The organism is Pseudomonas sp. 22072 (genome assembly GCF_052046095.1).
Lineage (GTDB): Bacteria > Pseudomonadota > Gammaproteobacteria > Pseudomonadales > Pseudomonadaceae > Aquipseudomonas > Aquipseudomonas paracarnis.
In genome coordinates, this window is the sequence record NZ_JBQEQE010000005.1 from 104,866 (window position 1) to 162,536 (window position 57,671).

Consider the following 57,671-nt stretch of genomic DNA (forward strand, 5'->3'; position numbering starts at 1 on the left):
GGCGAATACCGAACGCATTACCCTGGTCCGTGAAGACTGGACCGCCCCTGCCAGCCTGCCGTTTGGCGAGCTGACCGTTATCCCGCTGCGCGCCGGTGAAACACTGCGCTGGCGCCTGCTGGAGGAAAGCAAGTGAGTGAAGACCATTACGACGACGAACAAGAGCACGGCGGTGGCGGCTCGCGCCATCCGATGGCCGAGCGTTTTCGCGGTTATCTTCCGGTTGTCATCGACGTAGAAACCGGTGGTTTCAACTGCGCCACCGACGCCTTGCTGGAAATCGCCGCAACCACCATCGGCATGGACGAACAGGGCTTTGTGTACCCGGAACACACCCATTTCTTCCGCGTCGAGCCGTTTGAAGGCGCCAATATCGAAGCCGCTGCCCTGGAATTCACCGGGATCAAGCTCGACCACCCACTGCGTATGGCGGTAAGTGAAGAAGCGGCGCTGACCGATATCTTCCGTGGCGTGCGCAAGGCGTTGAAGGCCAATGGCTGCAAACGTGCGATCCTGGTCGGCCACAACAGCAGTTTCGACCTGGGCTTCCTGAACGCCGCCGTGGCGCGGCTGGACATGAAGCGCAACCCTTTTCATCCGTTCTCCAGTTTCGACACCGCAACGCTTGCCGGCCTGGCCTACGGTCAGACCGTTCTGGCCAAAGCCTGCCAGGCGGCCGGTATCGACTTTGACGGGCGTGAAGCCCACTCGGCCCGCTACGACACCGAGAAGACCGCCGAGCTGTTCTGCGGCATCGTCAATCGGTGGAAACAGATGGGCGGCTGGGAAGACTTCAACGACTGAAGGCAAATCCCGCGCATAAAAAAACCGGCCTTTTCAGGCCGGTTTTTTTTGTACCGTGACGTTGGCTTACAGCTTGCCAGCGTTCTCGGTCAGGTAAGCCGCTACGCCTTCAGGCGAAGCGTTCATGCCTTTGTCGCCTTTTTTCCAGTTGGCAGGGCAGACTTCGCCGTGCTCTTCGTGGAATTGCAGCGCGTCGACCAGGCGGATCAGCTCTTCCATGTTACGGCCCAGCGGCAGGTCGTTGATGATCTGCGAGCGCACAACGCCCTTGTCGTCGATCAGGAACGCGCCACGGAACGCCACGCCGCCTTCGGACTCAACGTCGTAGGCCTTGGCGATGTCGTGCTTCATGTCGGCAGCCATGGTGTATTTGACTTTGCCGATGCCGCCGTCGTTGATGGCGGTGTTGCGCCAGGCGTTGTGGGTGAAATGGGAGTCGATGGAAACCGCGACCACTTCAACATTGCGCGCTTTGAAATCGTCCATGCGGTGGTCCAGGGCGATCAGCTCTGAAGGGCAGACGAAGGTGAAGTCCAGCGGGTAGAAGAACACCAGGCCGTATTTGCCTTTGATGGCTTCAGACAGCTTGAAGCTGTCTACGATTTCGCCATTGCCGAGGACGGCTGGTACGTCGAAATCCGGGGCTTGTTTACCGACGAGTACGCTCATTGGATATCTCCTGATATAGGGGTGACGATTGAAGTAAAAGGACCGGTCGAGTCTGCCTGTGGAAACAGACAGAAATATGACGCAATCACGCTTCGTGAAGACCGACCATCATACACCGAAAAAACCGTTCGTCAGCGCACGGGCAATTCCCCCCGGATTGCTGCTGAAACTATTTTGACAATCATTCTCGTTAACATTAAGATCCATCGCACTTAAGCCATAAACCCGCGACGGTTCTCACTTATGTATGTCTGCCTCTGCACTGGCGTCACCGACGGACAAATCCGCGAAGCAATCTATGAAGGTTGCTGCAGCTACAAAGAAGTGCGTGAAACCACCGGCGTTGCCAGCCAGTGCGGCAAATGTGCTTGCCTGGCCAAGCAAGTGGTACGGGAAACCCTGACGCAGCTGCAAACAGCCCAGGCCGCACTCCCCTACTCGACAGAATTTACACACGCCTGATAGGCATGTTTTAAAGAGCCGGACCTTGTGTCCGGTTTTTTTATGCCTGTAATTCAATTAGTTAGCGCCAAGACGCGGAACACAAACATTCTTATTCCGATTAATTTTCATTTATTATTCAATAACTTAGGTTTGACACTAGGATTTTCACCGCTCAGACTCCGCCCTATACACAGCTATTACAGGGCAGGACCCCAGTCATGAAAGGCGACATCTCAGTCATCCAGCAACTCAACAAAATCCTTGCCAATGAACTGGTCGCGATCAATCAGTACTTCCTGCATGCGCGCATGTACGATGACTGGGGCCTGGAAAAGCTCGGCAAGCGTGAATACAAAGAATCGATCAAGGCCATGAAGGACGCCGACGCGCTGATCAAGCGCATCCTGTTCCTGGAAGGCCTGCCGAACGTGCAGGACCTGGGCAAGCTGAACATCGGCGAGCACACCCAGGAAATGATCAGCAGCGACCTGGGCTTTGAGCGCAAGAGCCACAGCGACCTGAAGGCTGGTATCGCTCACTGCGAAACCAAGGGCGATTTCGGCAGCCGTGAACTGTTGGAAGATATCCTGGAAGATCAGGAAGAGCATATCGACTGGCTTGAAACCCAGTTGGGCCTGATCGACAAGGTCAGCCTGGAGAATTACCTGCAATCGCAGATGGGTGAATAACCCGTAGCGTTCAGGCACAAAAAAGCCCCGCTCTCACCAGAGAAGCGGGGCTTTTTATTGCTCGCCAATTAGGCGTCAGTCTTGACTGCTGCTTTTTGCGCTGCGTCTTTGATCAGCGCTTGCAGCGAGCCATCAGCTGCCATTTCAGTGATGATGTCGCTACCGCCAACCAGCTCACCGGCTACCCACAACTGCGGGAAAGTCGGCCAGTTGGCGTACTTTGGCAGGTTGGCGCGGATTTCAGGGTTTTGCAGGATATCCACGTAAGCGAACTTCTCGCCACATGCCATCACAGCCTGGGACGCTTTTGCGGAGAAACCGCACTGAGGCGCGTTAGGTGCGCCCTTCATGTAAAGCAGAATGGTGTTGTTGGCAATCTGCTCTTTGATCGTTTCGATGATATCCATGGAACACCTCTGCAGGAACTTTGCGACTCACGGGTCGGCACGGTGGCGCATTGTAACGCAAAAATCCAGCAGGATGCTCAGGCCGCCGCCACCTTCACCGGTACGCCGTTGAGCGCCGCATTACCCGACAACTCGTCCAATTGCCGCTCGTCGGTCAAGTCATTGGCACTCGCCCCCGGCTGGCTGCTCGCGATGCTCATCTGCACGCCCGGACGACCGTGGCCCCAGCCGTGAGGCAGGCTGACCACACCCGGCATCATGTCCGTGCTGGCCGCTACTTCCACCTCGACCATACCGATACGCGAACTCACCCGCACCCGCTGGCCATCGCTCAACTGACGGCTAGCCAGATCATCGGGGTGCATCAGTAGTTGATGGCGTGGCTTACCCTTCACCAGTCGGTGATAGTTATGCATCCAGGAATTATTGCTGCGCACATGCCGCCTGCCAATCAATAGCAGTTCGTCGGCCACCGGCACCGGCTGCGCGGCGAAACGCGCCAGGTCTGCCAGGATCACGGCCGGTGCCGCTTGCACCTTGCCATCCGCGGTTTTCAAACGTGCCACGAGGTTGGGCTTGAGCGGCCCCAGGTCGACGCCATGGGGATGATCCGCCAGCATGGCCACCGACAGTTTATGACTGGATGCGTCACCATAGGCACCCGCACGCAGGCCAAAGTCGATCATCTGTGCCGGTGGCAGGGTGGGCTTGAGCACCGCGCCAGTGTGCGCCGCAAACGCCTTGGCCAGGCCGACAAAGATCTCCCAGTCATGCAACGCACCCTCAGGCTTGGGCAGGATGGCGCGATTGAAGCGTGTGACATTGCGTACCGCGAACAGATTGAAGGTGGTGTCGTAGTGATCGTTTTCCAGCGCCGAGGTGGACGGCAGGATCAGGTCGGCATAACGCGTGGTCTCGTTGATATACAGGTCGATGCTGACCATGAACTCCAACCCGTCCAGGGCTTGTTCCAATTGGCGGCCGTTAGGCGTGGACAGTACCGGGTTGCCGGCCACCGTCACCAGGGCGCGGATCTGCCCTTCACCCTCGGTCAGCATTTCTTCGGCCAGGGCTGACACCGGCAGTTCTCCGCCGTACTCCGGCCGCCCGGACACGCGGCTCTGCCAGCGGTTGAAATGGCCGCCGCTGGTGGAGGCCACCAGGTCCACCGCAGGGCTGGTGCAGAGCGCGCCGCCGACACGGTCCAGGTTGCCGGTCACCAGGTTGATCAGTTGCACCAGCCAATGGCACAGCGTGCCAAACGCTTGGGTCGAGACCCCCATGCGGCCATAACAAACGGCCTTGTCAGCGCCGGCGAAGTCCCTGGCCAACTGGCGAATCTGCTCGGCAGGCACCGCACACTGGCGGCTCATAGCCTCGGCATCGAAGCTGGCAATCGCCTTGCGTACATCATCCAGGCCTTGCACCGGCAAATGGCTGTCGCGTGTCAGCCCTTCGGAGAACAAAGTGTTGAGCACCCCAAACAACAATGCCGCATCGCCGCCGGGGCGTACGAACACGTGCTGGTCCGCGATGGCTGCCGTCTCGCTGCGCCGAGGGTCGACCACCACCACTTTTCCGCCCCGCGCCTGGATGGCCTTGAGGCGTTTCTCCACATCGGGCACGGTCATGATGCTGCCATTGGAAGCCAGCGGGTTGCCGCCGAGGATCAACATGAAGTCGGTCTGGTCGATATCGGGTATGGGCAACAACAGGCCGTGGCCGTACATCAGGTGACTGGTGAGGTGATGAGGCAGTTGGTCTACCGAGGTCGCGGAAAAACGATTGCGCGTCTTCAACAGCCCTAGAAAGTAGTTGCTGTGGGTCATCAACCCATAGTTATGCACGCTTGGGTTGCCCTGATACACCGCCACCGCGTTCTGCCCATGCCGCGCCTGGATACCCGCAAGCCGCTCGGCCACCAGGGCAAAGGCTTCATCCCAGGCAATCGGCTGCCATTCGCTGCCCACCCGCCGCATGGGTTGGTGCAGGCGGTCTGGGTCATTCTGGATGTCCTGCAGGGCCACGGCCTTGGGGCAGATGTGGCCGCGACTGAAACTGTCCAGAGGGTCGCCCTTGATCGAGGTGATCGTCAGGCTACCGTCTTCGGCTTGGGTGGTTTCCAGGGTGAGGCCGCAGATGGCTTCGCACAGGTGGCAGGCACGGTGGTGGAGAGTCTTGGTCATGGCCAGTCTCTTTTATAGGGGCTTTGACTCAACTATGGGCCGCGACCACTTGGCGCGCCAGCAACCTTCGCGTTGTGAATCGACGGGCATAGGCCAGGGCATGGCTAAACATGAGCAAATGTTTCAGAAACCTTGTCAGCAGGCGCTGAAACCGACGCGACCTGGCCCAAGCCGCCCCCGCGCATTGCAAAAGGCCTGGACGCCAGTGTACAAATGGCTCGCTGCTGTCAGGAAATCGTCTTCAAACGCGCGCCAGCGCCCTGCTTGAACACCCCTAAAGCCGTAGCCCTATTGGTAAAACGCGACATTTAATGTCAATATCGCGTCTTCCCCTATTTCGTCGCCCCGTGCGGCTTTCGCCGCAGGTCTCGCCCGTTGTCGCAATAAACAAGGCTTTGAGTATCTGCGGTCTGTTGCAAAAGGTAGTTAATGATGAGCGCAAGGCACTTTCTCTCCCTGATGGATTGCACGCCCGAAGAGCTGGTCAGCGTGATCCGTCGAGGCATTGAGCTTAAAGACCTGCGTAACCGCGGTGTACTGTTTGAGCCGTTGAAAAACCGGGTACTCGGGATGATTTTCGAAAAGTCCTCGACCCGCACACGCCTGTCGTTCGAAGCCGGCATGATCCAGCTGGGTGGCCAGGCCATCTTCCTGTCACCGCGCGACACCCAACTGGGCCGTGGTGAGCCGATCAGCGATTGCGCCATCGTGATGTCGCGCATGCTCGATGCCGTGATGATCCGTACCTTCGCCCACAGCACCTTGACCGAATTTGCCGCCAACTCCCGTGTGCCCGTGATCAACGGCCTGTCCGATGACCTGCACCCCTGCCAGTTGCTGGCCGACATGCAAACCTTCCTCGAGCACCGTGGCTCGATCCAAGGCAAGACCGTGGCCTGGATCGGCGATGGCAACAACATGTGCAACAGCTATATAGAAGCGGCGATCCAGTTCGACTTCCACCTGCGCATCGCCTGCCCTGAAGGCTACGAGCCCAGCGCCGAGTTCATGGCCAAGGCCGATGGCCGTGTGCAACTGCTGCGCGATCCGAAAGACGCAGTGGTCGGCGCGCACCTGGTCAGCACCGACGTCTGGACCTCCATGGGCCAGGAAGACGAAACCGCCAAGCGCCTGGCCCAGTTCGCGCCGTTCCAGGTGACCCGTGCGTTGCTCGACCTGGCCGCGCCAGACGTGCTGTTCATGCACTGCCTGCCCGCCCACCGGGGCGAAGAAATCAGCCAGGACCTGCTCGACGATTCGCGCTCAGTCGCGTGGGATCAGGCCGAGAACCGCCTGCATGCGCAAAAAGCCTTGCTCGAATTCCTCGTACCACCGTCGTACCACCACGCATGAGCCAGTCATTACTGCTGAACCTGCGCAATCTGGCATGCGGCTATCAAGACCAGCGCGTCGTGCAGAACCTCAACCTGCACCTCAACGCCGGCGATATCGGTTGCCTGCTCGGCTCTTCAGGGTGTGGCAAGACCACTACCCTGCGCGCGATTGCTGGCTTTGAGCCGGTGCATGAAGGCGAAATCAGCCTGGCGGGCGAAGTCATCTCCCGTGCCGGTTTCACCCTCGCCCCGGAAAAACGTCGTATCGGCATGGTGTTCCAGGACTACGCGTTGTTCCCGCACCTGAGCGTGGCTGACAACATCGCCTTTGGCATTCGCAAGCACCCGCAAAAAGAGCGCGTAGTTGCCGAGTTGCTGGAACTGGTCAACTTGAAGAACCTGGGCAAGCGCTTCCCCCATGAGCTTTCCGGTGGTCAGCAACAACGCGTCGCTCTCGCCCGGGCCCTGGCGCCGGAGCCGCAACTGCTGTTGCTGGATGAACCCTTTTCCAACCTCGATGGCGAACTGCGCCGCAAGCTCAGCCATGAAGTGCGCGACATCCTCAAGGCTCGCGGCACCAGCGCGATCCTGGTAACCCATGATCAGGAAGAGGCCTTCGCCGTCAGCGATCACGTCGGGGTCTTCAAGGAAGGCCGCCTTGAGCAGTGGGACACGCCCTACAACCTCTATCACGAACCGCAGACGCCTTACGTCGCCAGTTTCATCGGCCAAGGGTATTTCATCCGTGGTCGGCTGAACTCGCCCGAATCGGTCAGCACTGAACTGGGCGACCTGCGCGGCAACCGTGCCTACACCTTGCCGACCGGCGCTGCGGTGGACGTGCTGCTGCGCCCGGACGATATCGTGTATGCGCCGGACAGCGCGTTGAAAGCCCGGATCGTCGGCAAGACCTTCCTCGGCGCCTCAACGCTGTACCGGTTACAGCTGCCGACCGGCGCTCAGCTGGAGTCGATTTTCCCCAGCCATGCCGATCACCAAGTGGGCGCAGAGGTGGGGATTCGTGTGGCGGCTGAGCATTTGGTGGTGTTCCAGGCATCCGGCAGCACAGCGGCGCAAATTCCTGCTGTTGAGTCAGGCGTGCGCCGCCACAGCGTCGCTCACTGATAAAACCGGGTCGGAAGGTAGGAGCTGGCTTGCCTGCGATGCAGACAACTCGGGTTATCTGTTNCGTTGATGCTATCGCAGGCAAGCCAGCTCCCACATTTGATCCTCATAGACTTCAAAGAATGAATATCAGGCCCGCCCGATCGGTGCGAATTTGGCCTGGGTGTGTTCAGCCAACACCGCCGCTGGCAATTCAACTTCCAATCCTCTTCTGCCCGCGCTGACAAAAATCGTTGCAAAGGGTTGCGCCGTTTCATCGATAAACGTGCGCAGCCGCTTCTTCTGACCCAGCGGGCTGATGCCGCCCAACAGATAACCCGTGGAACGCTGCGCCGCTGCCGGGTCAGCCATTTCGACTTTCTTCACACCCGCAGCATGAGCCAGGGCTTTCAAGTCCAGACTTCCGACGACCGGCACAACCGCCACCAACAATTCACCCTTCTCACTGCTCGCCAGCAGCGTCTTGAACACCTGGGCCGGGTCCAGGCTCAATTTTTCCGCGGCCTCCAGCCCATACGAGGCTGCCTTGGGATCATGTTCATAACTATGCACACGATGTTCGGCGCGAACTTTTTTCAACAGGTCCAATGCAGGGGTCATAGCGGCTCCGGGCGGGCAAACTGATGGCCAATTCTAGGCCAAGCCTACCTAAAACGCTCTAGCACAGACCTATCACCGCAAAAGCAACGTGCCTTGGCCATGATCATTCACCACACCAATAGTTCGGAAATGACCAATGGTTCACTTTCGACCTTTGACAGCGGTCATTCTTGTCTATATTTTTTCGTTTCCGAATACCGTAGGAATAATCCTCTGGTACTCCGCAGTAAGCCGCGATCCAGGATGGGGATCCTTCTCGTGGTGAATATCGTGCAACTGCCCGTTGAGGCCGTGCGCAAGACAAGAACAACAATTGAGGTTTTCCATGACAACTGCTCTTCAACAGCCTTCACTTTCGAGCCAATGCATGGCCGAATTCCTGGGCACCGCGCTGCTGATCTTCTTCGGTACAGGATGCGTCGCCGCGCTCAAGGTCGCGGGTGCGAGCTTTGGCTTGTGGGAAATCAGTATCATCTGGGGGGTCGGCGTGAGCATGGCGATCTACCTGAGTGCCGGTATTTCCGGGGCTCACCTCAACCCGGCGGTCAGTATCGCCCTGTGCATCTTTGCCGATTTTGAAAAGCGCAAACTGCCCTTCTATATTCTTGCCCAGGTCGCCGGCGCCTTTTGCTCCGCCGCCCTGGTGTACACGCTCTACAGCAATCTGTTTTTCGATTACGAACAAACTCACCACATGGTCCGCGGCTCCCAAGCCAGCCTGGAATTGGCGTCGGTGTTCTCCACCTATCCCCATGCGCTGCTGAGCACGGCCCAGGCATTCCTGGTGGAGATGGTCATCACCGCCATCCTGATGGGCGTGATCATGGCTCTGACCGATGATAACAACGGCCTGCCACGCGGCCCCCTGGCCCCCCTGCTGATCGGTTTGCTGATCGCCGTAATCGGCAGCGCCATGGGTCCGTTGACTGGCTTTGCGATGAACCCGGCACGGGATTTCGGTCCCAAGCTGATGACCTTTTTCGCCGGTTGGGGTGAAATGGCCTTTACTGGCGGTCGCGATATTCCTTATTTCCTGGTGCCGATTTTCGCTCCGATTGTCGGCGCATGCCTGGGCGCTGCGGCCTATCGCGGGCTGATTGCTCGCCACCTGCCGAGCGCCGCACCGGCTATCGCTGAAGAAACACCTGACACGGCTGTCAACGGCAAGACTCGTATTTCCTGAAAGCGCCAGCCTGGTCCCCTGCCCTTCGCGGCCCAGGCTGATTTCTGACTTCCTTATTTCGTCCAAGGCAATTGACATGACCGACCTTCAGAATAAGAACTACATCATTGCCCTTGATCAGGGCACCACCAGTTCCCGGGCGATCATCTTCGATCGTGACGCCAACGTGGTGTGTACCGCCCAGCGTGAATTCGTCCAGCATTACCCGCAGGCTGGCTGGGTTGAACATGACCCGATGGAAATCTTCGCCACCCAGAGCGCGGTGATGGTCGAAGCGCTGGCGCAGGCCGGCCTGCACCATGACCAGGTGGCCGCCATCGGTATCACCAACCAGCGTGAAACCACGGTGGTCTGGGACAAGATCACCGGCCGCCCGATCTATAACGCTATTGTCTGGCAGTGCCGCCGCAGTACCGAGATCTGCCAGCAGCTCAAGCGCGACGGCCATGAGCAATACATCAGCGACACCACGGGCCTTGTGACCGACCCATACTTCTCCGGCACCAAGCTCAAGTGGATCCTCGACAACGTCGAAGGCAGTCGCGAACGTGCGCGCAATGGCGAACTGCTGTTCGGCACCGTCGACAGCTGGCTGATCTGGAAATTTACCGGCGGCAAGACCCACGTCACCGACTACACCAACGCGTCGCGCACCATGCTCTTCAACATCCACACCCTGGAGTGGGATGCGAAGATGCTGGAGATTCTCGACATCCCACGGGAAATGCTCCCTGAAGTGAAGTCGTCGTCGGAAATCTATGGCCGTACCAAGAGCGGCATCGCTATCGGTGGCATTGCCGGCGACCAGCAAGCGGCCCTGTTTGGCCAGATGTGCGTGGAAGCGGGCCAGGCCAAGAACACCTACGGCACCGGCTGCTTCCTGCTGATGAACACCGGCGACAAGGCGGTGAAATCCAAGCACGGCATGCTCACCACCATTGCCTGCGGCCCGCGCGGTGAGGTGGCCTATGCCCTGGAAGGCGCGGTCTTCAACGGTGGCTCCACCGTGCAATGGCTACGTGACGAGCTGAAGATCATCAACGATGCCCACGACACCGAATACTTTGCCGGCAAGGTCAAGGACAGCAACGGCGTGTACCTGGTACCCGCTTTCACCGGTCTCGGCGCGCCCTACTGGGACCCGTATGCCCGTGGCGCACTGTTCGGCCTGACCCGTGGCGTACGCGTAGACCACATTATTCGCGCAGCCCTGGAGTCGATTGCCTACCAGACCCGCGACGTCCTCGACGCCATGCAACAGGACTCGGGCGAACGCCTCAAGGCCCTGCGCGTGGACGGCGGCGCGGTTGCCAACAACTTCCTGATGCAATTCCAGGCCGACATCCTCGGCACCCAGGTAGAACGCCCGCAAATGCGCGAGACCACCGCCCTCGGCGCAGCCTACCTGGCGGGCCTGGCGTGTGGCTTCTGGGGCAGCCTGGACGAGTTGCGCGGCAAGGCGGTAATCGAGCGCGAGTTCGAGCCACAGCTGGACGAGGCGGCCAAAGAGAAACTCTACGCCGGCTGGCAAAAAGCTGTGAGCCGCACCCGTGACTGGGAGCCGCACGAAGGCGCCGAATAAGCCAAGCGCTGGCTTACGGCAGGTTGTAACTGGCAGGGAGCGGATTCCTGCGTCATCATGGGCCACTTTTGTATGGCAGCCCAAAGGACGCCCCATGAATCTGCCTCCCCGCCAACAACAAATCCTCGAACTGGTCCGCGAACGCGGGTACGTCAGTATCGAGGAAATGGCGCAGCTATTCGTTGTCACCCCGCAAACCATCCGCCGCGATATCAACCAGCTGGCGGACGCCAACCTGTTGCGCCGCTACCACGGCGGCGCAGCCTATGACTCCAGTGTCGAGAACACCGCGTACGCCATGCGTGCCGACCAGATGCGCGACGAGAAGCAACGCATCGGTGAAGCCATCGCCGCGCAGATTCCCGATCATGCCTCGCTGTTCATCAACATCGGCACCACCACCGAATCCATCGCCCGTGCGCTGCTCAATCACAGCCACCTGAAAATCATCACCAACAACCTCAACGTCGCCACCATGCTCAGCGCCAAGGACGACTTCGATGTGTTGCTCACCGGCGGCAATGTACGCCGTGACGGTGGCGTGGTGGGCCAGGCCAGTGTCGACTTCATCAACCAGTTCAAGGTCGACTTTGCCCTGGTGGGCATCAGCGGGATCGACGAGGACGGCAGCCTGCTGGACTTCGATTACCAAGAGGTGCGGGTTTCCCAGGCAATCATCGCCAATGCGCGGCAGGTGATCCTGGCGGCGGACTCCAGCAAATTCGGGCGCAATGCCATGATTCGGCTGGGGCCGATCAGCCTGGTGGACTGCCTGGTGACTGACCAGCAGCCGGTGCCGGCCTTGGTGCAAGTGCTGAATGAGCACAAGGTGCGGCTGGAAGTCGTTTAACGCCGGTTCAGGCGTCATCGCGTGCAAGCCCGACTCCCACAGTTTGAAATGCGATCAAATGTGGGAGCCGGGCTTGCCCGCGATGACGGCCTCACTCACACCCATACATTCACCTTTGTTCATAATTCTTCCTTTCCCCACCCTTCGATGAGTTTTTTCAATCGAAGTCGGGTGGCTGTGCCCGCAATTATCAGCTACCATTTTCGCAAATGAACATTAATGTTCGAATTCCAAGACGAAAAGATCGCGAGGCCAGCCGATGAACCCTTCCACCTTGCCTGCTCCACCGCTTGCCGAAGTCTATGACGTTGCCGTAATTGGTGGCGGGATCAATGGCGTCGGGATTGCAGCAGACGCAGCCGGTCGCGGTTTGTCGGTATTCCTTTGCGAAAAGGATGACTTGGCCAGCCACACCTCATCGGCCAGCAGCAAGCTGATCCACGGTGGACTGCGTTACCTGGAGCATTACGAATTCCGTCTGGTGCGTGAAGCATTGGCCGAACGCGAAGTACTGCTGGCCAAGGCACCGCACATCGTCAAGCAAATGCGCTTCGTACTGCCGCACCGCCCGCACCTGCGCCCGGCCTGGATGATTCGTGCTGGTCTGTTCCTTTATGACCACTTGGGCAAGCGCGAAAAGCTCGCGGGTTCCAAAAGCCTCAAGTTCGGTGCCGACAGCCCGCTGAAAAGCGAAATCACCAAAGGCTTTGAATACTCCGACTGCTGGGTCGACGACGCCCGCCTGGTGGTACTCAACGCCATGGCTGCCCGCGAGAAAGGCGCGCACATCCACACCCAGACCCGTTGCGTCAGCGCCAAGCGCAGCAACGGCATGTGGGAAATGAACATGGAACGTGCCGACGGCAGCCTGTTCTCGATCCGCGCCCGCGCCCTGGTGAATGCCGCCGGCCCATGGGTGGCCAAATTCATCCGGGACGACCTGAAGCTGGATTCACCGTACGGCATTCGTCTGATCCAGGGCAGCCACCTGATCGTGCCGAGACTGTACGAGGGTGCTCACGCGCATATTCTGCAAAACGAAGACCAACGCATCGTCTTCACCATTCCGTACCTGAACCACCTGACCATTATCGGCACCACCGACCGCGAATACACCGGCGACCCGGCTGCAGTGGCGATCACCGAAGGTGAAACCGACTACATGCTTAAAGTGGTCAACGCGCACTTCAAGAAACAGCTGAGCCGCGACGATATCGTCCACACCTACTCCGGCGTGCGCCCACTGTGCAATGACGAGTCGGACAACCCGTCGGCTATTACGCGTGACTACACCCTGTCGCTGTCCGGCGGCACCGGCGAAGCGCCGATCCTGTCGGTGTTCGGTGGCAAGCTGACCACCTATCGCAAACTGGCTGAGTCGGCCATGGCCCAACTGGCGCCGTACTTCACCCAGATGCGCCCAAGCTGGACTGCCACAGCCAGCCTGCCCGGTGGCGAACACATGACTACCCCAGAAGCCCTGGCCGATGCCATCCGCGCCAAGTTCGACTGGGTACCGAGCGAGATCGCCCGTCGCTGGTCCACCACCTACGGCAGCCGCACTTGGCGCTTGCTGGAAGGCGTGCAATCGCTCGCCGATCTGGGTGACCACTTGGGTGGCGGCCTCTATACCCGCGAAGTCGACTACCTGTGCGCCGAAGAGTGGGTAACACAACCGCAGGACGTGCTGTGGCGCCGTACCAAGCTTGGCCTGTTCACCACGCCGCAAGAGCAGGAAAACCTGCAGCGCTACTTGTCCAAGGTCGAGCAGAACCGCAGCAAGATCGAAGCCGCCTGACCGCCCCAGTGTAGGAGCGAGCGTGCTCGCGANATAAACGCGGCGTTTTTGCGTTTTTCGCGAGCACGCTCGCTCCTACGGACTATTCGGTTTTCCGAACGCGCACCTCTGCCCTATTCGGTTTGCCGGACTACCAACCGAAAATACTGCCGAAACAAAAAGTTAATTTCCATATAAATCATGAAGTTATCCTTTTGTTTTCGGTATGGCACGACTCATGCTCTACACTCTTCAACGATTGCCTGAGGCGCCTTAGGAGCCGTCACGGGCAGTCGCTTTACAAGAGAGCCGTTCAGCTGGCTTCATAAAAAAAACAAATGTCGAGGAAGTATTGATGCGCATCGTTCCCCATATCCTGGGCGCAGCTATCGCTGCTGCTCTGATCAGCACTCCAGTTTTTGCCGCCGAACTCACCGGCACACTGAAGAAAATCAACGACTCCGGCACCATCACTCTTGCTCACCGCGACAGCTCCATTCCGTTTTCCTACATCGCGGATGGCTCGGGCAAACCCGTGGGCTACTCCCACGACATCCAGTTGGCCGTTGTCGAGCAACTGAAAAAAGACCTGAACAAACCCGACCTCAAAGCCAAGTACAACCTGGTGACCTCGCAAACCCGTATCCCGTTGATCCAGAACGGCACCGCGGATCTGGAGTGCGGCTCCACCACCAACAACACCGAACGCGCCCAGCAAGTTGATTTCACCGTCAACATCTTCGAAATCGGCACCCGCCTGCTGGTCAAGAAAGACAAGGAAGGCAAGCCGTCCTACGCTGACTTTGCCGACCTGAAAGGCAAAAACGTCGTGACCACCGCCGGCACCACGTCCGAGCGCATCATCAAGGCGATGAACGCCGACAAGCAGATGGGCATGAACGTTATCTCCGCCAAAGACCACGGCGAATCCTTCCAGATGCTCGAAAGCGGCCGCGCCGTTGCATTCATGATGGACGACGCCCTGCTGGCCGGTGAAGAAGCCAAGGCCAAGAAGCCGGACGACTGGGTCATTACCGGTACTCCGCAGTCCTTCGAAGCCTACGCTTGCATGGTTCGCAAAGGCGACCCGGACTTCAAGAAAGCCGTGGATGACGCCATTGTCGCCCTGTACAAGTCCGGCGAGATCAACAAGATCTACGCCAAATGGTTCGAAAGCCCGATCCCACCGAAAGGCCTGAACCTGAACTTCCCGATGAGCGACAAGGTCAAGGAGCTGATCGCTAACCCTAGCGACAAACCAGCGCCAGAAGTAAAAATCTGATACCTGACTAAGCTTATGTCCTGAGGGAGCCAACCCTCCCTCAGGCGTCTGTAATTACCTGCTGGTTTTAACTTGGAACACTCGACCTGGCGGTTTTCGAGCCGATCGTGTGTGCCTGGCGTTCAACGTCAGGCGGGAACGGATCTTCCCCAAGCGGGTGCTTGTACATCGATCGATCTCGAGGGGAGACCCTAATGAATTACAACTGGGACTGGGGCGTGTTCTTCAAGTCCACCGGCGTGGGCAGCGAGACTTATCTCGACTGGTACCTCTCCGGGCTGGGCTGGACCATCGCCATCGCTGTCGTGGCATGGATTATCGCCTTGCTGCTGGGCTCCATTCTGGGGGTCATGCGCACTGTGCCAAACCGCCTCGTATCGGGCATCGCGACCTGCTACGTGGAACTGTTTCGTAACGTGCCGCTGCTGGTTCAGCTGTTCATCTGGTACTTCCTGGTACCGGACATGCTGCCGCAGAACCTGCAGGACTGGTACAAACAAGACCTGAACCCGACCACCTCGGCCTACCTGAGCGTCGTGGTGTGCCTGGGCCTGTTCACCGCCGCCCGTGTGTGCGAGCAAGTGCGTACCGGTATCCAGGCGCTGCCACGCGGCCAGGAATCCGCGGCGCGCGCCATGGGCTTCAAGCTGCCGCAGATCTACTGGAACGTGCTGCTGCCCCAGGCTTACCGCATCATCATTCCGCCGCTTACCTCGGAATTCCTCAACGTGTTCAAGAACTCCTCCGTGGCGTCCTTGATCGGCTTGATGGAACTGCTGGCGCAAACCAAACAGACCGCCGAGTTCTCGGCCAACCTGTTTGAAGCCTTCACCCTGGCCACGCTGATCTACTTCACCTTGAACATGAGCCTGATGCTGCTGATGCGCGTGGTCGAGAAGAAAGTCGCAGTGCCCGGCCTGATCTCCGTGGGGGGCAAATAATGGACTTCGATTTCAGCGGCATCATCCCCGCCATTCCAGGCCTGTGGAACGGCATGGTCATGACCTTGAAGCTGATGGTCATGGGCGTGGTCGGCGGCATCATCATCGGGACCATCCTGGCCCTGATGCGCTTGTCGTCCAACAAACTGCTGTCCCGCGTGGCCGGCGCCTACGTGAACTACTTCCGCTCGATCCCCTTGCTGCTGGTGATCACCTGGTTCTACCTGGCTGTGCCGTTCGTACTGCGCTGGATCACCGGCGAAGACACGCCGATCGGTGCGTTCACCTCCTGCGTCGTGGCGTTCATGATGTTCGAGGCCGCGTACTTCTGCGAAATCGTACGAGCCGGTGTGCAGTCGATTCCCAAGGGCCAGATGGCGGCGGCACAAGCCATGGGCATGACCTACGGCCAGACCATGCGCCTGATCATCCTGCCCCAGGCGTTCCGCAAGATGACGCCGTTGCTGCTGCAACAGTCGATCATCCTGTTCCAGGACACCTCCCTGGTCTACACCGTGGGCCTGGTGGACTTCCTCAACTCCGCCCGCTCCAACGGCGACATCATCGGCCGCTCCAATGAGTTCCTGATCTTCGCCGGTGTCGTCTACTTCATCATCAGCTTTTCCGCCTCGCTGCTGGTCAAGCGTCTGCAAAAAAGGTTTGCCGTATGATCTCTATCAAGAACATCAACAAGTGGTATGGCGACTTCCAGGTGCTGACCGATTGCAGCACCGAGGTTAAAAAAGGCGAAGTGATCGTGGTGTGCGGGCCATCCGGCTCGGGCAAATCCACCCTGATCAAGTGCGTCAACGCACTGGAACCGTTCCAGAAGGGCGACATCGTGGTCGACGGCACCTCCATCGCCGACCCGAAGACCAACCTGCCAAAACTGCGTTCGCGCGTAGGCATGGTGTTCCAGCACTTCGAGCTGTTTCCGCACCTGACCATCACCGAAAACCTGACCATCGCGCAGATCAAGGTATTGGGCCGCAGCAAGGAAGAAGCCACCAAGAAGGGCCTGCAACTGCTCGAACGCGTGGGCTTGTCGGCACACGCCCACAAGCACCCAGGCCAGCTCTCCGGCGGCCAGCAACAACGTGTGGCGATTGCCCGCGCCCTGGCCATGGACCCGATCGTCATGCTGTTCGACGAACCGACCTCGGCGCTGGACCCGGAAATGGTCAACGAAGTGCTCGACGTGATGGTGCAACTGGCCCACGAAGGCATGACCATGATGTGCGTGACCCACGAAATGGGCTTTGCGCGCAAAGTGGCCGACCGCGTGATCTTCATGGATGCCGGCAAGATCATCGAAGACTGCCCGAAAGAAGAGTTCTTCGGCGACATCAGCGCCCGCTCCGAGCGTGCGCAGCACTTCCTCGAGAAAATCCTGCAGCACTAAAAGCAACACCGTTCGTCCTGTAGGAGCCGGGCTTGTGTGGGAGCTGGCTTGCCTGCGATGGCATCGCCTCGGTGCAACTGTTACACCGAGGCGCCTGCATCGCGGGCAAGCCCGGCTCCCACACAAGCCCGCTCTTACACTGGCGAGAAGTAGCTGACCCAAGGCATCTGTGATGAAATGCGACCCCAATCAATATCGCGCCGCGCCGCCATCACTTGCCGTGAAGCCTCGTCTGATACGCCAACTGTTCCTGCCGCCGTTGATCATCGCCCTCATGGTCGGCCTGGGTTATATCGGCTTCTGGGTCAGTGACTACTACGGAATCCGCACCCTCAGCGACAATGGCGAACGCCAGTTGGAGCTGCACGCCCGCACCGTCGAAAGCGAACTGAGCAAGTACACCTACCTGCCCAGCCTGCTGGAGCTGGAGTCCAGTGTTTCCCAACTGCTCGCCGACCCGAACCAGGAAACCCGCAAGACGGTCAACGACTACCTCGAAGGCCTGAACCGCCGCAGTCGCAGCCGCGCCATCTATGTAATGGACACCACCGGCCGTGTGCTGGCCACCAGTAACTGGCGCGATGCCGACAGTTACCAAGGTGAGGACCTGTCCTTTCGCGCCTATTTCCAGAACGCTGTACGCGGCCAGCCCGGTCGTTTCTACGGCATCGGCAGCACCAACGGCGAACCCGGCTATTACCTGGCCCACGGCCTGGAAGAGCACGGCAAGATCATCGGCGTCGCCGTGGTCAAGGTGCGCCTCGAAGCCCTTGAAGAGCGCTGGCAACGTGCGCGCCTCGAAGCTTTCGTGAGCGATGAGAACGGCATCATTATTCTTTCCAGCGACCCGGCGCGTCGCCTCAAGGCTGTACGCCCGCTGAGCGATGACACCAAGGACCGCCTGGCCCACAGCCTGCAATATTACTGGGCGACGCTCAATGAACTGCAACCCCTGGCCCGTGAGCGCCTGAACGAAGGCACCGAGAAACTGACCTTCCCGGCCAACACCGAAGTGGTCAACGACCAGCACGCCGTCAGCTACCTGGCGCAAACCCGCCCGCTGAACGACACGCCGTGGAACTTCACCCTGCTCACCCCGCTCAACGACCTGCGCCGCGCCGCGATCAACCAGGGCATCCTGGTGGCCGTCGCCTTTGGCCTGGTCGCCTTCCTGCTGATCGCCTGGAACGAACGGCGCAAGGTCATCGCCACCCGCCTCGCCGCACGGGAAGCCTTGCAGGAAGCCAACAGCCAGCTTGAGCGTCGGATTGCCGAACGCACCGCCGACCTGCGCGCCAGCAACGAACGGCTCAAGGGCCAGATTCGCGAACGACGCCAGGCCGAAGAAACCCTGCGCCACGCCCAGGACGAACTGGTGCAGGCCGGCAAACTCGCGGCCATCGGCCAGATGTCCACCAGCATCGCCCATGAACTGAATCAGCCGCTGGCAGCGCTGCGCACGCTGTCGGGCAACACCGTACGCTTCCTTGAGCGCGGCGCCCTGGACACTGCCAGCACCAACCTCAAGACCATCAACGAACTGATCGACCGCATGGGCCGCATCACCGCGAGCCTGCGCTCCTTTGCCCGGCGCGGTGACGACCAGGGCGAAGCCAGCCTCGGCAAGGCCGTGGACGCCGCGTTCCAGGTGCTCGGCGCGCGCCTGGACAGCCTGCCGTTGACCGTGCACCGTGACTTTGCCAACGCCCAATTGCAGATCGACCAGACCCGCCTGGAGCAGATCCTGGTCAACCTGATCGGTAACGCGCTCGATGCGATGCAGGCCCAAGCAGTGCCGCAACTGTGGCTGGAAGGCCAGAACGGCGATGGCAAATACCGCCTGTTGGTGCGTGATAATGGCCACGGCATCGACCCCGAGGCGCGCAAGCATTTGTTCGAACCCTTTTTTACCACCAAGCCCGGCGAACAAGGCCTGGGCTTGGGCCTGACCCTTTCCGCAAGCCTCGCGGCCGCCACAGGCGGTAGCCTTGCCGTGGAACATCCGGCCAATGGTGGTACCGCCTTTGTCCTGAACCTGCCATTGGTGGGCGCTCAACGAGCTGAGTCGACATGAATACACAAGCCCAAGACCTTACCGTCCTGATCGTCGAAGACGACCCCCATGTACTGCTCGGTTGCCAGCAAGCATTGGCGCTCGAAGACATCACTAGCGTCGGCGTGGGCAGCGCCGAAGAAGCGCTCAAGCGCATCGGCGAAAACTTTGCCGGCATCGTCATCAGCGATATCCGCCTGCCGGGCATCGATGGCCTGGAACTGCTGACCCGCCTCAAGGCCCTGGATAAAAGCCTGCCGGTGGTGTTGATCACCGGGCATGGCGATATCTCCATGGCGGTGGGCGCCATGCGTAACGGCGCCTACGACTTCATGGAGAAACCCTTCTCGCCCGAACGCCTGGTGGACGTGGCACGCCGCGCCCTGGAACAACGCGGGCTGGCGCGGGAAGTCTGGTCGCTACGCCGGCAACTGGCCGAACGCGACTCGCTGGAAGGCCGCATCATCGGCCGCTCGCCGGCCATGCAAAACCTGCGCGAACTGATTGCCAATGTCGCCGATACCTCGGCCAACGTGCTGATCGAAGGCGAGACCGGCACCGGCAAGGAACTGGTCGCGCGCTGCCTGCATGATTTCAGCCGGCGCCATACCCACCAGTTCGTCGCCCTCAACTGCGGTGGCCTGCCGGAAAACCTGTTTGAAAGCGAGATTTTCGGCCACGAGGCCAACGCCTTCACCGGCGCCGGCAAACGTCGCATCGGCAAGATCGAGCATGCCCATCAAGGCACGCTGTTCCTCGATGAAGTAGAGAGCATGCCGATCAACCTGCAGATCAAATTGCTGCGGGTGCTGCAAGAACGTACGTTGGAACGCCTGGGTTCGAACCAGAGCGTGGCGGTGGATTGCCGGGTAATCGCTGCCACCAAGTCCGACCTCGACGAGTTGAGCCGCGCCAGCCAGTTCCGCAGCGACCTGTACTACCGCCTCAACGTCGTCACCCTGGAACTGCCGCCTTTGCGCGAACGGCGCGAAGACATCCTGCAACTGTTCGAACACTTCCTGCAGCAATCGTCGCTACGCTTCGACCGGGCGGTGCCGGAGCTGGACAACCAGACCCTATCCAGCCTGATGAGCCACGACTGGCCAGGCAACGTGCGTGAGCTGCGCAACGTCGCCGAACGTTTCGCCCTCGGCCTGCCCGCCTTCAAGAAAAGCGGCGCCGGCAGCGGCAACCAAGGGGTTGCCTTTACCGAGGCGGTGGAAGCCTTTGAGCGCAACCTACTCAACGATGCCCTGCAACGCAGCGGCGGGAACCTGACCCAGGCCAGCCAGGAACTGGGGATGGCCAAGACCACCCTGTTCGACAAGGTCAAGAAATACGGGTTGAGTCACTGATGGATCTGTTCCTGAAGGCTGCACTTGGCGCCGCAGTGGTGCTGATCCTGGCGGCGCTGGCCAAGACCAGAAACTATTACATCGCAGGCTTGGTGCCGCTGTTTCCCACTTTTGCGCTGATCGCCCATTACATCGTCGGCAAAGGCCGAACGGTTGCGGACTTGAAGACCACGATCCTGTTCGGGATGTGGTCGATCATTCCGTACTTTGTGTATTTGGCGACGCTGTATGTGATGGTCGATCGGCTGCGGTTGGAGGCATCGCTGGCAGTCGCCGCCGTGGCCTGGTTGATGGCCGCGACGGTGTTGGTCAGCGTGTGGGTACGCCTGCACACCTGACGCAACACGGCAGATCGTTCCCACGCTCCCGCGTGGGAATGCAGCCAAGGACGCTCCGCGTCCACACGCGTGACGCAGAGCGTCACCAGAGGCACTCCCACGTGGAGCGTGGGAGCGATCATGAGTTACCACACTCAGATCAGCGCACGATCTTGTCGACCTGAATCCCCAGCTTCTTCAGGCGATACCAGAAGCTCCTTTCGGAAATCCCGATCCGCTGCGCCGCCGCGGCCTGCACCCCATTGCTCTCCTGCAGCGCCGCAAGAATATAGGCTTTCTCCACTTCGGCCAGCGCCGCATCCAGATCCCGCGGCACGCCTGGGCCGTCGCTGAGGATCGCGGTCACATCACCCTCGCTCGGTGTGGAAGCAAACAAATACCCGGGCAAATCAATATCCTCGATCACCGATGAAGCCGCCACGATGGTTGCGCGCTCCACGCAGTTTTGCAGCTCGCGGATATTGCCCGGCCAGTGATACGCAGCCATGGCCTGCAACGCCTCGGGGCTGAAACCGGTGATACGTTTGCCAGTGGTGGCGCTCAAAGTGTGAGCGAAGTGGCGCGCCAGGGGCGCGATGTCTTCCACGCGTTCGCGCAACGACGGCAACGGAATCGGAAAGACATTGAGGCGGTAATACAGGTCTTCGCGAAACTCCTTGGCCGCCACCGCATCCAGCAGGTTCTTGTTGGTGGCGGCAATTACTCGTACATCCACCTTGCGCTCGCGGGGGTCGCCTACCGGCTCGATAACCCTCTCCTGCAAGGCGCGCAGAATCTTGGCCTGCAACGCCAAGGGCATATCACCGACTTCATCCAGAAACAGCGTGCCCTTGTCGGCCTGCATGAAGCGCCCTACCCGGTCAGCCACGGCGCCGGTGAACGCGCCTTTGCGATGGCCGAACATTTCGCTTTCCAACAAGCCTTCAGGAATGGCTGCGCAATTGACCGCCACGAAGGGTTGGTCGGCACGGCTGCCATGCTTGTGGATGGCGCGGGCGACCATTTCCTTGCCAGTGCCGCTTTCGCCGGTCAGCAGGATAGTAGCGTTGCTGTCACGCACCGAATCCACCGCCTGGAGCACTTGGCGAAACGCCGGACTGTCGCCCACCAGGCTGTCGAACTGAGCATGCTCGTCCAGCTCGGCGCGCATGCGCGCGTTGTCGCGCATGATGTCGCGAAATTGCAGGGCCTTGGCCACGGTGATGTCCAGCTCGTCGATGTCGAACGGCTTGGCAATGTAGTCATAGGCACCGTTACGCATCGACTGCACGGCGTTTTTCACCGTGCTGTAGGCCGTCATCACGATTACCGGCAAAGTCGGATAACGCACCTTGATCTCGGCCAGCAACGCCGGCCCGTCCATGCCCGGCATGCGCCAGTCGCTGATGACCAGGTCGATGTCCTCCTCCCCCAGCACCTTGAGCGCATGCAGGCCATTGCCCGCGCTGAACACCTGGATGCCGTTCTGGCTCAAGGCCTGGGTCAGCAGATCACAGAGCTTGGGCTCGTCGTCGACCACCAATACGTTATGCGTCATGCCCGTCCTCATCTTCACCGTCGTCTTCACCGTCAGCCGGAATGTACAGGCTGAAGGTCGCGCCGGCATCTTTCTCACTGGCGCATTCGATGCTGCCGTCGTGACTTTCCATGATCGAATAGACTTTGGCCAGGCCCAGGCCTGTGCCCGAGGCCTTGGTGGTGACGAATGGCGTGAAGATGCGCTCCACCATGTCCGCCGGGATGCCTTCGCCGGTATCGGCGATGCTGATCACAGTGTTGTCGCCCACGCTGCGAATGCCCAGGGTCAGGCGCCCGCCGTCGGGCATCGCGTCGACGGCGTTGAGAATCAGGTTGAGACAGGCCTGTTTGAGCTGCTTGGCATCGGCGTAGATCGTCGCGCCAGGCGCCTGGTCGTCGATCTGCGCGTCAATGCGATGGCTACTCAGCTCCGGGCCGCAGAAACCGAGGATTTCTTCCACCAGGGCGCGTGCCGGTTGCTGCACGCGTATCGGCGGGTTGGGCTTGGCGAAATCGAGGAACTCGGTAATCAGCTCGTTGATGCGGCTGACTTCGCTGATGACATATTCCAGGTGACGCTTGTCGGTTTCCGCCAGGTCAGCGCGCCGATGCAACAGTTGGGTGGCGGTCTTGATGATGCCCAGTGGGTTGCGAATTTCGTGAGCCAGGCCCATGGCGACTTCACCCAGGGCATGCAAGCGGTCACGCCGACGCAGTTGGGCTTCCAGGTGATGCAACTCGCCCAGGCGTTCGGTCATGTGGTTGAAGGTGCTGCTCAATTGCGCCAGTTCGTCACCGCCACTGACCACCACACGGTGCGCATAACTGCCCGAGATCACCGCATCCACGCCTTGGGACAAATCGCGCAGGGGCTTGGTCAGGCGCCGCGACACCAACAACCCGGCCGCCAGTGACAGCGCCGAGCTGACCAGGAAGATCAGCACGAACAAGTTGCTCTGGTTCACCAACCCCACCAGGCTGGTATGGCGTAGCAGGCCGCTGAAGATCACGCCTTGCAACTCGCCGGCATCATTGAAAATCGGCCAATACAAACCGCTGTACTGGTTAGTGAACTGCTCGCTGGGCTGCTTGGTGCTGCGCAGGTAGGCCTCGACATTCTTGGGGATGCGCGAGGGGTGATTGGCGAAGCGCTGGGTGGAAAATATTTCGGAAAAACCGGCAGGGTTGGCCAAATACAGACGCAGGTCGAGGGAATGCACATCGGCCACGCTGGTGAGGAAACTGCTGTCCAGGTAAGTGGCGACCAGCAACAGGTAATCAACGCCGTCACGGCTGGTTTCGAAGGTGGACACCACCAGGCCCGTGCTCACGCCGGCGACTTGCACGGTTTGCAGCACCGCGTTGCTGGTGAGGTTGATCTGCCTGACGATGTCATCGGCGGCCGTGCTGAACATCACTTTACGGTCGTTGGTGCGGATCAGCGCGACCACGTCGATATCGGTGGCATCGGCAATGTCGGCGGTGAGCCGGTCATGCTTCTCGGCATTTTTGGACGACGGCGGGCTGGTATAGCGCAGGAACAGCTTGGCCATGCGCGCGTTGTCGTGAAGGATGTCGCCGATTTCGTCCTTGACGATCTTGGTCGACTCTTGCAGCCAGATACGCACGTTGCTGTCGAAAATCTGCGACAGCGTGGTGGCAGCCAGCTCAGCCGCGATCATGGTGGGAATCACGCTGACCAGCCAGAACGCCAGCACCAGCTTGCGCTGGACGCTCCAACGCGAGATGGCAAAGGGGCGGGCTTTCTGGCGGGTCTTGGTAATCATCAGGTTTCGCTTATCGCAGCAGCCATGGCAGGGTCGGAACGATCCGGTCGAATAAACAGTTTTACAAGCTTGAGCAGGCCGTTGACCAGCCGGTTACGGTGGCGGAAGAACAGGCTGTTGCCCTCGAACTCGCACCCCAGGCGCAGTTTACTGGCATACCCGGCCTGGCCACACTCGTACACCGGAATACGGTGTTCAATACAATAGTCGACATTGGTCAACCAACTGCGGAAGTACAGGTTGTACTCGCGGCTGAACTCAAGGTCATGGCCAAAGAACTTGTCCACCAGCCGATGCTCATCCAGGAGGATAAGGTTGAACGCCACCAGGCGCTCGTCCACCCAGTACAGAACACAGACCGCCCGCTCGTGCAGGTGTTCGAGCACGCCCGTGAAGTAACCGGCGGGCAGGCGTTCGAACTGCAAGTCTGCGCGCGCGAGCGTGGCTTCATACAGGCGCATGACCTCGGGCAGCACGTCATCGATATTACGCCGCCACTCGACCCGCGGCCCTGGTGCGCGCAGTTTGCGGCGCAGGTCCTTGCGCGTGGATTTGCCCAGCGAACCCAGGTAGGCATCCACCGAGCCATAAGGCAGCGGCAACACCCCCGTGGGCAAGCTGGGCATGCTTTGAAAACCTGCGGCAAGGCAGCTCTGGGTCCAATGCGGGTCGTTGGTGGGCGCATCCTTGACCGCCAGCAAGCCGATACCGAGCGCGTCGGCATCGCTGCGCGCAGCCTCCAGTAACTGCTGCAACAGCAACGGGCGCCGGGATTCGGGCACATGGCTGGCGACACCGGCATCACAGCGTTCAGCCACCGGCGAACCGATGGCGTACAACGCCAATTGCAAAACGCCAGGCCACAGCTGCTCCAGGCGCTCGGTCAAGCGCTTGCCGGCCCCCGACACCGTGGTGTCGAGGCGATAATGGGTGACGAACGCGGCAGCCACGGCCACCAGCGTTTGATCCTCGAAGACCGCGAGGTAACGCCACTGAAAGTCATCGATCGCAGCGTTTTCCACGGCCAGGTAATAGTCCCAATCCTCCAGGGCACCGGGAAAACAGTCGTTCCAGGCATCGCGCTGGATAGCCCGGATGGTCGGGAAGGCTTGGGTGGTTATCACAGTTTTTCCTTATCAACGCCGTTCTACTGTAGGAGCGAGCTTGATGTGGCGAGGGAGCTTGCTCCCGCTCGACTGCGCAGCAGTCGCAGGCTTTTGGGGGTGCTTCGCACCCCAGCGCAAGCAAGCTTGCTCGCCACAGCAAGCTCGCTCCTATAAGTAAACTAATCACGCCACACGATTGAGTTGCACTGCGTGCTGCTCGACAAACCTGGCACTCAACTCGATCACCCGCCGGTACTGCAAATCGACCGTGATCATGTGGTAGCAGTTGTCCAACAGGATCTTGGTCACCGGCCCGCCGAGGTGGCGCTCCACGTAATCGGCGTTCCAGCGGCTGGTGATGTCGTCCTCGATGGAGTGCAGCACCAGCGCCGGCACCTTGATCTGGGGCATGCGCTTCTTGACCACGGCGTTCATACGGTGCAGCTCGCGCACGGTGATGCCTTCCATGGTCAGCAACCCCGCCTCGCTGCTCTCGCCTTCCTTCATCTGCCGCTCGACGATGGCCCGCAGGCGCTCGTTCTTGATGCCGTAGGGCGGCTTCTCTTCGAAGCTGCAAATGTGTACGCCGAATGGAATCTTCATCAGCAACGGCGTGAGGAACGCCAGCTTGTTGATGCTCCAACCGTCGTACTTCAAGGTGGTGGAATACATCAGCAACCCGGCGACTTGCCCAGGATGTTCGGACGCCACATACATCGACATCACCGCGCCCATCGACAAGCCACCGACAAACACCTGCCCGTGGCGTTGCTTGACCTGTACGAAGGTCTTGCGCACGCCTTCGTACCAGTCCTGCCAGCCAGTGGCCTGCAAGTCGCTGTTGTCGCCGCAGTGCCCCGCCAGTGTGGGCACATACACCGTGCAGTTACCCACCTTGGCCAGGCCCTTCGCGACCTGGCGCAACTCGGTCGGCGTGCCGGTCAGGCCGTGGATCAACAGGATCCCGACCGGACCTTCACCGAGAACGAAACCGGCAGTGCCTTCACCGAGGTCGATCCCTTGAGCATTCACCGCGTGGTCGCTCGCACCAGCAGCTGCTCGAGCAACTTCAGGCCCAGGTCGATTTCCGGGTAGCTGATTTCCAGCGACGGCGCCAGGGTGATCACGTTCTTGTAGTAACCGCCTACGTCGAGGATCAGCCCGAGTTTCTGGCCGTCTACCAGCATGTCGCCTTTCATGCCTTCTTCGACCATGTAGTCCAGGGTCGCCTTGTCCGGGGTGAAGCCATCCGGGCCGCAGATTTCGCAGCGCAGCGCCAGGCCCAGGCCGTCCACATCTCCGATGATCGGGAAGCGTTTTTGCAAGTCTTGCAGGCCTTCCAGGAAGTATTTGCCCTTGGCCATGACCATGGCGCCGTAGTCGACTTCGCTGGTCATCTTGAACATTTCCAGGCCGACGGCGGTGCCCAGCGGGTTGGAGGCGAAGGTGGAGTGAGTCGAACCTGGCGGAAACACCGTCGGGTTGATCAACTCTTCACGGGCCCAGATACCGCCCAACGGGTTGAGGCCATTGGTCAGGGCCTTGCCGAACACGATCACGTCCGGCTGCACGTCGAAGTGCTCGATCGACCAGAGTTTACCGGTGCGGTAGAAGCCCATCTGGATTTCATCGGACACCATCAGGATGCCGTGCTGATCCAGGACGTGTTTGAGTTCGCGGTAGAAGTTCATCGGCGGGATCACGTAGCCGCCAGTGCCCTGGATCGGCTCGACGTAGAAGGCTGCGTATTCGCACTGGTTGGTCTTAGGGTCCCAGACGCCGTTGTATTCGGTCTCGAACAGGCGAGCGAACTGCTGCACGCAATGGCTGCCGTACTCTTCCTTGGTCATGCCCTTCGGGCCACGGAAGTGGTAAGGAAAGGGAATGAAGTTGGCGCGCTCGCCAAAGTGGCCGTAGCGACGACGATAGCGGAAGCTGGAGGTGATCGACGAGGCGCCGAGGGTGCGGCCGTGGTAACCGCCTTCGAAGGCGAACATCAGGCTTTTGCCGTTGCTGGCGTTGCGCACCACTTTCAGGGAGTCTTCGATCGACTGCGAGCCGCCGACGTTGAAGTGCACACGGCCGTCGAGGCCGAACTTGTTCTTGGCATCGACCGCGATCATTTCCGACAGCTCGATCTTGCCTTTGTGCAGGTACTGGCTGGCGATTTGCGGCAGCGTGTCGATCTGCTTTTTCAGCGCGTTGTTCAGGCGCGGGTTGGCATAGCCGAAGTTGACGGCCGAGTACCACATTTGCAGGTCGAGGTAGGCCTGGTCTTCGGTGTCCCACACATAAGAGCCTTCGCAGCGGCTGAAAATACGCGGCGGCTCGATGTAGTGAACGGTGTCGCCGTAGGAGCAGTACTTGGCTTCTTTATCCAGGAGAACCTGGTCTTCGGCGGTAGCGATACGGATATCAGACATGATGGAAGAGTTCCTGATTGTCAGAAGAGGTGTTGAAGGTGGTGGCGTTGGCGGCGAGGCCTTGAGGCAGCTTGGCCAGCAACGCCGGCACTTGCGCAAAGGTGTCGAAGCGCGCATGAGGGATCTGGTGGGCGACGCAGTAGTCGGCGAGGCTGCCCTTGGCGAACACGAAGTCGGCAGTGGAGGCCACGCACATGTCGGACTTGCCATCGCCGATCACCAGCACGCGCTTGTTGCGCGGCGTGGATTTGCACTTGCAGTTGCCGGCAGCGGCGCGACAGGCATCGCTGGCATACGGGAAGTCGATGCGCCAGCTGTCCTGGTCAACCTGGCGCAGGCGGTTGGCGAGGATCGGCAGCAGGGTCACGTAGTTGCGCGAAAGGATGCGGGCAATGCCCTGCTCGATGCCGTCGCTGACCACTTCGATGGAAGCACCCAGGCCCATGACGTGATCGACGAAATCCGGGAAGTCCGGGTCGATCTCGACACTGTCAAAGTACGCCAGCAGTTCAGCCGGGGTGGCCTTGATCAGCGCCAGTTGGCGGCTCAGGCATTCGCGTGAACCGATATGCCCATCCAGCCATTCCTGCTCAATGGTTTCCCACTCGGGGCCGGCGAAGCGTTGGAGGACGTTGTCGATGACATCCGTGGGCGTAATGGTCCCGTCGAAGTCACACACGATATGCCAGTTGATCATCTGCCTTTCCTTTAGGTAAAGGGCCTTGGAGGAGCGCGCTGTATGCGCTTGCCAAGGGATAGAGCAGGGACTGTGCCAACTGGCGAAAACCCCGCAGGGCTGGGGGTTAGGGCGAAATGCGCGGTGATAGGTGTCGCGGGAGCTACAATTTTTGTAGCTTGCTACAAACAACATGAGTGCTTGCGCAGGCGCGTCGGTTTGCGCGTTCATGCGCGCCTGCCCACCTTCAGGAAACGTCCCCATGTCCAAGCTCGCTGCTGCTGTATTCACCGGTTTACTTGGAGGGTGGGGCCTTTGCAGCGCCGCCTGGGCAGAAGGCATCACGGGCGACGTGGGCGCGGGCCTCAGCTATCAGCCCCACGACCCCAGCGGCAGCCGCTACGAAACCCGGCCTGTGCCTTACCTGGACCTGGATTGGGGTGACGTCAGCCTGAGTACCGATGACGGCCTCACCTGGAGCGCCCTGGATACCCACGGCCTTACCGCGGGCCCCTATATCAACTACCTGCCGGGGCGTACTTCCAACGGCGAGTTGCAGGGCCTGCGCAACGTGTCGGACATGGCCGAGGTGGGCGGTTTCGTCCAATACGCCCCGGCCGATTTCTGGCGGGTCTACGCGCAATTGGGCCAGGCCGTGGGCGGCGGGCATTCCCAGAGCGGCGCCCTGGGTAAAATCGGCGGAGAACTGGGTTACCCCGTGGGTGGCGGGATTATCGGCAGCAATAGCCTGGTTGCGCATTTTGCCGATGCGCGGCAGACCAATACCTTCTTCGGCGTGGACAACAACGAAGCCGTCGCTTCAGGCTTGCGGCCCTATAAAGCGAGCGGGGGCTTCCAGAACGTGACGCTGAGCCAAAGCTTCGCCTTCCCCCTGGCGCCCCATTGGTCGCTGCTGACCAGCGCCAGCTGGGTACACTTGGTGGGGTCGGCGGCCAAGAGCAGCATCGTCAAGGAGGCTGGCCATGTGAATCAGGGCCAGGTGCAGACGGCGATCAGTTACACCTTTGACTGAATCACCTGGGAGCAAAATGTGGGAGCGGGCTTGCTCGCGAAAGCAGTGTGTCAGTCACCCGATACTTCACTGATCCACCGCATTCGCGAGCACGCCCGCTCCCACAATGGGCCTGTGTTTCATATCTATCTTCAGTGTTCTTCGCCCTCAGCCAACAGTGCGATACCACCGATAATTACCACCACGCCCACCCAATGCAACACGCTGATGTGCTCCCCCAACCCCAGCCAAGAGCCCAGCAGCACCGCCACGAACACCAGCGAACTCAGCGGAAACGCCAGGGACAAACTGCTACGCCGCAGGATCAGCATCCACACAAAAAACGCACCCAGATAGCTGGCAATCGCCGCCAGAATCCCCGGGTTGCGCGCCACGTCCGCCAGCCATTGCCAACTGAAGTCCATCGGCCCCAACTGATCGCCGGCCACCTTGGTGAACAACTGCCCGGCGCTTTCGGTGGCGATCAGCAGTGCCCATAGCACCAGGGTGCCAACACGCCCGTGCAGCCAGCCGGTATTGATTGTTTGCGTTGTCATGCCTGATTCCCCGCGATCGCTACCAACATCACACCTAAAGTAATCACCAGCGTGCCCAGCCAACGACGCCGACTGACGGTCTCCTTGAGCACCACCCTGCCTGCCAGTACCACCAGGCAATAGGCCAACGCCGCCAGCGGAAACAGCAGACTCAAGGGCGCACGGGACAGCGCTTCGAGCCACACAAAAAACTCAATCACATAGGCGCCGACGCCGGCCCACAGCAGCGGCGCATTGAACACCTGGCCCCAGAACGCACGCAGGCGAAAACCGCCATCGAGTTGCGGCAAACGGTCCACGCCCAATTTGAAACATAGCTGGCCCATCACATCGAGGACGATGGAAAACGCCAGTAACAACACCACGGTCAGGGTCACGGGAACAGCTCCTCAAACAGGTCGATCAAGGCTTCATTGGTTGCCGCATTACGCTGCAAGTCTTGCGGGCTCCAGCGCTCCGGTGGCGGCTGGTCGGATTTGGCTTCCCAGCGCTTGAACGCGTTGCTGAATGCCGGCGTAGCGAACTCACCGCAGACGTCGATGCCAATGATGCGTTTACCCGCCGCCAACGCCCGCAGGGCCTGGAGCAAATGGGTCAGGCGCATGCCGCCCTGGTCCCAGTTGGTGGCGGCGTCTTCACTGGCGAGCACATCTTTGTCGATGGTGATCCAGATCGCCTCGGTGGGCAGGCTGGCAATCATCTGGTCGAGGAAGGCGCCCCAATCCAGGTCCGCCAGGTTGCGCCAGTGCAGGTGGTTTTCCTGTTGCTGGTGGCCGGCGCCGTCCCCCACCCGGCCCCAGACCTTGGACGGCGGATGCTGCCAGGGAAACAGCTGCAAACGCCCGCGCTTGAGGGCGCCAAGGTTGCCGCCGCGCAGTTGCGGGTTATGCAGGTCATCGCTGCACGGGCCGAGGGTGACGATGCGTTGGATCGCTGGCATCTTCAGCGCCCGGTTGACCCACGAACCACAGTGCCGCTTGGGCGCAAAGCGCACCCAGTCGGGGTGGTTGTCAAAGTGAATCAGGCTGACGGGCTCTTTGAGGTCGGCCAAAAACGCCGGCGTAAGGTGGTGATAATCCCCGGAACCGACAAACAGGATTTCCGGACGCGCGTCACGGGGCCGTGGCCGTTGGGCCAGGCGCTCGACGAAACGTTTCCAGGTTTTTTCGGTGGACCACAAACGCAATTTCGGGCCCAGGTCCAGCAGGTCCAGGCGCGTGGCCCGACCGCTGGCCAACCGCCGGGCAATCGGTGCCTGGCCGGTGAGGCTGTGGTCAAGGTCAAGAATATTCAAGGTAAGTTTCACCCCTAATGGCAGTGCCCAACCGCAGGCCGGTTGGGCTTTAGGGGGGTAATGCAAGGGATGGGCCAGTGCTTCTCTTAATGCCGACACAGATCAAATGTGGGAGCTGGCTTGCCTGCGATGGCCATAGGTCTTCACACAATTTTGTGAGTTGTAACAGCAGACGCTAACCACGATGCGAAGCGAGTCGCTCTTGCTCTTGCTCTGCTTTTGATCTTAAGCGCCCCGTTAAACCACGCTGGCCGAACGCAGGCTTGAATTCGTGGGTAACCCGGCAGGACGCCGGGTTAGCCGCCCCGCGCCATGGATGGCGCGTGGCGGCGGCCCACGGATTCAAGCCTGCGTTCGGGCACACCGAGCCTAAGCGAGGTGCCGAGTGGTGGGGCAAGAGCCCTTTGGTTACTTTGGGGCTCTTTTCCAAAGTGACCCGCCGTCAGGGCGGAACCCTAAGTGGCCGTTACCGCAGCAATGGATATGTACACGGTCCAACTGTGCCGCCTGTCAGGCCGCCTTCGCGAGCAAGCCCGCTCCCACAGTTGGATTGTGGGGTGTCAGGTAGAGAAGCGCCGGCTGTCAGTCCGTCACGGGAGCAAGCTCCCTCGCCACAGGTCCAGCGTCACACCAAAGCTGTGTAGATACCTATGCTGCGATGGCAGTGTTTCAGCCAACTCATTTGCAACTGACAGCCAGCTCCCACATTTTGCTGCGTGCTCGGCCTCAGGATTTCGATTCGTTGATGATCTGGCGAATCGCGCCGACGAAGGCTTCCGCCGGTTGCCCACCGCTCACCGCATATTGGTCATTGAAGACAATGGTCGGCACCGAACTCACCCCACGAGAAACCCACAGCTGTTCCTGCTCGCGGACTTCGGCGGCGTATTCATCGCTGGCAAGAATCTCGGCGGCGCGCGCAATGTCCAGCCCTACGCTCTCGGCGATGATCGCCAGGGTCGCGTGGTCGGAAGGGTCCTGGCCATCGCTGAAATACGCCTTGAACAGCGCTTCCTTGAGGTTGTATTGCAAACCTTCCAACCCGGCCCAATGCAACAGGCGGTGCGCGTCGAAGGTGTTGTAGATACGGCTCTGGCCGTCGGTGCGGAACGCAAAGCCCAATGCGGCGCCCATGTCGCGGATACGCGCACGATTAGCCTGGGACTCTTCAGCCGTGGAGCCGTATTTTTCAGTGATGTGCTCGACGATGTTCTGACCGATGGCGGGCATGTTCGGGTTCAGTTCGAACGGCTGGAAATGAATCTCGGCCTGCACTTCGCTGCCGAGCTGGTCGAGGGCTTCGGTCAGGCCGCGCAGGCCGATGATGCACCAGGGGCAGGATACGTCGCTGACGAAATCGATTTTCAGGGGAGTACTCATGGTGGGCAACCTCGCGTGCAGTCATGCGTATACATAAAGGTTGCACGATACACCACCTTCACAGCACCTTCGAAGGCTCGCTCAAATCGATCTGCGCCCAGTGCGCGGCATCCTGGCGATGGGCTTGCAGGTAGGGCAACACCGCCGCCAGCAAGGGCGCCTTGAACGCTTCCTGAAAACGGTGGGCCAGGCCGGGAATCAATTTCAACTGGCTGCCCTGGATATGCGCGGCCAGGTGCACGCCGTGCATCACCGGCAGCAAAGGGTCGGCGGTGCCGTGGACGACCAACGCAGGCACGCGCAGTTGGTTGAGCAAGGGCACACGGCTTGGCTCGGCCAGGATTGCCATGATCTGGCGCTTCACGCCTTCGGGGTTGAAGGCGCGGTCATAGGACAGCGCCGCCTGGTGCAGCAACGCCTGGCGATCGTCCTTGATATCCGGGCTGCCCAACGCCGCGAGCAAATCCGCCTGTTGCTCCAGCGCCACCTCACGATTGGGCGCGCTGCGCCGCGAGAGCAATTGCACCAGCGCCGCGTTCGGCGCGGGCAAGCCCTCGGCGCCGGAGCTGGTCATGATCAGGGTCAGGCTTTCCACGCGCTGTGGCGCCATGGCCGCCAGGTGTTGAGCGATCATGCCGCCCATGCTCGCGCCGAGTACGTGAAATTGCTGCACCTGCAGCGCGTCCATCAAGCCCAGGGCGTCGTCGGCCATGTCGGTCAACGTATAAGGCGCAGCCACCGGCAAGCCGAGCTTGTAGCGCAGCACTTCGAAGGTCAGGTTGGCGCTCGCCGGCGCCTGCCGCCAGGTGGACAGGCCGACGTCGCGGTTGTCGTAGCGAATCACCCGAAAGCCTTGTTCGCACAGGGCCACCACCACTTCGTCCGGCCAGTGAATCAACTGCCCGCCCAGGCCCATTACCAGCAGCAACGCAGGGTCGGACGCACGGCCGATACTTTGATAGGCGATGCTCACCTGAGCCAGGTCGACCGTTTGGGTCGGGACATTGACATCACATCGAGACGCCGCAAAAGACGGCAGGCCGAACAGTAGAGCGGCCACTAAAAACAACGCACGCATGAAAAACACCAAAACGCAGAACCCCAGTAGAGCGCGAGTCTGATGAAGTTTGTTCAAGCGCGCTGCCACAGTTCGATGACAGTTTGATGAAGAGCGCCCAGTGGTCATGGTCGACACGCCCCACAACATGAGACAAAATCAAGCATTCCGTATTCGTCGCAAATTTTCTTCATGGAGCGCCTGTGCTCGAAATCCGTCACTTGAAAACCCTGCACGCCTTGCGCGAAGCCGACAGCCTGGTGGAAGCCGCCGAACGCCTGCACCTGACCCAGTCCGCCCTCTCCCATCAGTTCAAAGAACTGGAAGAGCGCCTGGGCATGCCGCTGTTCGTGCGCAAGACCAAACCGGTGCGCTTCACCAGCGCCGGCCTACGCCTGCTGCAATTGGCCGACGCCACCCTGCCGTTGTTGCGCGGTGCCGAGCGCGATATTGCGCGGCTGGCCGGGGGTACCGCTGGGCGCTTGCACATGGCGATCGAATGCCACAGTTGTTTCCAGTGGCTGATGCCGACCATCGACCAGTTCCGCGATGCCTGGCCGGAAGTCGAGCTGGACCTGGCCTCGGGCTTTGCCTTCGCGCCGCTGCCGGCCCTGGCCCGTGGCGACCTGGACCTGGTGGTGACCTCCGACCCGCTGGAACTGCCGGGTATCACCTACGTGCCGCTGTTCACTTACGAAGCCATGCTGGCGGTGGCCAACCAGCACGCGTTGGCGAACAAGTCCTACATCGTGCCGGAAGACCTGCTGACAGAAACCCTGATCACCTACCCGGTGGAACGTGACCGCCTGGACATCTTCACCCGCTTCCTGGAACCGGCCGACGTTGAACCGGCCCAGGTGCGAACTTCGGAGCTGACCGTGATGATGATGCAACTGGTGGCCAGCGGCCGTGGGGTGTGCGGTATGCCCCACTGGGCGCTGCATGAATACAGCTCACGCGGGTATGTGAAGGCCAAGCGGTTGGGTGAGAAGGGTTTGTTCGCCACCTTGTATGCGGGCATTCGTGCCGACATGCTGGATGCACCTTATATGCGCGACTTCTTGCTGACGGCCAAGGACACCTCGTTTTCCACCTTGGATGGCGTAAGCGCGGTGCGTTGAGCGGGCTCTGAGTGTGCGGGCGAGTGCCGATCGTTCCCACGCTCTGCGTGGGAATGCCGCCAAGGACGCTCTGCGTCCACGTGGTGACGCGGAGCGTCACGGGATGCGTGCCCACGCAGAGCGTTGGAACGATCAATGTAGCTCGCGCCACATGTGGATCTTGTCGAAGTATTCGACGCCTACCCGCACGGCCAGTGGCTCCAGGCCGTACTGAATGAAACCGCAGCGCTGGTAGAGCGCAAAGGCCGCGTCATTGCCGGCGGTGACGGTCAGCTGGATCAGTTTGAGGCGCGGGTGGCGGCGGGCTTCTTCCAGTGCGGCTTGCACCAGCTGCCGCCCCAGCCCTTGCTGTTGATAAGCCTCGGTCACGTACATGCCGAACAAGGTCACCTTGTGCCGCGCCTTTTCGCGAGGCTCGTAGGCCAGGCCAACGATGCCGGCCAGTCGCGCCCCATCAAAGCCGCCCAACAGGCAATCCAGCGGGCTGTCGAGACGCTTTTCCCACCAGCTCAATGGCATCGAGGCGCGCTCCGCGACACTGGACGTGAACGCTTGCGGGTACGCGCTATAGGCCTCGAGCATCAATGCCCGATAGGCTTGCGCATCGTCGGCGTCCAGCGGGCGAATCATCATGCGGTAGCCAGCGAATCACGATAGAACGGCAGGATCAAATCGCGCGTCAATGGCGCCAGATGCAAGTCACCTTCGCCCATGGGATCGATCCAGCACACCTCTTCAATCTCTGCTGCAGGGGTGACGGCGACGTCGACCTGCACCTTGAACAACTCCGCCTCTACGGTAAAACCCGGTTCGTTGGCCGCGGGTGCCGAGAACTGGCCAAGATAGACGGCTTGGCTCGGATCAACGCGCAGGTTCAGCTCCTCGTGCAACTCACGGACGAGCGCCTCGGCAGGTTGCTCGCCGGCGTCGATTTTGCCGCCCGGTTGCATGAAAGCCAGGGTATCGCGCTTGCGCACAAGCAGGGTTTGACCGTCGCCACGGACCAACAGCGCGGCTGCAATGCGGATAGTCTTGGACATGGAAGGCCCTCTCTGGGATTGAAAAGCGGCCAAGGATCCCACGCGCATTCTGCACACGCAACTCGCGAGTGCAGGGCGATTTTTTCCGACATACATACACCACAGGGTCCAGTTTCGGCCACCCTAAACTCGCAAACTCATATTCAGCAGGGCTCGCTGCACCTCGGTGCGCCGCGCTCTTTTATAAGAGTTTACTCATGCACAATTCATTGCCCACCCTCAAAGAATCATCCACTGACGAACCGCAACCGCTGCCGGCCGACAGCACGTCAACCCCTACCGTGCAACCGATGACGCTTGCGGTCGTGCCGCCGGCTTCACTTTCTGCCGAAGAACAACTGGCTTACCTCACCCGTGAACTCGACAAACTCAATGCACAGACCTCTGAGCTGGTAAGGCGACAGCCGAGTGTCGGCCGCGTGTACCAGCAGCAATTGGCCGAGATGTTTCCCGATGCACATCTGCCCATCAATCCCAACCAGATTTTTTATAGCCGCTATCGCGAAGACCAGGAAGGACAAAAGCACCTGCTGTCCTGCGAACCACTGGGCTCGCTGCTGGCCACCTTACGCGCGCCTGGCGCAGAGTCTTATCTGACCCAGGAGAGCGGCGCCTTCTACCGCGAATGCAACACCCTGGACACCGATAAAATCCTCTCTGCCAATGCCTCGACGACAACCCTGGCCGCCAGGCTGGAAATAGCCATCACGTTGAGCCTGAATACATTCTGGGGGGCTGGCGAGCCCTCCCAACCCAACACGGAGGAGCAATTGGTCGCGCTGCGACGACAAGTGCTAGCCCATCAACTGGCATTGCGCTCGGTGGACGGCACGTTGTCGGCGCATGCACGGACGCTGGCGCAGAACGTGCTCAAGTACCCAAGTGCTGCGGTACGTGAACAGGTGTTTACCGTCGACAACAGGCCCACGGTGTACCGACTGGCCCTGGAGAATGGCAGTGAATTCGCCGGCGCATTCATTCTGACCCCCAAGGGCACGACGCCTCTGACGGGCAAAGTGATGCTCTATAGCCCAAGCGAGGAGTTTGAGGAGTTTGAAAACCTGGCGCGTTTGAATGACACCGTCGCAGCCCGCATACAAGACGGCGCAGCGCCAGGCAAGCTGTTGATCGCAAGCCTGCCGACAGCCGCTCGTACCGCGCTGAGCGGCTTGCCCGTACTGACGACGGCCCCGTCCCAGATAGACGCTGACGTGATTGCTGACAGTGTCCGCGCATTGCGAGTCAGGCAACATTTCTCCGTTCGCGAAGCCTTGCGCAGGGAGACGTTGCCCTCCACAGGCGAGCTCGACCTGGCCGCAGACCTGACGCCACAGTGGGATGTCGCTAATGCTTTTATGGTGCGCAATCTACGCCTGTTGACGGCCGAACCCGCATGGTTGAAAACCGCCGGCGAGCAAGACCAGGCTCGGTACAGGCAACTGGAACAAGAACTGATCGACAGCAATGAGGAACTCACACCTCATCTTGAGAGAATCTTGACACTGGAAGCGTTCTCCCAACAGGAGACCGACAAGGTGCTGAAAAAACAGAAACCTGTGTATGCCAACGTTGATATTGACCCTTATAGAAGCCTGGTTCATCTGCGCGTCACAACGTCCTCCCGGTCGGCCGAGATGACCGGGTATCGTAACGAGGAAGCCACCATTGTCTACATCAGCGAAGACCGCAAGATCAATATCCCGCAGTGCCTGCCAGGCAAAAAACTGATGTGGGGCACCTGGCGTACCCAAACCGTGGTGGATCTGCGCACACTGGGAAGTTATACCCAACGTAATGTCGACCCATGGTCGGTGCATGGCATACATAGAACGATCAGTGCCACCGCCAACATTATTGACACAGCCGGCAACCCTCACGGAAAACTTGGCAACGATGATTTGCGCGCACTCGCAACAGAAGCTGACATTGGCCAAAAATACGATACGTATCTGCGGTCAACCTTCTCGCTGAGCAGCGGGACAAGCAGCTTCGCTACAGTCTGGCAGCGCGCCAACGCAGCAAAAATGAATAAGGACGCGCTTGAGAACCGTCTCAACCCTGACGCAGCCAAACTGTTTACATTCCAGACGCCAGGCAGTGGGTTTGACTGGATAAAAGCTGTCACTGAACACCCTGATTCAACCACCCGCCCCCGAGTCAGCGAATTCGAGATAGAAGTCAACCTGCTGGTATTGGGCGCCGCGCAAGAGAGGGGCCAAGGCGGGCAGGTCATGCATCGTGTCCTGGTCATTCATCGAAAAGGCACCAAGCCTGACGGGGTCAGTGTGCTGTATACCCCGGATGCACCAGATGGCGTTGCCTTCCGGGAGCTGACCAAGGGGCTGGTGGAGCTGGACACGCTGAAAGCAAAACCGGAATGGCAGACCTATTTCACTTCCCAGATGGCCACTAAGGATACGAAAGAGATCACACGGATCTTCAACGATACGCGCAGTGTGTACCGCTATACCTTGACGCCGATAACCGGCAATTTCCACGCATACCTGTATTCGGCGCAACTGGGTTTTCAACTCGCGCACGCCGACTACCGTTCACGGAGCAATGCGCAAATTTTCCGCGAATCGGCGGTAAACGCCTTTATGTTCGGGGTGGAAACTGCCGATTTTCTGCTCGGGTTGATACCCGGCAAAACCGCCCTGTCGTTTTTGCGCCGAGCTATCAACCGCGGATTAGGCGTGGCCAAGCAGCTGGGGCGGCGCATTCCGGGGCTGGCCAGTAAAGTCGGTACGGACAGGAGCACCGCCATTGTACTGACGGGTGCCTCCCTCCGCCCGTTGGAACCCGCCTGGGTCAATGTGATGCCATATCGGTTGCCTGAACAAATAGAGCCGTTCTTTGACGTAGTGGAGTTTGCCGACACCCACCGATACAGACTGTCGCGCCAGTCGGGCCGCGCACCGTGTTTTTTTGATAAACACAATAACCAGTTCATCGCGATGCGCGACCCAACAGGCCGCTATCACCTGTATCAGTCCTATGTAGAAGACGGCGCACGCTATGTAAAAGACCCGGCAGGTCACCACGTGGACTTTATGGTCGTACCGGGAGACGCAAAGAGCTGGAAGCCCCGTTTCGAACGAGACGCTGTGGGCGGAGGTTCCGTTCTGGGTGCCCTGCGTCCTCTCACCCCTGAACAGCAAGTGGATGCGGACCTGATCGCGGCGATGCGGCTTTTTGCAACAGAAGGGGAAATGCGGGATTTCGTGCGCGTCATAGAACAAACCGACGCTTCCCTGAAGCTCGATTTGATCACTCGCGCCCGACAACAGCTTGGCACCCTGGATGAAGATGAATTTCGCCGCTGGATGTCGAACTCGAAAAGCTTGAGCCGAGCCAATCAAGAGAGATTACGTAGTTCCCTGTTAAACCTGCGGCTCGAACTGGCCACCGTTGAACATATACACCTGTCGACACAACATTTTGCGCAACCCCTGTCTGCGCGGGACAAGGAAGAACTGTTTAAAAAAGTCAAAAGGCTCATTGGCAAAAACGAGAACCTCGACAAACAAATCAGAACATCGATTGCCGTTGCCGACCCCGATACTGGCGCACAATTTGTCGGGTACGCCATCACCCACAAACACCAGCATGCGATGGATAAATTCGCAGCAAAATATGAACTTTATACTTGGCGGGATGCTGCACTGAAAGTGTTTGCATACAAGCCCGAACACCTCGTACGTATTAATCAACTCGCCTCGGATCTGGGAATTACACGCCAGGAGGCGATACGTCAATTCTTACTGCTGCCTGAGACAAAAAGCACCATGGATGCTTTTATGACGGAGACCTTCAAGGCCAAACTCGCCAAGCTTCAAGTCACCTCCTTTTCAGAGGATTTCAAAAAATCCGGTATTCCCTATATCGCCCTATCCCGAGGCCAGCATGGGGCAGATACTGGCGTAGCGATGGTAGACAGTAGAGACGTCACAGCATTCGAAAAAGCCCTGCCCAAGTTTGCAACGCCTCTGGAGTTTGAAGTCCCCCGCGTTCAAACCCATAGAGTTGAAAGGCCAGCGCCGGCGCTGCCTGTCGGGCCGGAAGTCGTGCCCACTCGCGATCCGCACATCAACATCGTGAAGCTGGATGAACTGGCGCAAACCCAGAAAAAACTCTTGCCCGCCCCTGCCACCGCCAAACTTGAGGAGATCACCCAGGATATCCAAGCCGGTCGCCTCAGCCGCAAGCGAATAGGCAACTTCACCTATGTCGATCTCCCTCAGGTGCAGCCCGGCACGGGCCGTGGTCTTTGGCGCGTGGCAATTGAACAAAACGGCAAAGAAGGTGGCAAAGATGTCTACATCATCAGGGGTATCTTTGATTACCACGCCAGCAAGCACGTAGCCTGGGGCGTATAACTACAGGAGGGGCGGCACCTCGTCCGGCGCCCTGATAAACACACTGTACTTGGCGCCCTCCATCGCCTCGAACGCGATCAGCTTGTCCACCAGTGGCAAGTTCAGCACCTTGCCGGCATTGAGCAATAACATGCCGTTGTCGGCATTGAGGTTGCGCGCCAGCACCATGCCGGCTTCCAGCTCACGGGTGGAGAGGACTTTTACCGTCGGATCACCCAGGGTCACATCGCTGAGGAAGGTGGCGCAGGCTTGCACGAAATCTTCCACCAACGCCGGGTCATACAGGCGCCCGGCGTACTTGCGGATATACAGCAGCGCCTCGTCGCTGTTGAGGTGCCGCTCCAGGATCAGGCCTTTCTGCAATTCGATAAAGTCCACCGCCAGCTTCAGCAGCCGTGAACCGGGCGGGATGGTATCGCCCTTGAGGTGGTCGGGAAACCCCGTGCCGTCCCAACGTTCCTGGTGATGACGAATGATCCGCGCCGCGTCCTTCATCGGCTCAAGGGTCATCAGCAGCGACTCGCTCTGCCCCGGATACTCACGGTACAAGCCGCGGTCGGTGCTGTGCAGTTTGTCCGACGGTGCAACCATCATGCTGTCCGTCCAGCTCAACTTGCCGATGTTGTACAACGCGGCGGCCATGGTCAGGTCACGGGTGCTGGATTCGTCCATGGACTGGGCGGCGCAATACACCCGGATCAACTCGATCAACGCACGGTTGGTCTGTTTGTCCTTGGGCAAGCGCAGGTTGGCCAGCAGCGAAAACACTTCGGTCCCGGTCACGTAGCTGCGCTTGAGCTCATCGTAGGCCAGGTCGAGCATGTCGGCGGTTTGTTGCAACTCGGCGGTACGCGCCGCCACGCGTTTTTCCAGGGTGGCGTTGAGTAGCTTGAGCTGTTCGGTCTGGTCTCGGGCCAGGCGTTCAAGGCGTTGGTGCTCGAGGGTTTGCTGCAACACCAGTTGCAACTCTTCGTCGTTCCAGGGTTTGCTGATGTAGCGGTGGATCTGCCCGTCGTTGATCGCCTTGATGATGGTGGTCAGGTCGGCGTAGCCGGTGAGCAGGATGCGGCTGGTGGCGGGATAAAGGCGGTGGACCTCGGCCAGCAGCGTGGCGCCGTCCATGCCGGGCATGCGCGCATCGCTCATCACCAGATCGATAGGCCGGGTCGCCATGATCTCCAGCGCCTGGGCGCCGCTGGTGGCCAATACCACGTCATAGGGCTGGCCGCGCAACAGGCGGCGCAGGCTGTTAAGGATCGACTCTTCATCGTCGACCAGCAAAACAGCGGACTTCGTAGCGAGTTGTTCATCCATGGCGACTCTGCCTTCAAATTAAACGAAGTTAGGCTAAATTGAATCCGCGCAATACAAAGCGCGATTGATTTGACGCCAACTGGCCGTCGATATCAAGGGAACTCAACTATGCTGCACTGCATGCTCGCGCCCCGTTCAGTTGTAGAACCAGGGAAGGAATTGTCATGCCATCAAGCCTTTTGCACGTGCCGAGTGCGCCATGAGGACGGAATCGGGCCGGGCCAACCGGCGCATCCTGATCGTGGATGACACGGCTTCGATCCACCAGGATTTTCGCAAGATCCTCTGTGCCGACGAGCATGGCGAGCCCTCCCTCGACACCCTGGAGTCCACCCTGTTCGGCACCACCGCACCGGTGCGCCAGGCGTTTGACCTGGACTCGGCCTACCAGGGCCAGGAAGCCTTGGCGCTGGTCAAGAAAGCCCTGGACGCCCACTCGCCGTACGCCATGGTGTTTATCGACATGCGCATGCCCCCAGGCTGGGACGGCCTGCACACCATCGAACAGTTGTGGGAGGCGGACCCCAACCTGCAAATCGCGCTCTGCACGGCCTATTCCGACTACTCCTTCGAGGCCATCGAGGCGCGCCTGAAATACAACGACCAACTGCTGATCCTGAAAAAGCCCTTCGACCACCTGGAAATCCGCCAGATGGCCAGCGCCCTGACCTGGAAATGGCAACTGGCCCAAGACGCGGCCCTCAAGGTGATCAGCCTGGAGCGCACCATCGAGGAACGCGTGCAGGAGCTGCTCAAGGTCTCGCATTTATTGCAATACGACGCCCTGACGGAGTTGCCCAACAGCACGTTGCTGGGCGACCGCCTGACCCAGGCGATCGCCTTGGCCCGCAGGCACGACACGCAACTGGCGGTGATGTTTCTGGGGCTCGACCGCTTCAAGCGCATCAACAACGCCCTGGGCTATCCGGCCGGCGACGAGGTGCTTGCGCAGGTCAGCCTGAGCCTGGTGGCGGCGGTGCGGGCGTCGGATTCGGTGTTTCGTTATGGCTCCGACGAGTTTGTGGTGCTGCTTAACGATATCCTGCATCCCCAGCAAACCCAGCACATTGCGCAAAAGGTACTCAATGCTGTCAGCGCGACTCGCCATGTCGCGGGGCATGACCTGAGTGTGAGCGCCAGCCTGGGCATCAGTATTTACCCCGATGACAGCGACAATGCCGTGGGTTTGCTCAAGCACGCTGAAACCGCGATGCGCACCAGCAAAGAACGCGGCCCGGGGGATTTCAGCTTTTACACCGAAGACATGAACCTGCGCGCCCAGCACCAGCAAAACCTGGAAAGCGCGATCCGCCAGGCGCTGAACCGCGATGAGTTTGTGCTGCATTACCAACCCAAGCTGGCGCTGGAGACCGGGCGCATCGTCGGTGCGGAAGCGCTGACCCGCTGGTTTCGACCGCAGTCGGGTTGGGTCAGCCCGGCGGAGTTCATTCCGGTCGCCGAAGACAGCGGCCTGATCGTGCGCCTGACTCAGTGGGTCCTGCGCCAAGCCTGCACACAAGCCCAAGCCTGGCGTGAGATGGGCCTGGCGCCCCTGCGCATGTCGGTGAACATCTCGGCGATCGACTTTCGCCAACGGGACTTCGTCGACAACCTGGCCGCCATCCTGAAAGAAACAGGCCTGCCGCCCACCCAACTGGAACTGGAAATCACCGAAAGCGTGCTGATGCAGAACGTCGACGAAACCGTGGAGACCCTGCAAAAGATCAAGGCCATGGGCATCCGCCTGGCCCTGGACGATTTCGGCACCGGCTACTCCAGCCTCAGCTACCTGCGGCGCTTTCCCATCGACGTGCTGAAGATCGATCAATCCTTCGTGCGCGGCCTGCGCATCAATAGCCAGGACGAACAACTGATCAGCGCTATCATCGGCATGGGCAAGAGCCTGGAGCTGAACATCATTGCCGAAGGTGTGGAAACCGTCGACCAATTGAACTTCCTCAAAGCCCAGCGGTGTGAGGAGGGCCAGGGCTTTCTGTTCAGCAAGGCGCTGCCTTCGAAAGATTTTGTGCAGTTGCTGCAAACGGATAGCGCGACACTGATGCCGGATCAATAAAATAAATAGCCCTGGGCCTGCAAGGAGTGCTCGCTTGAGCAATGTCGTAAACCACCGTTCCGGCCTGATGTTCGCGTTATGCCTGGGCACCGCATCGCTGTCAGCCGCGCCGCTGGACGAAGCGCTCAAGCCCTTGCCGGCGGTTCCAGTACTGGACCCGGCCAAGGTTGAGTTGGGTCGCCAACTGTTCAACGAGCCGCGTTTGTCGGTCAACAACACCTTGTCCTGCGCGAGCTGTCACCAACTGACCAGCGGCGGTGCCGACAACAAGCCATTCTCCATTGGCTTTGACGGCAAACCGGTGCAGATCAACACCCCTTCCGTGTTCAACGCCAGCCTGAACTTCAAACAGTTCTGGAACGGTCGGGTGGACACGCTGCAGGCCCAGGTCGAGCAGGTGGTGATCAGCCCGGTGGAAATGGGCAGCGACTGGAATAGCGTGGTGCGCAACCTGTCCGCCCTGCCCGCCTACCAGAACGCGTTCAAACAGGCCTATCCCGATGGCGTCACCGCTTCCAATGTGCAAAACGCCCTGGCCACCTACGAGCGTACGCTGCTGACACCCAATTCGCGGTTTGACCAATACTTGCTGGGCAACACCGATATCCTGACCCGCCAGGAAAAATACGGCTACCAACGCTTCAAGGATTACGGCTGCATTGCCTGTCACCAGGGCGTGAACATTGGCGGCAATATGTTCCAGAAATTCGGCGTGATGGGCGATTACTTCAAGGCCCGCGGCAACCCGCTGGAATCGGACCTGGGACGCTACCTGCTGACCCAGGATGAGGAAGACCGCCATGTGTTCAAGGTGCCCAGCCTGCGCAATGTGGCCGTCACGGCGCCGTACTTCCACGACGCCTCGGCCAAGACCCTTGAAGAGGCGGTTGACGTGATGTTCAAGTACCAGTTGGGGCGCAACCCGTCCCAGGAAGACAAGGACCTGATTATCCAATTTCTCAAGACCCTGACCGGCGAATGGGCGGGCAAGCCGTTATGAGACCCTTGTCACGCCGACGCACCAGCCAAATCCTGCTAGGCCTCATCACCCTGTTCCTGGCCTCCACCCTGGTGTTTTTGTACCTCAAGTCTTCACGCGACCAGACAGCCACTTATACCCAGTCGCGCGACTTGATCCGCCAACTCCAGCAGCTCAATGCTCAGTGGGACAGCGAAGTACTCAAGGCCCGCATCGCGATCACCCACAACTACGACCCACTGGTCACACCGCTGACCGAGATGACCCGTATCGGGGCTGAACTGGAAAGCCGCGACACCTACCACAGCGCTGCCGACCTGCCCGGTTGGCAAGCCAGCCATGCGGCGTATCTGACGGCCATCGAGGAAAAAGCCCGGCTCGTCGACCAGTTCAAATCCCACAACGCAGTGCTGCGTAACTCATTGGCTTTTTTGCCGACGGCCGAAGACGACATCCAGGCCCAATTCAACAGCATGACCGACGAAGGCCGCCTGCAACTGCAAAGCGTGGCCACCGACACTTACGACCTGCTGCTCAGCAGCCTGGAGTTCGCCCAAGTCACCAGCGACGAACGTGCCGCCGATATCCTGGTGGGCCTGGGCAAGCTGGCCATCAACCAACAGAGCCTGCCCAGCGAGTTCCAGGCACCGGTGGAGATCCTCAGCAATCATATTTCGCTGATCCTGCGCGAACAGCCATTGGTCAACAGCCTGCTCGAGCGGATTGCCGCCGTGCCGGTGGCCGAACACCTCGATGACCTGACCACTCACCTCAATCAGGACCAGCAGGCTACGGACCTCATCGATCATCAGTACCATCGCTACCTGCTGATCTTCTCGACCTTGCTGGTGGTGCTGCTGCTTTACCTGGCGGTGCGCCTGTTGCGCAGTTTCGCCGAGATCAACCGCGTCAACCGCGCGTTGCAGGCCGCCAACGAAACCCTGGAACAACGGGTGGAGCGGCGCACGCAACAGCTCAAGGATGCCCAGAGCGAGCTGATGAACAGCGCCCGCCAGGCCGGCATGGCGGAGATCGCCACCAACGTGCTGCACAACGTCGGTAACGTGCTCAACAGTGTGAACATCTCTGCCGACCTGGTCAGCCGCAAGCTGCGCAGCAGCAAGGCACTCGGCCTGGGCAAGGCCATGCAACTGATCAACGCTCACCAAGGCGACCTGGGCACCTTCCTTACCGAGGATGAAAAGGGCAAGTTGCTGCCGGGCTATCTGAACCAGTTGGTCGAAGCGATTGCCATCGAACAGCAAGGCATGAGCGATGAGCTGGCGCAGTTGAGCAAAAGCGTGGACCACATCAAGGACATCGTCTCAACCCAGCAATCCTATGCGGGTGCGTCTACCTTGCTGGAGCCGGTCAATATCAGCGCCTTGATGGACGACGCCCTGCGCATGAACGCCGGCGCGCTGAGCCGTCACCATGTCACTGTTGTGAAGGCGTACGCCCCGGTGCCGGAGATCTTGGCGGACAAGCACAGGTTATTGCTGATCATGGTCAACCTGATCAGCAACGCCAAATACGCCATGGACAAACTGTCTGAGCGGCCACGGCAAATCACCCTGGCGGTGGAATCGGTAGGCGACGAGACCCTGAAGATCAGTGTGAAGGACGATGGCGAAGGCATACCGCCCGAGAACATGGCACGCATCTTCACCCACGGTTTTACCACCCGCAAGGAGGGCCACGGTTTCGGCCTGCACAGCTGCGCCCTGGCCGCCGTGGAAATGAACGGCCAGCTCAGCGCCCACAGCGACGGGCCGGGCCTTGGCGCCGTCTTCACCTTGACCATCCCCATGACACTTGCCGGAAGCAGCTCATGAACCAACCTCCCAACCGGCGCATCCTGCTGATCGATGACACACCGTCCATCCATGAGGATTTTCGCAAGATCCTGATGCCCGACGAAGCCTCAACCGAAGCGCTGGATGAAATGGAGTCGGCGTTGTTCGGCGACACCGCCAAACCTCAAGCCCAGGCATTCGAACTGCACGGCGCGTATGGCGGCGAGGAAGGCCTGGGCTTGCTGACCAGCGCCATGGCGCAACAGCGCCCCTATGCCTTGGCCTTCGTTGACATGCGCATGCCCCAGGGTTGGGACGGCGCCAAGACCATTGAAGAACTGTGGAAAGTCGCCCCCGACCTGCAAGTGGTGGTGTGCACCGCCTACTCGGACTATTCCTGGGATGACCTGTTGTTTCGCCTGCACGCCCACGACCGCCTGCTGATCCTGAAAAAGCCGTTCGACAACATAGAAGTCCAGCAAATGGCCAACACCCTGGCCAACAAATGGGACATGGCGCGCCGCGCCTCCTTGCAAACCTCGCAGCTGGAGCGGTTGGTGGAAGAGCGCACCCAAGCGCTGCAACTGGAAATTGAAGAGCGCAAGCACCTGGAAAGCCAACTGGTGCAGTCGGAAAAACTCGCCTCGCTGGGGCAACTCGCGGCCGGCGTCGCCCATGAGATCAACAACCCCGTGGGCTTTATTTCCTCCAACCTCAGCACCCTCGACAGTTACTTCAAGCAGCTGCAACAGATGCTCGATGCCTACCAGCGCAGCGAAGCGCACATCGGGGCGCCAGAACATCGCGAACCGCTCATGGCATTGCGCAACGAGCTGGACCTGGATTTTCTCAAGGACGACATTCCGATCCTGATCCGCGAATCCAAGGACGGCATCGGCCGTGTGGTGCAGATCGTCAAGGACCTGAAGAACTTCTCACGGGTGGATAACGACCAGACCTGGCAATTCGCCAACCTGCAGCAAGGCATTGATTCGACGCTGAACATCGTCGCCAGCGAACTCAAGTACAAGGCCGATGTGGTCAAGCACTACACGCCGCTGCCAGAAATCGAGTGCCTGGCTTCGCAACTCAACCAGGTGGTGATGAATCTGGTGATCAACGCCGCACAAGCCATGGGCCCTGAGCGCGGCACCATCACCATCAGCAACGGGGTGGACGGCGAGAACGTGTGGCTGGAAGTCGCAGACAACGGCTGTGGGATTGCCCCCGACACCGTGCAGAAGATTTTCGACCCGTTCTTCACCACCAAGCCTGTGGGCGAAGGTACCGGGCTGGGTTTGTCGTTGTCTTACGGGATCGTCAAGAAACACCGTGGCGATATCAGCGTCAGCAGTGAGGTGGGCAAGGGTACGAAGTTTCGGGTAGTGCTGCCGATTCGGCAGACGGCGGCGTAGGGCACGCCGCCGAATCATGCTCATGCGTCAGCTTTTTTCGGGCTCGACCCAAACGATGCAAAACGCTTGTTGAACCCGGCAATCCGGCCTTCGGCCTGGGTCTTGCGCTGCTGGCCGGTGTAGACCGGGTGCGAGGCGCTGGAGACGTCCAGCGGGATGTAGGGATAGGTGTTGCCGTCACTGTGTTTCTGGGTGCGATCGCTGTCAGCAGTGGAACCGATGAGAAAGAACACATCGGCGGCGGTGTCGTGGAACAGCACGGTGCGGTAGTCGGGGTGGATACCAGCTTTCATGAGGCCTCCGGGGCGTCTGGGTGCGGTTGATTTGTTATACAGTAACACAACACCGAACATCCAAACGAGAACCTCTTGCAATAAAGGTAGAGCGCGAGGAGCTATGGGGCCTTCTGGAAATCCGTTTCCTGGGGCGTCCAACCATTAAAAACCAAACTGGCTTAACTGCTGATCTTATCCAGTGCTGACTGGGCCTCATTCGGCTTGGCTTCGTTGTTCTTCACGGCATTGATATACCCTTTAACGACGCCGACAAGATTTCCTCTCGTAGCGCTGGCGAGCGCTTCATCGAAACCATCAGCCCGAGTTTTGTCAAAACCCGCCTTCGCCCCTTTGATAGCTCCGATCACTCCCGGTTCCGAATCGCCAATACCTAGAAGAATGTTGCTGAGTCCAGGGATAAACCGGGTTCTCTTTCCAGCCTCGCCGGCAGCCCATTGCACGTTATCTTTGTTGGTGCCGTCCTTCCTGACATGGGTGTCGCTGGTACTATCCAGACGGTGATGCTCACGCAAGGCTAAATAACCCTGCTCCGTAAAGTCTTTCCACACGCCTGCAGGTGTACCGTGCCGAGCGTCGCCGCTATGGGTAATGCCTTCAAGGTCGCCATTGCCGTGGGCCTTGCCTCGGTGTTCTCCGTCAGCCGATAAGGACGTATCGATATAGTTGAGCACCCGCGCAGCGTTGAAGGCTGCATCAGCCCGTGCGTCCGGGTCTTTGTTGTTGCTCGTCCAATCCCCAAGAAGTTTGTAAGCCAATGAGCGATTGATATCTTTTTGATGACCCAGTTTTTTGAGGATCGGATTATCGTTGATGATTTGTTCGGCGGTGCGGTTATCACCCGGTGGGCGGCCTGTGGCGATCTCCGGCTTTCGGCTCACATCCTGCTCAGGTTTTTCGATGCCTTCAATGCGTTTGTGTTCTTGGGCGACTTGCTCCCGTAGCGGGCCGGTTAACTGGCTTTTATTCCAATCGTGGCTGGAGGGGGCAGAATTCCAGACATTGGAAAAAACATTCGCTACCGCTATCGATGTCGTCATAGGTAAGTCACTCGTTTTGGTCGTTATAAACTCCCTCTTGATAAAGTGTCCTTACTTCACAGCGCCCGGTCACAACCAGACACTCAATGAATGGTGACGGGGCAGCAATACGTTCCTGATCAAGCTGATAGTTTTTTTGTCGGTACAAATACGCAGAGGCTCAAATAGCTGACTGGACGATCAATCCTTGTCCGTGCTTTGTCGACAGGTGCAGAATGGTTAATCGACCTGAAGAGTCCGAACCCAAGGAAACCGTATGAGCCTGTCCTTGTTAAGCCGCTACGCCTTCTTTGCTGTGTGCGTCATTTTCACCCTCGCCAGCCTCCCCTTTATCGAACATGAATGGCTGTGGCCGATCACGCTGGTAACCGGCGTACTCAGCCTGATCGGCATTGTCGACCTGCTGCAAAGCCCCCATGCGGTGCGTCGCAACTATCCGATCCTGGGCAATATCCGTTACCTGGTAGAAACCATCCGCCCGGAAATCCGCCAGTACCTGCTGGAGTCTGACAGCGACGCCCTGCCCTTCTCCCGCGCCCAGCGCTCGCTGGTGTATTCGCGCGCCAAGAACGAAACGGCAGACAAACCCTTCGGCACCCTGATTGACGTGTACCAGTCAGGCTTCGAATTTATCGGCCACTCCATGCGCCCTGCGCCACTGAGCGACCCCAGCAGTTTTCGCGTGATGGTCGGCGGCCCACAGTGCACACAGCCGTACTCGGCGTCGGTGTTCAATATCTCGGCGATGAGTTTCGGCTCATTGAGCGCCAACGCGATCCGGGCACTCAACCACGGCGCCAAGCTCGGCAACTTTGCCCACGACACCGGCGAAGGCAGCATCAGCCCCTACCATCGCGAAAACGGCGGCGACCTCACCTGGGAACTGGGCAGCGGTTACTTCGGCTGCCGCACCAGCGACGGCCGTTTCGACCCCGAACGCTTCGCTGTGCAGGCCCAGAACCCGCAAGTGCGCATGATCGAAATCAAGATGAGCCAAGGCGCCAAGCCCGGCCATGGCGGGATTTTGCCCAAGCACAAGGTCACCCAGGAAATCGCCGACACCCGCGGCATCATGATGGGTGAAGACTGCATCTCGCCGTCGCGTCACAGCGCGTTTTCCACGCCGATCGAGCTGATGCAGTTCATCGCTCAGTTGCGCGAACTGTCCGGCGGCAAACCTGTGGGCTTCAAGTTCTGCCTGGGCCATCCGTGGGAATTCATGGGCATCGCCAAGGCCATGCTCGAAACCGGCATCCTTCCGGACTTTATCGTGGTGGACGGCAAGGAAGGCGGTACCGGTGCCGCGCCGGTGGAATTCACCGACCATATCGGCGTGCCGCTGCGCGAAGGCCTGCTGTTCGTGCATAACACCCTGGTGGGCCTGAACCTGCGCGACAAGATCAAGCTCGGCGCCAGCGGCAAGATCGTCAGCGCCTTCGACATCGCCAGCGTCCTGGCCATCGGCGCCGACTGGGCCAACTCGGCGCGTGGTTTCATGTTCGCCATTGGCTGCATTCAGTCGCAGTCATGCCACACCAACAAATGCCCGACTGGCGTCGCCACCCAAGACCCGCTGCGCCAACGCGCGCTGGTGGTGCCGGACAAGGCCCAGCGCGTGTTCAACTTCCACCGCAACACGCTGCACGCTTTGGCAGAAATGCTCGCCGCCGCCGGGCTCGATCACCCGTCGCAGTTGTCGGCCAAGCACTTGGTACGACGCATGTCGGCGACCGAGATCAAACTGTTTTCGCAGTTGCATGTATTCCTGAAGCCTGGGGAATTGCTCACAGGGGAAGTGAACGGCGAGTTTTATTCGCGGATGTGGCAGATGGCGCGGGCGGACAGTTTTGAGCCGCATGAAATTGCTGCAGCCTAAAGGACACCTAGCATGTTGAAAGTCATCGCCGAAGACTTTATCAAGCCCGAACACCTGGAAACCGTGCGCCCCTGGTACGCTGAACTGGTGGAAAAAACCCGCCAGGAACCGCTGTGCATCGCCTACGATTTGTTCATCGATCAAAAAGACCCTGGGCACTTCATTTTTATCGAGCAATGGCCAGATCAAGCGGCGCTGGATGCGCACTGCCAGACCGAGCACTTCACCCGGTTGGTGCCCCAGATCAATGAGCATCAAGCCAAGCCGTGCCGGGTCTTGTTGATGGACACTTTCTGACAAGACCCACCGCCTGCTGAACCGGACCACCGACGGCATCGTTGAAAACAAGGAGATTCACATGCCGTTACTGGACTTCGCCGCAATCGCCGCGCAACTGCCCGACAGTTGGACATCCACACGCCTGGGCCAGGTTGGCCCGGCGCGGATCAAAGTACTGCGCATGGATGAACAGACGTACGAGGAAGAAACCCACGACTACAACGAAGGGTTGTTGGTGATCAGTGGGTACTTGCACCTGCGCATCGGTGATCAAGCCATCAGGGTGGACGCCGGCCAGATGTACCTGGTGGAAGCCGGCACTGCCCACGGTGTGCTCGCCGGCAGCCAGGGCACCCTGGTGATCATTGATCTCTAGAGACATTCAGTAATACCCAGCCTTTGCAATTGCTTACAAATACCGCCAACCTCCGCCCGCCCGACGTGCGGCGACGCCCGCGCTCACCTATCGTCATTAAACAACTTGTTCAAGAGCCCGCTGCCATGCTGAACGGACGCGACCCGCGCATCGACTTTTTTCGGGGCCTGGCGTTGATCTTCATTTTCTGGGATCACGTGCCTCACAACCCCCTCGCCAACATCACCGTGCAGAACTTCGGGTTCAGTGACGCCGCGGAAATCTTCGTGTTCCTGGCCGGCTACGCAGCCGTGCTGGCCTACGGCAAGATTCTGCAGCGCGAGGGCTATCTCTTCGCCTGCCTGAAAATCCTGCGTCGGGTGTGGACACTCTACGTGGCGCATATTTTCCTGTTGGCGCTGTTGATGGGCATCGTGATTTTCGCCAACAGCCATATCGAGACTCGCGACCTGGTGCAGGAAATGGGCCTGGGGTATTTTCTCAGCGATACCCAACAGGCCTTGATGGATGAGTTGCTGCTGCGCTTCAAGCCCAACCTCACCGACCCGTTGCCGTTGTACATCGTGCTGATCCTGAGCCTGCCGCTCACCCTGCCACTGCTGGTGTATGTGCCCAACGTGATGGTGGCGATCTCGGTGGCGGTGTACCTGCTGGCGCCCTGGCAGGGCTGGAATTTGCCCGCGAGCAACGGCGGAGTGTGGTACTTCAACCCCATCACCTGGCAATGCTTGTTCATCCTCGGCGGCGCAGCCGCGTTGCGCTCACCCAGCCGCGCCGAAGCGCGGCCGGTGCTGCGCCAACCCTTGTTCGTGGCCGCTGCGCTCTACGTGTTGGTGACCTGTGTGATCACCTTGTCTTGGCGCTGGCCCGAGGTGCATGACGCCTGGATGCCACGCGTAATTGGCGAATGGCTGTACCCCATCAGCAAGACCGATCTGTCCCCGGTGCGCCTGCTGCACTTCCTGGCATTGGCCTACGTCACCGCCAAATTGCTCCCCGACGTCGGCTGGACGCAGCAGTGGCTGGCCCTGCAATTGGCGAGGATGGGGCGTTACTCCCTGGAAGTGTTTTGCCTGGGCGTGGTGCTGGCGCCACTGGCCGACATGCTCAATGCCATGGCCGGCGACAGCCTGGCGATCAAGTTATCCACGGCCTTGGCGGGCGCTGTGTTGATGGGCTTATTGGCGGCATGGCTGGACCTGAACAAGCGCCTGGACCAACGCTACGCCAGCCGCGCCGTCGTCGCGACTACATAGTTAGCGACGCCGCCGGACACCAGGATGGCAACTGAACCACCGCTTTCGCAGGCAAGCCCGCACATTTAAACGGAGCGGGTCGCGCTGCTATTGGCGACGGCGGGCTGCAACTTGAATACGTAGTACAACACGGTCAACAGCACCAGGAACGCAGGCCCGACATACAGCGCCACACGGGTCTCCGGGAAGTACGCCATCAGGCCCACCACCAGCACCAGGAATGCCAGCGCCAGGTAGGAGCTGACCGGGTACAGCCACATGCGGTACTTGAGGCCGGCTTGCTCCGCCGGGCTCAGGCCTTTGCGGAATTTGAGCTGGGCCAGCAGGATCATCAGCCAGGTCCAGATCGCGCCGAAGGTGGCGATGGACGTCACCCATACGAACACCTGGTCCGGCACCAGGTAGTTGAGCAGTACGCCCAATAACAAGGCAAAGATCGACAACAGCAAGGCCTTGCGTGGCACGCCGTTACTGGAGGTGGTGCCGAACGTCGCCGGCGCCTGGCCGTTCTGCGCCAGGCTGTAGAGCATACGCCCGGTGCTGAAGATGCCGCCGTTGCAGGACGACAGCGCGGCGGTGATCACCACGAAGTTGATAATACCCGCGGCAGTCTTGATGCCCAGACGCTCGAAGGTCATCACGAACGGGCTGCCCTGGGTGCCGATTTCATTCCACGGGTAGATCGACAGGATCACGAACAGCGCGCCCACGTAGAACAGCAGGATGCGCCAGAACACCGAGCCGATGGCGCTGGGAATGGTCTTCTGCGGGTTACGCGCTTCACCGGCGGTAAGGCCGATCATCTCGACGCCCAGGTAGGCGAACATCACCATTTGCAGGGACATCAACACGCCCTGCACACCATTGGGCATGAAGCCGCCATGGGTCCACAGGTTGGAAATGCCCAACGCCACGCCGTCATTGCCGAAACCGAAGGCGATGATACCGACGCCGCCGATCACCATTGCAATGATGGTGACGATCTTGATCAGCGCGAACCAGAACTCGAACTCACCGAACGCCTTGACCGCGATCAGGTTGATGGTGCCCATGCTGATCAGCGCCGCCAGTGCCCAGATCCAGCGTGGCGTATCGGGGAACCAGACCCCCATGTACACCGCCACCGCGGTAATTTCTGCGACGCAGGTCACCAGCCACAGGAACCAGTAGTTCCACCCGGTGAGAAAGCCTGCCAATGGACCGAGGTAATCCTGCGCATAGCGGCTGAACGAACCGGCCACCGGGTTGTGCACGGCCATCTCTCCGAGGGCGCGCATGATTACCAGGATCGCCAGGCCGCCAATGATGTAGGAGAGCATGATCGCCGGGCCGGCCATTTCGATGGCCTTGGCCGATCCCAGGAACAGCCCCACACCGATACACGCGCCGAGCGCCATCAGGCGGATATGCCGTTCGCCGAGTTCGCGTTTGAGCGGGCCGCCTTGAGCGGTCTCGCCAGGGGGCAGTGGTTTGCCGACAGGCATAGGAATACAACCTCATTTTGTTATTGGATTTAGCCACCGAGCCTGGGCGTATCCGCGGATGGGCTGATACACCGGCTGGACCGGACTCGCCTCATGGGCAAATCCGCCTGGTGCGACTCACGCGCACAGGTCAGCGGGCGTGCAGTATAAAAAGCTAACGTCAGGTCTTTTCACTCAATAAACAGGGAAATTTGGCGATAAGCCCCGAGAAAAACCGCTTGGACGGTGCAAGCACCAAGCGTCTAGATCGGCCTTCCCGGCGCGAAACGGCGCAGAGTATTGCATAACCGGTCAGGATCGGGACACCTGGGGGCAAGCACATGATGGCGCGGTTCTGCACCCCGAGGCCGTTCAAATGTGGGAGCCGGCGTGCCGTTCAGTCCACACTGAAAAACAAACGTCTGGCCAGCAGCCGGGAAATGCTCGCACGGTCGATGTCCAGGGTTTGCTGCACGCGCCCGGTCTGGCCGCTGCGCATTCGGGCGAACGCCTGGGCTTCAGCTTCGGCCTGGGCCTGGCGCCCCAGTCGCTGCTGCTCGGGGCTTTTGATGTGGGCGGCGGTGTAGTGATCGTCCGGGCCCAGGCGGGTTCCATAGTGAAAGTGCGCGTAACACAGCGGCTGCGCCGTTTGCGCATCCTGCACAACATAGACTTGCAGAAAATCCACGGTTTTACCCTTGAGGCGTACGCGGGCACCTTGTCGCTGGATGCGCACCTCATTGAGCGCGTGCAGGAAATCGACATCTTCGGCCCGCGTCAGCTTGAGTTTGCTGGCCCGGACACGCGCCTCGACACCCGCCGCCTCCAGGCGCGTCGCCGCGGCCCGCAAGTCGCTGGCCCGCACCCTGGCGTTGGCCTGCTGGGTGGCGGCCAGCCGTGAAACGTCCAGGCTGCGTAATTTTCTGTCGATATCCGCCGCCACCATGCGCCGACTGTTGGCTTGCGCCGCCAACAGGGCTTGCAGGGATTCGGGCTCACACCTGTCCGACATGCCTTGCACCTTCGCAATCGCGTTGTCGACGCCTGCCAACAGCCGCAGGCCCTTGTTCACCAGCGCACCCAGTTGCGGGTTGGCCGTACGGGGTTTGGCCGGCGGTTCCACCGCTTCCCATACGCCGTCGTCGGCCTCGGTGAAGGTGGCGATCACACTGCCCTTGTCGTCCACCAGCTCTGCGGTGCCGGTCGGGCCTTTGACCCGGGCCACATACACATCGCGGTTGCGCGTGCGGATGATCTTTTTTTGCCGCGAGCCTGCTGCCTCTGCCTTGACCGACACCACGCCGGGGGCGGTGTCCAGCAGGTCAGCCAGTTGCTCCTCAACCTGACGGTGCAGGCCAGACAGCAACGTCTGGAGTTTTTGCAGATTGGCCAAGTCAAAGGTGTCCGGCGCCATGGCGCGCCAGAACTGAATGTGGTCGTCGGTGAGCGCATAGATGCGCCCCAGGCTTTTGAGCACTTCTACACGTTCTTCCCGCGCGATGGAAAGATGCTCCAGGTCCGCCAGGGAGCGGCTGGCCCAGCGGGCACGATTGATCACCTGGTTCAAGCTGTCAAAAAACTCCGCCTCCAGCGGTGGGCCTTCGATATCAATGGTGATGCCCCACAGTGTGGTCACTTGCAACGCTTGCAAATCCAGGACCGAAGGCCGTGCAGCCAAGTCATTTTGCAGCTCGCGGGCCTTGTTGCGCCCAAGCCGCGGCACTGCCCTGAGTTGGTCAATATAGGTTTTTTCCAGCGTGCGCCAGCGAATCGCCGCCTCCTCGGCTGCCACTTGCTCACGCATGTTGCGGTCCAGGTCAGCATGGGCCTGGCGATTAAGATCGGAGCCGGCTTCGTCCTCACTCTCATCTTGCAGGACATCGAGCAGAGGGCGGATGCGCGCATTGATCTGCAGCATCTGCTCACGCGTGTCGGCATCCAGTAATTGCAGGCCCAGAATCAGTGATTCCAGCACTTCACAAAGTTCTTCTTCATACCGAGGCCGTGGTTTGATCGCACGCAAACGCATCAGCAATTGCAGCTCTTGTTGCGAGGACGTCACCTTATTCTGCATTTCCTTGCGGTAGCGTTCCTCAAGTTGCGCCAACTGTGCCTCGGTAACCTTGCCCTTTGATTCGCGCGCCAGCTTACGCGCCACGATCATGGCTGCACCGGCCCTGTCACGTGCGCGCCCAGCATCACGATATTGCTGTTCAAGGCTCGGCTCGGACACTTCAAGTGCCTGCAGTTCGGCTTCGAGCGCGGAATCGGCATTGCCCCCTGGCAAGTGCAATCGCGCATCAAAATCCCAATACCCGTCACCCAAGGATTTCAACCAGGGACCTTTCTCGCGGCCATCGGCGCTGACGACCCGCACCGCATTGGCCTCGTCCACCACCCGATACAAGTGCCCGCGTACCAAGGCATGCCATTGCGGTGGTGAAAAGGAAGTGTCATAGACCAAACCCTGGCGCGGGCCGCTTTGCTCGGCGTTGCTCCATTCTCCGGAGAAAACCCTGAGGCTCAGGCGGCGTGCCCGAGCATTCTGCGCGGTGGTCAGGTCTTTACGCGCATTACTCCAACGGATCGGGGTGTGGAACATTGCAGGCACGGGGACACGAACAGGCGCCGACGCGGCGGGCTCGGCGTGCGCCAACGGCGCAAAGACGGGGTGCTCCAGTTGCAGCGCCTGATGGGGGGCGTGGGGCGTGGCCTGGTGCGCAAGAATTGCCATCAGGTTGCTCAGTACATCCGTAACGGCTTTGTTCCTGGCCTGTTCATCGTCGCTGGCCAGGTCCTGAATATCCTGCTGCAGGCTGTCGACCAATTGCACCAGCCATCCGCCCAATTGCAACGGCCCGCTGGTCAACGGCAGGACACTGGCAAACAACAGCCAACCTACCTCTTTCATATGGGCCCAGCGTTGTTCGGCGTTCGATACCGATTGCCGGTCAGCCAGGGCAACCAGAGCCTTTGCCGTGCCGTTGAACACCAGGGTGCAGGGGCCTTGCGTGCCCAACTGCTTGTGCAGTTGCGCCGCCGGCGGTTTGTCATACACGCCGAACTCATCGCCAGGCAAAAAGCGACGGATATGCGGTTCATTGAAGCCGCCGTTGGCGTAGACCGCCTGGCGTGCCGG

50 protein-coding genes (2 of these 50 only partly in view) are annotated in these 57,671 nt (G+C 59.9%); 28 read left to right on the top strand and 22 right to left on the bottom strand.

Annotated elements, in window-relative coordinates; all coding sequences use genetic code 11:
- Together pyrC and rnt are read left to right on the top strand one after the other, a co-directional pair.
- Positions 1–136, top strand: the end of a protein-coding gene (pyrC, locus tag ACTJLA_RS07200; RefSeq protein ID WP_259284999.1) for a dihydroorotase. The gene continues 911 nt to the left of window position 1, outside the view; only the last 136 of its 1,047 coding nucleotides appear in the window; its start codon lies beyond the left edge, outside the window; it ends in the stop codon at positions 134–136.
- Positions 133–804, top strand: a complete 672-nt coding sequence (gene rnt / locus ACTJLA_RS07205) for a ribonuclease T (RefSeq protein ID WP_003188980.1) — start codon at positions 133–135, stop codon at positions 802–804. Before pyrC ends, rnt begins: the two co-directional genes overlap by 4 nt.
- Before the next feature lie 66 nt (positions 805–870).
- Here the strand turns inward: rnt and ACTJLA_RS07210 are convergent, their stop codons facing one another.
- Positions 871–1,473 carry a peroxiredoxin gene (locus ACTJLA_RS07210; protein WP_003172097.1) on the bottom strand — a complete coding sequence of 201 codons (603 nt, stop codon included), beginning with the start codon at positions 1,471–1,473 and terminating at the stop codon, positions 871–873.
- Positions 1,474–1,716: 243 nt separating this feature from the next.
- Between ACTJLA_RS07210 and ACTJLA_RS07215 the strand changes: the two genes are divergently transcribed.
- Positions 1,717–1,935, top strand: a complete 219-nt coding sequence (locus ACTJLA_RS07215; protein WP_017526354.1) for a bacterioferritin-associated ferredoxin — start codon at positions 1,717–1,719, stop codon at positions 1,933–1,935.
- A gap of 200 nt (positions 1,936–2,135) precedes the next feature.
- On the top strand, positions 2,136–2,606 hold the full coding sequence (gene bfr / locus ACTJLA_RS07220) for a bacterioferritin (RefSeq protein ID WP_054898039.1): 471 nt from the start codon (positions 2,136–2,138) through the stop codon (positions 2,604–2,606).
- Between the two features lie 68 nt (positions 2,607–2,674).
- On the opposite strand, the gene grxD is transcribed toward bfr, so the two are convergent.
- Both grxD and ACTJLA_RS07230 read right to left on the bottom strand, forming a co-directional pair.
- Positions 2,675–3,013: a Grx4 family monothiol glutaredoxin gene (grxD, locus tag ACTJLA_RS07225; protein WP_054898038.1), complete on the bottom strand. Its 339-nt coding sequence runs from the start codon at positions 3,011–3,013 to the stop codon at positions 2,675–2,677.
- Positions 3,014–3,090: 77 nt separating this feature from the next.
- Positions 3,091–5,199, bottom strand: coding sequence for a molybdopterin oxidoreductase family protein (locus ACTJLA_RS07230; RefSeq protein WP_294164264.1), 2,109 nt, complete (start codon positions 5,197–5,199; stop codon positions 3,091–3,093).
- A 432-nt stretch (positions 5,200–5,631) separates the two neighbouring features.
- Between ACTJLA_RS07230 and argF the strand changes: the two genes are divergently transcribed.
- Both argF and ACTJLA_RS07240 read left to right on the top strand, forming a co-directional pair.
- Entirely contained in the window at positions 5,632–6,552 is a 921-nt protein-coding gene (gene argF / locus ACTJLA_RS07235) for an ornithine carbamoyltransferase (protein WP_034126463.1), read from the top strand.
- The gene (locus ACTJLA_RS07240; protein WP_034126462.1) at positions 6,549–7,658 is read left to right on the top strand and encodes an ABC transporter ATP-binding protein; all 1,110 of its coding nucleotides are present in this window, start codon (positions 6,549–6,551) and stop codon (positions 7,656–7,658) included. Before argF ends, ACTJLA_RS07240 begins: the two co-directional genes overlap by 4 nt.
- A 129-nt stretch (positions 7,659–7,787) precedes the next feature.
- Here ACTJLA_RS07240 and ybaK read toward each other — a convergent pair whose 3' ends face one another.
- Positions 7,788–8,258 (bottom strand): Cys-tRNA(Pro) deacylase, encoded by a 471-nt coding sequence (gene ybaK / locus ACTJLA_RS07245; RefSeq protein ID WP_014717137.1) that lies wholly within the window; start codon positions 8,256–8,258, stop codon positions 7,788–7,790.
- 325 nt (positions 8,259–8,583) lie between these two features.
- On the opposite strand from ybaK, the gene ACTJLA_RS07250 reads away from it, so the two are divergent.
- From ACTJLA_RS07250 to ACTJLA_RS07300, 11 genes are all read left to right on the top strand, one after another.
- A complete protein-coding gene (locus ACTJLA_RS07250; RefSeq protein ID WP_014717136.1) occupies positions 8,584–9,441 on the top strand; it encodes an MIP/aquaporin family protein in 858 nt (285 codons plus the stop codon).
- Positions 9,442–9,517: 76 nt separating this feature from the next.
- Positions 9,518–11,023 carry a glycerol kinase GlpK gene (gene glpK, locus ACTJLA_RS07255; protein ID WP_032893327.1) on the top strand — a complete coding sequence of 502 codons (1,506 nt, stop codon included), beginning with the start codon at positions 9,518–9,520 and terminating at the stop codon, positions 11,021–11,023.
- A 94-nt stretch (positions 11,024–11,117) separates the two neighbouring features.
- Complete coding sequence (locus tag ACTJLA_RS07260; RefSeq protein WP_003188962.1) at positions 11,118–11,873, top strand: DeoR/GlpR family transcriptional regulator; 756 nt, start codon at positions 11,118–11,120, stop codon at positions 11,871–11,873.
- A gap of 259 nt (positions 11,874–12,132) precedes the next feature.
- The gene (gene glpD / locus ACTJLA_RS07265) at positions 12,133–13,671 is read left to right on the top strand and encodes a glycerol-3-phosphate dehydrogenase (protein ID WP_034126461.1); all 1,539 of its coding nucleotides are present in this window, start codon (positions 12,133–12,135) and stop codon (positions 13,669–13,671) included.
- A 334-nt stretch (positions 13,672–14,005) separates the two neighbouring features.
- Positions 14,006–14,932, top strand: coding sequence for a glutamate/aspartate ABC transporter substrate-binding protein (locus ACTJLA_RS07270; protein ID WP_003188957.1), 927 nt, complete (start codon positions 14,006–14,008; stop codon positions 14,930–14,932).
- 194 nt (positions 14,933–15,126) lie between these two features.
- Positions 15,127–15,873 (top strand): amino acid ABC transporter permease, encoded by a 747-nt coding sequence (locus ACTJLA_RS07275; RefSeq protein WP_014717132.1) that lies wholly within the window; start codon positions 15,127–15,129, stop codon positions 15,871–15,873.
- The gene (locus ACTJLA_RS07280; RefSeq protein WP_003188954.1) at positions 15,873–16,544 is read left to right on the top strand and encodes an amino acid ABC transporter permease; all 672 of its coding nucleotides are present in this window, start codon (positions 15,873–15,875) and stop codon (positions 16,542–16,544) included. The genes ACTJLA_RS07275 and ACTJLA_RS07280 overlap by 1 nt, the downstream gene beginning before the upstream one ends.
- Positions 16,541–17,275: an amino acid ABC transporter ATP-binding protein gene (locus tag ACTJLA_RS07285; RefSeq protein ID WP_007916729.1), complete on the top strand. Its 735-nt coding sequence runs from the start codon at positions 16,541–16,543 to the stop codon at positions 17,273–17,275. The genes ACTJLA_RS07280 and ACTJLA_RS07285 overlap by 4 nt, the downstream gene beginning before the upstream one ends.
- Before the next feature lie 172 nt (positions 17,276–17,447).
- Positions 17,448–19,349 carry a sensor histidine kinase gene (locus ACTJLA_RS07290; protein ID WP_054897713.1) on the top strand — a complete coding sequence of 634 codons (1,902 nt, stop codon included), beginning with the start codon at positions 17,448–17,450 and terminating at the stop codon, positions 19,347–19,349.
- Positions 19,346–20,683, top strand: a complete 1,338-nt coding sequence (locus tag ACTJLA_RS07295) for a sigma-54-dependent transcriptional regulator (RefSeq protein ID WP_034126459.1) — start codon at positions 19,346–19,348, stop codon at positions 20,681–20,683. The genes ACTJLA_RS07290 and ACTJLA_RS07295 overlap by 4 nt, the downstream gene beginning before the upstream one ends.
- The gene (locus ACTJLA_RS07300; protein ID WP_014717129.1) at positions 20,683–21,021 is read left to right on the top strand and encodes a GlpM family protein; all 339 of its coding nucleotides are present in this window, start codon (positions 20,683–20,685) and stop codon (positions 21,019–21,021) included. The genes ACTJLA_RS07295 and ACTJLA_RS07300 overlap by 1 nt, the downstream gene beginning before the upstream one ends.
- Positions 21,022–21,160: 139 nt before the next feature.
- On the opposite strand, the gene ACTJLA_RS07305 is transcribed toward ACTJLA_RS07300, so the two are convergent.
- The 6 genes from ACTJLA_RS07305 to ACTJLA_RS07330 all read right to left on the bottom strand — a co-directional run bounded on the left by ACTJLA_RS07305 (position 21,161) and on the right by ACTJLA_RS07330 (position 28,552).
- On the bottom strand, positions 21,161–22,558 hold the full coding sequence (locus ACTJLA_RS07305; protein WP_034126458.1) for a sigma-54-dependent transcriptional regulator: 1,398 nt from the start codon (positions 22,556–22,558) through the stop codon (positions 21,161–21,163).
- Positions 22,548–24,326: a sensor histidine kinase gene (locus ACTJLA_RS07310; protein ID WP_314548160.1), complete on the bottom strand. Its 1,779-nt coding sequence runs from the start codon at positions 24,324–24,326 to the stop codon at positions 22,548–22,550. Before ACTJLA_RS07310 ends, ACTJLA_RS07305 begins: the two co-directional genes overlap by 11 nt.
- The gene (locus ACTJLA_RS07315; RefSeq protein WP_054897710.1) at positions 24,326–25,450 is read right to left on the bottom strand and encodes a GNAT family N-acetyltransferase; all 1,125 of its coding nucleotides are present in this window, start codon (positions 25,448–25,450) and stop codon (positions 24,326–24,328) included. The genes ACTJLA_RS07310 and ACTJLA_RS07315 overlap by 1 nt, the downstream gene beginning before the upstream one ends.
- A gap of 165 nt (positions 25,451–25,615) precedes the next feature.
- Positions 25,616–26,464: an alpha/beta hydrolase gene (locus ACTJLA_RS07320; RefSeq protein ID WP_054897709.1), complete on the bottom strand. Its 849-nt coding sequence runs from the start codon at positions 26,462–26,464 to the stop codon at positions 25,616–25,618.
- Complete coding sequence (locus tag ACTJLA_RS07325) at positions 26,461–27,855, bottom strand: aspartate aminotransferase family protein (RefSeq protein WP_313041917.1); 1,395 nt, start codon at positions 27,853–27,855, stop codon at positions 26,461–26,463. The genes ACTJLA_RS07320 and ACTJLA_RS07325 overlap by 4 nt, the downstream gene beginning before the upstream one ends.
- Positions 27,848–28,552, bottom strand: a complete 705-nt coding sequence (locus tag ACTJLA_RS07330) for an MtnX-like HAD-IB family phosphatase (protein WP_054897708.1) — start codon at positions 28,550–28,552, stop codon at positions 27,848–27,850. The genes ACTJLA_RS07325 and ACTJLA_RS07330 overlap by 8 nt, the downstream gene beginning before the upstream one ends.
- A gap of 241 nt (positions 28,553–28,793) precedes the next feature.
- Here ACTJLA_RS07330 and ACTJLA_RS07335 point away from each other — a divergent pair, with 241 nt between their 5' ends.
- Positions 28,794–29,564, top strand: coding sequence for a MipA/OmpV family protein (locus ACTJLA_RS07335; RefSeq protein ID WP_034126453.1), 771 nt, complete (start codon positions 28,794–28,796; stop codon positions 29,562–29,564).
- Positions 29,565–29,695: 131 nt separating this feature from the next.
- On the opposite strand, the gene ACTJLA_RS07340 is transcribed toward ACTJLA_RS07335, so the two are convergent.
- The 5 genes from ACTJLA_RS07340 to ACTJLA_RS07360 all read right to left on the bottom strand — a co-directional run bounded on the left by ACTJLA_RS07340 (position 29,696) and on the right by ACTJLA_RS07360 (position 33,852).
- Complete coding sequence (locus tag ACTJLA_RS07340; protein ID WP_034126452.1) at positions 29,696–30,100, bottom strand: EamA family transporter; 405 nt, start codon at positions 30,098–30,100, stop codon at positions 29,696–29,698.
- The gene (locus ACTJLA_RS07345; RefSeq protein ID WP_197901412.1) at positions 30,097–30,477 is read right to left on the bottom strand and encodes an EamA family transporter; all 381 of its coding nucleotides are present in this window, start codon (positions 30,475–30,477) and stop codon (positions 30,097–30,099) included. Before ACTJLA_RS07345 ends, ACTJLA_RS07340 begins: the two co-directional genes overlap by 4 nt.
- Complete coding sequence (locus tag ACTJLA_RS07350) at positions 30,474–31,394, bottom strand: arginase (protein ID WP_096144226.1); 921 nt, start codon at positions 31,392–31,394, stop codon at positions 30,474–30,476. Before ACTJLA_RS07350 ends, ACTJLA_RS07345 begins: the two co-directional genes overlap by 4 nt.
- 726 nt (positions 31,395–32,120) lie before the next feature.
- Entirely contained in the window at positions 32,121–32,774 is a 654-nt protein-coding gene (locus ACTJLA_RS07355; RefSeq protein WP_034126450.1) for a DsbA family oxidoreductase, read from the bottom strand.
- A gap of 58 nt (positions 32,775–32,832) precedes the next feature.
- Positions 32,833–33,852, bottom strand: a complete 1,020-nt coding sequence (locus ACTJLA_RS07360) for an alpha/beta fold hydrolase (protein ID WP_034126527.1) — start codon at positions 33,850–33,852, stop codon at positions 32,833–32,835.
- Between the two features lie 182 nt (positions 33,853–34,034).
- Here ACTJLA_RS07360 and metR point away from each other — a divergent pair, with 182 nt between their 5' ends.
- The gene (metR, locus tag ACTJLA_RS07365; protein ID WP_003188924.1) at positions 34,035–34,952 is read left to right on the top strand and encodes a transcriptional regulator MetR; all 918 of its coding nucleotides are present in this window, start codon (positions 34,035–34,037) and stop codon (positions 34,950–34,952) included.
- A gap of 132 nt (positions 34,953–35,084) precedes the next feature.
- Here the strand turns inward: metR and ACTJLA_RS07370 are convergent, their stop codons facing one another.
- Together ACTJLA_RS07370 and ACTJLA_RS07375 are read right to left on the bottom strand one after the other, a co-directional pair.
- On the bottom strand, positions 35,085–35,585 hold the full coding sequence (locus tag ACTJLA_RS07370) for a GNAT family N-acetyltransferase (RefSeq protein ID WP_314548171.1): 501 nt from the start codon (positions 35,583–35,585) through the stop codon (positions 35,085–35,087).
- Positions 35,582–35,992: an NUDIX hydrolase gene (locus tag ACTJLA_RS07375; RefSeq protein WP_034126447.1), complete on the bottom strand. Its 411-nt coding sequence runs from the start codon at positions 35,990–35,992 to the stop codon at positions 35,582–35,584. Before ACTJLA_RS07375 ends, ACTJLA_RS07370 begins: the two co-directional genes overlap by 4 nt.
- 197 nt (positions 35,993–36,189) lie before the next feature.
- On the opposite strand from ACTJLA_RS07375, the gene ACTJLA_RS07380 reads away from it, so the two are divergent.
- Complete coding sequence (locus ACTJLA_RS07380; protein ID WP_314548174.1) at positions 36,190–40,371, top strand: hypothetical protein; 4,182 nt, start codon at positions 36,190–36,192, stop codon at positions 40,369–40,371.
- On the opposite strand, the gene ACTJLA_RS07385 is transcribed toward ACTJLA_RS07380, so the two are convergent.
- Positions 40,372–41,685: an HD domain-containing phosphohydrolase gene (locus tag ACTJLA_RS07385; RefSeq protein ID WP_314548175.1), complete on the bottom strand. Its 1,314-nt coding sequence runs from the start codon at positions 41,683–41,685 to the stop codon at positions 40,372–40,374.
- Positions 41,686–41,884: 199 nt separating this feature from the next.
- Here ACTJLA_RS07385 and ACTJLA_RS07390 point away from each other — a divergent pair, with 199 nt between their 5' ends.
- Genes ACTJLA_RS07390 through ACTJLA_RS07405 form a run of 4 tightly spaced genes read left to right on the top strand, consistent with a single transcriptional unit; the run spans position 41,885 to position 47,949 of the window.
- Positions 41,885–43,759: a putative bifunctional diguanylate cyclase/phosphodiesterase gene (locus ACTJLA_RS07390; protein WP_314548177.1), complete on the top strand. Its 1,875-nt coding sequence runs from the start codon at positions 41,885–41,887 to the stop codon at positions 43,757–43,759.
- A gap of 34 nt (positions 43,760–43,793) precedes the next feature.
- Entirely contained in the window at positions 43,794–44,759 is a 966-nt protein-coding gene (locus ACTJLA_RS07395) for a cytochrome-c peroxidase (protein WP_054917580.1), read from the top strand.
- A complete protein-coding gene (locus ACTJLA_RS07400; protein ID WP_034126442.1) occupies positions 44,756–46,573 on the top strand; it encodes a DAHL domain-containing protein in 1,818 nt (605 codons plus the stop codon). Before ACTJLA_RS07395 ends, ACTJLA_RS07400 begins: the two co-directional genes overlap by 4 nt.
- A complete protein-coding gene (locus tag ACTJLA_RS07405) occupies positions 46,570–47,949 on the top strand; it encodes an ATP-binding protein (RefSeq protein WP_089041310.1) in 1,380 nt (459 codons plus the stop codon). The genes ACTJLA_RS07400 and ACTJLA_RS07405 overlap by 4 nt, the downstream gene beginning before the upstream one ends.
- A 20-nt stretch (positions 47,950–47,969) precedes the next feature.
- Here ACTJLA_RS07405 and ACTJLA_RS07410 read toward each other — a convergent pair whose 3' ends face one another.
- Positions 47,970–48,242, bottom strand: a complete 273-nt coding sequence (locus ACTJLA_RS07410) for a type B 50S ribosomal protein L31 (RefSeq protein ID WP_034126440.1) — start codon at positions 48,240–48,242, stop codon at positions 47,970–47,972.
- A gap of 161 nt (positions 48,243–48,403) precedes the next feature.
- Positions 48,404–49,282, bottom strand: coding sequence for a hypothetical protein (locus ACTJLA_RS07415; protein ID WP_089041311.1), 879 nt, complete (start codon positions 49,280–49,282; stop codon positions 48,404–48,406).
- A 256-nt stretch (positions 49,283–49,538) separates the two neighbouring features.
- Here ACTJLA_RS07415 and ACTJLA_RS07420 point away from each other — a divergent pair, with 256 nt between their 5' ends.
- The 4 genes from ACTJLA_RS07420 (at position 49,539) to ACTJLA_RS07435 (ending at position 53,069) form a co-directional block, all read left to right on the top strand.
- The gene (locus tag ACTJLA_RS07420) at positions 49,539–51,158 is read left to right on the top strand and encodes an FMN-binding glutamate synthase family protein (protein WP_054897693.1); all 1,620 of its coding nucleotides are present in this window, start codon (positions 49,539–49,541) and stop codon (positions 51,156–51,158) included.
- A 12-nt stretch (positions 51,159–51,170) separates the two neighbouring features.
- Positions 51,171–51,455 carry a putative quinol monooxygenase gene (locus ACTJLA_RS07425; protein ID WP_054917577.1) on the top strand — a complete coding sequence of 95 codons (285 nt, stop codon included), beginning with the start codon at positions 51,171–51,173 and terminating at the stop codon, positions 51,453–51,455.
- 61 nt (positions 51,456–51,516) lie between these two features.
- The gene (locus tag ACTJLA_RS07430; protein ID WP_057976091.1) at positions 51,517–51,813 is read left to right on the top strand and encodes a cupin domain-containing protein; all 297 of its coding nucleotides are present in this window, start codon (positions 51,517–51,519) and stop codon (positions 51,811–51,813) included.
- Positions 51,814–51,938: 125 nt separating this feature from the next.
- Positions 51,939–53,069, top strand: coding sequence for an OpgC domain-containing protein (locus tag ACTJLA_RS07435; RefSeq protein ID WP_314548186.1), 1,131 nt, complete (start codon positions 51,939–51,941; stop codon positions 53,067–53,069).
- 65 nt (positions 53,070–53,134) lie between these two features.
- Here ACTJLA_RS07435 and ACTJLA_RS07440 read toward each other — a convergent pair whose 3' ends face one another.
- The gene (locus ACTJLA_RS07440) at positions 53,135–54,553 is read right to left on the bottom strand and encodes an amino acid permease (RefSeq protein ID WP_054897689.1); all 1,419 of its coding nucleotides are present in this window, start codon (positions 54,551–54,553) and stop codon (positions 53,135–53,137) included.
- Positions 54,554–54,929: 376 nt separating this feature from the next.
- On the bottom strand, positions 54,930–57,671 hold the 3' portion of the coding sequence (locus tag ACTJLA_RS07445; protein ID WP_314548189.1) for a hypothetical protein. The gene runs 1,839 nt beyond the window's last position; only the last 2,742 of its 4,581 coding nucleotides appear in the window; its start codon lies beyond the right edge, outside the window; the stop codon is at positions 54,930–54,932.

Coding starts and splice junctions, on each gene's coding strand:
- ACTJLA_RS07290 (WP_054897713.1), top strand. CDS start 17,448: ATGAAATGCGACCCCAATCAATATCGCGCCGCGCCGCCATCACTTGCC.
- bfr (WP_054898039.1), top strand. CDS start 2,136: ATGAAAGGCGACATCTCAGTCATCCAGCAACTCAACAAAATCCTTGCC.
- ACTJLA_RS07280 (WP_003188954.1), top strand. CDS start 15,873: ATGGACTTCGATTTCAGCGGCATCATCCCCGCCATTCCAGGCCTGTGG.
- ACTJLA_RS07385 (WP_314548175.1), bottom strand. CDS start 41,685: ATGGATGAACAACTCGCTACGAAGTCCGCTGTTTTGCTGGTCGACGAT.
- ACTJLA_RS07430 (WP_057976091.1), top strand. CDS start 51,517: ATGCCGTTACTGGACTTCGCCGCAATCGCCGCGCAACTGCCCGACAGT.
- ACTJLA_RS07270 (WP_003188957.1), top strand. CDS start 14,006: ATGCGCATCGTTCCCCATATCCTGGGCGCAGCTATCGCTGCTGCTCTG.
- ACTJLA_RS07410 (WP_034126440.1), bottom strand. CDS start 48,242: ATGAAAGCTGGTATCCACCCCGACTACCGCACCGTGCTGTTCCACGAC.
- ACTJLA_RS07340 (WP_034126452.1), bottom strand. CDS start 30,100: ATGACAACGCAAACAATCAATACCGGCTGGCTGCACGGGCGTGTTGGC.
- ACTJLA_RS07425 (WP_054917577.1), top strand. CDS start 51,171: ATGTTGAAAGTCATCGCCGAAGACTTTATCAAGCCCGAACACCTGGAA.
- ACTJLA_RS07250 (WP_014717136.1), top strand. CDS start 8,584: ATGACAACTGCTCTTCAACAGCCTTCACTTTCGAGCCAATGCATGGCC.
- ACTJLA_RS07360 (WP_034126527.1), bottom strand. CDS start 33,852: ATGCGTGCGTTGTTTTTAGTGGCCGCTCTACTGTTCGGCCTGCCGTCT.
- ACTJLA_RS07380 (WP_314548174.1), top strand. CDS start 36,190: ATGCACAATTCATTGCCCACCCTCAAAGAATCATCCACTGACGAACCG.
- ACTJLA_RS07260 (WP_003188962.1), top strand. CDS start 11,118: ATGAATCTGCCTCCCCGCCAACAACAAATCCTCGAACTGGTCCGCGAA.
- ACTJLA_RS07420 (WP_054897693.1), top strand. CDS start 49,539: ATGAGCCTGTCCTTGTTAAGCCGCTACGCCTTCTTTGCTGTGTGCGTC.
- ACTJLA_RS07330 (WP_054897708.1), bottom strand. CDS start 28,552: ATGATCAACTGGCATATCGTGTGTGACTTCGACGGGACCATTACGCCC.
- glpD (WP_034126461.1), top strand. CDS start 12,133: ATGAACCCTTCCACCTTGCCTGCTCCACCGCTTGCCGAAGTCTATGAC.
- ACTJLA_RS07390 (WP_314548177.1), top strand. CDS start 41,885: ATGAGGACGGAATCGGGCCGGGCCAACCGGCGCATCCTGATCGTGGAT.
- ACTJLA_RS07370 (WP_314548171.1), bottom strand. CDS start 35,585: ATGATGATTCGCCCGCTGGACGCCGACGATGCGCAAGCCTATCGGGCA.
- ACTJLA_RS07325 (WP_313041917.1), bottom strand. CDS start 27,855: ATGTCTGATATCCGTATCGCTACCGCCGAAGACCAGGTTCTCCTGGAT.
- ACTJLA_RS07275 (WP_014717132.1), top strand. CDS start 15,127: ATGAATTACAACTGGGACTGGGGCGTGTTCTTCAAGTCCACCGGCGTG.
- ACTJLA_RS07405 (WP_089041310.1), top strand. CDS start 46,570: ATGAACCAACCTCCCAACCGGCGCATCCTGCTGATCGATGACACACCG.
- argF (WP_034126463.1), top strand. CDS start 5,632: ATGAGCGCAAGGCACTTTCTCTCCCTGATGGATTGCACGCCCGAAGAG.
- ACTJLA_RS07440 (WP_054897689.1), bottom strand. CDS start 54,553: ATGCCTGTCGGCAAACCACTGCCCCCTGGCGAGACCGCTCAAGGCGGC.
- ACTJLA_RS07240 (WP_034126462.1), top strand. CDS start 6,549: ATGAGCCAGTCATTACTGCTGAACCTGCGCAATCTGGCATGCGGCTAT.
- grxD (WP_054898038.1), bottom strand. CDS start 3,013: ATGGATATCATCGAAACGATCAAAGAGCAGATTGCCAACAACACCATT.
- ACTJLA_RS07375 (WP_034126447.1), bottom strand. CDS start 35,992: ATGTCCAAGACTATCCGCATTGCAGCCGCGCTGTTGGTCCGTGGCGAC.
- ACTJLA_RS07210 (WP_003172097.1), bottom strand. CDS start 1,473: ATGAGCGTACTCGTCGGTAAACAAGCCCCGGATTTCGACGTACCAGCC.
- ACTJLA_RS07355 (WP_034126450.1), bottom strand. CDS start 32,774: ATGAGTACTCCCCTGAAAATCGATTTCGTCAGCGACGTATCCTGCCCC.
- ACTJLA_RS07230 (WP_294164264.1), bottom strand. CDS start 5,199: ATGACCAAGACTCTCCACCACCGTGCCTGCCACCTGTGCGAAGCCATC.
- ACTJLA_RS07435 (WP_314548186.1), top strand. CDS start 51,939: ATGCTGAACGGACGCGACCCGCGCATCGACTTTTTTCGGGGCCTGGCG.
- ACTJLA_RS07300 (WP_014717129.1), top strand. CDS start 20,683: ATGGATCTGTTCCTGAAGGCTGCACTTGGCGCCGCAGTGGTGCTGATC.
- ACTJLA_RS07305 (WP_034126458.1), bottom strand. CDS start 22,558: ATGACGCATAACGTATTGGTGGTCGACGACGAGCCCAAGCTCTGTGAT.
- glpK (WP_032893327.1), top strand. CDS start 9,518: ATGACCGACCTTCAGAATAAGAACTACATCATTGCCCTTGATCAGGGC.
- ACTJLA_RS07400 (WP_034126442.1), top strand. CDS start 44,756: ATGAGACCCTTGTCACGCCGACGCACCAGCCAAATCCTGCTAGGCCTC.
- ACTJLA_RS07335 (WP_034126453.1), top strand. CDS start 28,794: ATGTCCAAGCTCGCTGCTGCTGTATTCACCGGTTTACTTGGAGGGTGG.
- ACTJLA_RS07310 (WP_314548160.1), bottom strand. CDS start 24,326: ATGATTACCAAGACCCGCCAGAAAGCCCGCCCCTTTGCCATCTCGCGT.
- ACTJLA_RS07215 (WP_017526354.1), top strand. CDS start 1,717: ATGTATGTCTGCCTCTGCACTGGCGTCACCGACGGACAAATCCGCGAA.
- ybaK (WP_014717137.1), bottom strand. CDS start 8,258: ATGACCCCTGCATTGGACCTGTTGAAAAAAGTTCGCGCCGAACATCGT.
- ACTJLA_RS07285 (WP_007916729.1), top strand. CDS start 16,541: ATGATCTCTATCAAGAACATCAACAAGTGGTATGGCGACTTCCAGGTG.
- ACTJLA_RS07415 (WP_089041311.1), bottom strand. CDS start 49,282: ATGACGACATCGATAGCGGTAGCGAATGTTTTTTCCAATGTCTGGAAT.
- ACTJLA_RS07295 (WP_034126459.1), top strand. CDS start 19,346: ATGAATACACAAGCCCAAGACCTTACCGTCCTGATCGTCGAAGACGAC.